The 57,671-nt window shown below is 33.8% G+C and carries 50 protein-coding genes and 1 pseudogene (2 of these 51 cut by a window edge); 14 read left to right on the plus strand and 37 right to left on the minus strand.

Annotated elements, in window-relative coordinates; all coding sequences use genetic code 11:
• Positions 1-932 carry the 5' portion of an SMP-30/gluconolactonase/LRE family protein gene (locus tag MHI13_RS21360; RefSeq protein WP_002434936.1) on the minus strand. The gene continues 46 nt to the left of window position 1, outside the view, so the window shows 932 of its 978 coding nt (coding positions 1-932); the start codon lies at positions 930-932; the stop codon falls past the left edge of the window.
• 414 nt (positions 933-1,346) lie between these two features.
• Between MHI13_RS21360 and trhO the strand changes: the two genes are divergently transcribed.
• Both trhO and pcp read left to right on the plus strand, forming a co-directional pair.
• Positions 1,347-2,309, plus strand: coding sequence for an oxygen-dependent tRNA uridine(34) hydroxylase TrhO (gene trhO / locus MHI13_RS21365; protein WP_002435023.1), 963 nt, complete (start codon positions 1,347-1,349; stop codon positions 2,307-2,309).
• Positions 2,310-2,434: 125 nt separating this feature from the next.
• Positions 2,435-3,073, plus strand: a complete 639-nt coding sequence (gene pcp / locus MHI13_RS21370; protein ID WP_002435001.1) for a pyroglutamyl-peptidase I — start codon at positions 2,435-2,437, stop codon at positions 3,071-3,073.
• 78 nt (positions 3,074-3,151) lie between these two features.
• Here the strand turns inward: pcp and MHI13_RS21375 are convergent, their stop codons facing one another.
• Both MHI13_RS21375 and MHI13_RS21380 read right to left on the minus strand, forming a co-directional pair.
• Positions 3,152-4,141: a ketoacyl-ACP synthase III gene (locus MHI13_RS21375; protein ID WP_002435000.1), complete on the minus strand. Its 990-nt coding sequence runs from the start codon at positions 4,139-4,141 to the stop codon at positions 3,152-3,154.
• A gap of 84 nt (positions 4,142-4,225) precedes the next feature.
• On the minus strand, positions 4,226-4,795 hold the full coding sequence (locus MHI13_RS21380; protein ID WP_002434907.1) for a tubby C-terminal domain-like protein: 570 nt from the start codon (positions 4,793-4,795) through the stop codon (positions 4,226-4,228).
• A 154-nt stretch (positions 4,796-4,949) separates the two neighbouring features.
• Between MHI13_RS21380 and MHI13_RS21385 the strand changes: the two genes are divergently transcribed.
• The gene (locus MHI13_RS21385) at positions 4,950-5,414 is read left to right on the plus strand and encodes a bacillithiol transferase BstA (protein WP_002435055.1); all 465 of its coding nucleotides are present in this window, start codon (positions 4,950-4,952) and stop codon (positions 5,412-5,414) included.
• A 254-nt stretch (positions 5,415-5,668) separates the two neighbouring features.
• Entirely contained in the window at positions 5,669-6,265 is a 597-nt protein-coding gene (locus MHI13_RS21390) for a hypothetical protein (protein WP_002434896.1), read from the plus strand.
• A 175-nt stretch (positions 6,266-6,440) separates the two neighbouring features.
• On the opposite strand, the gene MHI13_RS21395 is transcribed toward MHI13_RS21390, so the two are convergent.
• Positions 6,441-7,220: a carbon-nitrogen family hydrolase gene (locus tag MHI13_RS21395; RefSeq protein WP_002434911.1), complete on the minus strand. Its 780-nt coding sequence runs from the start codon at positions 7,218-7,220 to the stop codon at positions 6,441-6,443.
• Positions 7,217-7,888: an MBL fold metallo-hydrolase gene (locus MHI13_RS21400; RefSeq protein ID WP_002435027.1), complete on the minus strand. Its 672-nt coding sequence runs from the start codon at positions 7,886-7,888 to the stop codon at positions 7,217-7,219. Before MHI13_RS21400 ends, MHI13_RS21395 begins: the two co-directional genes overlap by 4 nt.
• A gap of 103 nt (positions 7,889-7,991) precedes the next feature.
• Here MHI13_RS21400 and MHI13_RS21405 point away from each other — a divergent pair, with 103 nt between their 5' ends.
• Together MHI13_RS21405 and MHI13_RS21410 are read left to right on the plus strand one after the other, a co-directional pair.
• Entirely contained in the window at positions 7,992-8,327 is a 336-nt protein-coding gene (locus MHI13_RS21405; RefSeq protein ID WP_002434996.1) for a winged helix-turn-helix transcriptional regulator, read from the plus strand.
• 120 nt (positions 8,328-8,447) lie between these two features.
• Positions 8,448-9,866, plus strand: a complete 1,419-nt coding sequence (locus MHI13_RS21410) for an anion permease (RefSeq protein ID WP_002435042.1) — start codon at positions 8,448-8,450, stop codon at positions 9,864-9,866.
• 75 nt (positions 9,867-9,941) lie between these two features.
• Here MHI13_RS21410 and rarD read toward each other — a convergent pair whose 3' ends face one another.
• Positions 9,942-10,844, minus strand: a complete 903-nt coding sequence (rarD, locus tag MHI13_RS21415) for an EamA family transporter RarD (protein ID WP_002434965.1) — start codon at positions 10,842-10,844, stop codon at positions 9,942-9,944.
• Between the two features lie 175 nt (positions 10,845-11,019).
• On the minus strand, positions 11,020-11,229 hold the full coding sequence (locus tag MHI13_RS21420; protein ID WP_002434976.1) for a zinc ribbon domain-containing protein: 210 nt from the start codon (positions 11,227-11,229) through the stop codon (positions 11,020-11,022).
• 165 nt (positions 11,230-11,394) lie between these two features.
• On the opposite strand from MHI13_RS21420, the gene MHI13_RS21425 reads away from it, so the two are divergent.
• Complete coding sequence (locus tag MHI13_RS21425; protein ID WP_064210603.1) at positions 11,395-12,408, plus strand: HoxN/HupN/NixA family nickel/cobalt transporter; 1,014 nt, start codon at positions 11,395-11,397, stop codon at positions 12,406-12,408.
• 85 nt (positions 12,409-12,493) lie between these two features.
• On the opposite strand, the gene MHI13_RS21430 is transcribed toward MHI13_RS21425, so the two are convergent.
• The 3 genes from MHI13_RS21430 to MHI13_RS21440 all read right to left on the minus strand — a co-directional run bounded on the left by MHI13_RS21430 (position 12,494) and on the right by MHI13_RS21440 (position 15,173).
• Positions 12,494-13,483, minus strand: a complete 990-nt coding sequence (locus tag MHI13_RS21430; protein ID WP_002434983.1) for a DUF418 domain-containing protein — start codon at positions 13,481-13,483, stop codon at positions 12,494-12,496.
• A gap of 209 nt (positions 13,484-13,692) precedes the next feature.
• On the minus strand, positions 13,693-14,202 hold the full coding sequence (locus tag MHI13_RS21435) for a YfiT family bacillithiol transferase (RefSeq protein WP_002434968.1): 510 nt from the start codon (positions 14,200-14,202) through the stop codon (positions 13,693-13,695).
• Positions 14,203-14,357: 155 nt separating this feature from the next.
• Positions 14,358-15,173 (minus strand): LysR family transcriptional regulator, encoded by an 816-nt coding sequence (locus MHI13_RS21440; protein ID WP_002434945.1) that lies wholly within the window; start codon positions 15,171-15,173, stop codon positions 14,358-14,360.
• A 124-nt stretch (positions 15,174-15,297) separates the two neighbouring features.
• Between MHI13_RS21440 and MHI13_RS21445 the strand changes: the two genes are divergently transcribed.
• Positions 15,298-16,446, plus strand: coding sequence for an MFS transporter (locus tag MHI13_RS21445; RefSeq protein ID WP_002434977.1), 1,149 nt, complete (start codon positions 15,298-15,300; stop codon positions 16,444-16,446).
• Positions 16,447-16,454: 8 nt separating this feature from the next.
• Here the strand turns inward: MHI13_RS21445 and MHI13_RS21450 are convergent, their stop codons facing one another.
• Positions 16,455-16,943 (minus strand): MepB family protein, encoded by a 489-nt coding sequence (locus MHI13_RS21450; RefSeq protein WP_002435006.1) that lies wholly within the window; start codon positions 16,941-16,943, stop codon positions 16,455-16,457.
• A gap of 42 nt (positions 16,944-16,985) precedes the next feature.
• Positions 16,986-17,408, minus strand: a complete 423-nt coding sequence (locus MHI13_RS21455; protein WP_002435022.1) for a MarR family winged helix-turn-helix transcriptional regulator — start codon at positions 17,406-17,408, stop codon at positions 16,986-16,988.
• 224 nt (positions 17,409-17,632) lie between these two features.
• Here MHI13_RS21455 and MHI13_RS21460 point away from each other — a divergent pair, with 224 nt between their 5' ends.
• Complete coding sequence (locus MHI13_RS21460; protein ID WP_002435045.1) at positions 17,633-19,291, plus strand: FAD-binding dehydrogenase; 1,659 nt, start codon at positions 17,633-17,635, stop codon at positions 19,289-19,291.
• Between the two features lie 246 nt (positions 19,292-19,537).
• Here the strand turns inward: MHI13_RS21460 and MHI13_RS21465 are convergent, their stop codons facing one another.
• The 7 genes from MHI13_RS21465 to MHI13_RS21495 form a co-directional block, all read right to left on the minus strand.
• Positions 19,538-21,247 carry an ABC-ATPase domain-containing protein gene (locus MHI13_RS21465; protein ID WP_002469843.1) on the minus strand — a complete coding sequence of 570 codons (1,710 nt, stop codon included), beginning with the start codon at positions 21,245-21,247 and terminating at the stop codon, positions 19,538-19,540.
• Positions 21,248-21,418: 171 nt separating this feature from the next.
• A complete protein-coding gene (locus MHI13_RS21470) occupies positions 21,419-22,759 on the minus strand; it encodes a glucose transporter GlcP (protein WP_064210601.1) in 1,341 nt (446 codons plus the stop codon).
• 236 nt (positions 22,760-22,995) lie between these two features.
• Positions 22,996-25,326, minus strand: a complete 2,331-nt coding sequence (lip, locus tag MHI13_RS21475) for a YSIRK-targeted triacylglycerol lipase (protein ID WP_064210600.1) — start codon at positions 25,324-25,326, stop codon at positions 22,996-22,998.
• 365 nt (positions 25,327-25,691) lie between these two features.
• Positions 25,692-26,315, minus strand: coding sequence for an aureusimine biosynthesis 4'-phosphopantetheinyl transferase AusB (ausB, locus tag MHI13_RS21480; protein ID WP_002434953.1), 624 nt, complete (start codon positions 26,313-26,315; stop codon positions 25,692-25,694).
• The gene (ausA, locus tag MHI13_RS21485; RefSeq protein WP_340761998.1) at positions 26,312-33,478 is read right to left on the minus strand and encodes an aureusimine non-ribosomal peptide synthetase AusA; all 7,167 of its coding nucleotides are present in this window, start codon (positions 33,476-33,478) and stop codon (positions 26,312-26,314) included. Before ausA ends, ausB begins: the two co-directional genes overlap by 4 nt.
• Positions 33,479-33,669: 191 nt before the next feature.
• Entirely contained in the window at positions 33,670-34,917 is a 1,248-nt protein-coding gene (locus MHI13_RS21490) for an MDR family MFS transporter (protein WP_002434927.1), read from the minus strand.
• A 95-nt stretch (positions 34,918-35,012) separates the two neighbouring features.
• A complete protein-coding gene (locus MHI13_RS21495; RefSeq protein ID WP_002434955.1) occupies positions 35,013-35,789 on the minus strand; it encodes a 3-hydroxybutyrate dehydrogenase in 777 nt (258 codons plus the stop codon).
• 390 nt (positions 35,790-36,179) lie between these two features.
• On the opposite strand from MHI13_RS21495, the gene MHI13_RS21500 reads away from it, so the two are divergent.
• Positions 36,180-36,392 carry a hypothetical protein gene (locus MHI13_RS21500; protein WP_002454270.1) on the plus strand — a complete coding sequence of 71 codons (213 nt, stop codon included), beginning with the start codon at positions 36,180-36,182 and terminating at the stop codon, positions 36,390-36,392.
• Positions 36,393-36,473: 81 nt separating this feature from the next.
• Here the strand turns inward: MHI13_RS21500 and MHI13_RS21505 are convergent.
• From MHI13_RS21505 to MHI13_RS21555, 11 genes and pseudogenes are all read right to left on the minus strand, one after another.
• Positions 36,474-37,919 (minus strand): annotated as a pseudogene (locus tag MHI13_RS21505) (MDR family MFS transporter).
• A 369-nt stretch (positions 37,920-38,288) separates the two neighbouring features.
• Positions 38,289-39,164, minus strand: a complete 876-nt coding sequence (locus MHI13_RS21510) for a hypothetical protein (RefSeq protein ID WP_002469848.1) — start codon at positions 39,162-39,164, stop codon at positions 38,289-38,291.
• Positions 39,165-39,299: 135 nt separating this feature from the next.
• Complete coding sequence (locus MHI13_RS21515) at positions 39,300-39,545, minus strand: hypothetical protein (protein ID WP_002434939.1); 246 nt, start codon at positions 39,543-39,545, stop codon at positions 39,300-39,302.
• Between the two features lie 371 nt (positions 39,546-39,916).
• On the minus strand, positions 39,917-40,531 hold the full coding sequence (locus MHI13_RS21520; protein ID WP_002469860.1) for a hypothetical protein: 615 nt from the start codon (positions 40,529-40,531) through the stop codon (positions 39,917-39,919).
• 138 nt (positions 40,532-40,669) lie between these two features.
• The gene (gene bioB, locus MHI13_RS21525) at positions 40,670-41,635 is read right to left on the minus strand and encodes a biotin synthase BioB (RefSeq protein ID WP_002434916.1); all 966 of its coding nucleotides are present in this window, start codon (positions 41,633-41,635) and stop codon (positions 40,670-40,672) included.
• A gap of 298 nt (positions 41,636-41,933) precedes the next feature.
• Entirely contained in the window at positions 41,934-42,356 is a 423-nt protein-coding gene (gene fosB / locus MHI13_RS21530; RefSeq protein WP_064210598.1) for a FosB/FosD family fosfomycin resistance bacillithiol transferase, read from the minus strand.
• Positions 42,357-42,393: 37 nt separating this feature from the next.
• Positions 42,394-42,951, minus strand: coding sequence for an NAD(P)H-dependent oxidoreductase (locus MHI13_RS21535; protein ID WP_002434972.1), 558 nt, complete (start codon positions 42,949-42,951; stop codon positions 42,394-42,396).
• Positions 42,944-43,354 carry a MerR family transcriptional regulator gene (locus MHI13_RS21540; RefSeq protein WP_002434957.1) on the minus strand — a complete coding sequence of 137 codons (411 nt, stop codon included), beginning with the start codon at positions 43,352-43,354 and terminating at the stop codon, positions 42,944-42,946. The genes MHI13_RS21535 and MHI13_RS21540 overlap by 8 nt, the downstream gene beginning before the upstream one ends.
• Positions 43,355-43,470: 116 nt before the next feature.
• On the minus strand, positions 43,471-44,670 hold the full coding sequence (locus MHI13_RS21545; RefSeq protein WP_002434947.1) for an MFS transporter: 1,200 nt from the start codon (positions 44,668-44,670) through the stop codon (positions 43,471-43,473).
• Positions 44,671-44,791: 121 nt separating this feature from the next.
• Positions 44,792-45,457, minus strand: coding sequence for an MBL fold metallo-hydrolase (locus MHI13_RS21550; protein ID WP_064210597.1), 666 nt, complete (start codon positions 45,455-45,457; stop codon positions 44,792-44,794).
• Positions 45,458-45,479: 22 nt separating this feature from the next.
• Positions 45,480-45,704: a hypothetical protein gene (locus MHI13_RS21555; protein WP_002435040.1), complete on the minus strand. Its 225-nt coding sequence runs from the start codon at positions 45,702-45,704 to the stop codon at positions 45,480-45,482.
• Positions 45,705-46,162: 458 nt separating this feature from the next.
• Between MHI13_RS21555 and argF the strand changes: the two genes are divergently transcribed.
• The 3 genes from argF (at position 46,163) to MHI13_RS21570 (ending at position 49,886) form a co-directional block, all read left to right on the plus strand.
• A complete protein-coding gene (gene argF, locus MHI13_RS21560; RefSeq protein ID WP_002469853.1) occupies positions 46,163-47,164 on the plus strand; it encodes an ornithine carbamoyltransferase in 1,002 nt (333 codons plus the stop codon).
• A 21-nt stretch (positions 47,165-47,185) separates the two neighbouring features.
• On the plus strand, positions 47,186-48,118 hold the full coding sequence (gene arcC / locus MHI13_RS21565) for a carbamate kinase (RefSeq protein WP_023350906.1): 933 nt from the start codon (positions 47,186-47,188) through the stop codon (positions 48,116-48,118).
• Between the two features lie 202 nt (positions 48,119-48,320).
• Positions 48,321-49,886: a YfcC family protein gene (locus MHI13_RS21570; RefSeq protein WP_002454282.1), complete on the plus strand. Its 1,566-nt coding sequence runs from the start codon at positions 48,321-48,323 to the stop codon at positions 49,884-49,886.
• 121 nt (positions 49,887-50,007) lie between these two features.
• On the opposite strand, the gene brnQ is transcribed toward MHI13_RS21570, so the two are convergent.
• Positions 50,008-51,366, minus strand: coding sequence for a branched-chain amino acid transport system II carrier protein (gene brnQ, locus MHI13_RS21575; protein WP_002469854.1), 1,359 nt, complete (start codon positions 51,364-51,366; stop codon positions 50,008-50,010).
• Positions 51,367-51,660: 294 nt separating this feature from the next.
• Here brnQ and MHI13_RS21580 point away from each other — a divergent pair, with 294 nt between their 5' ends.
• Entirely contained in the window at positions 51,661-52,698 is a 1,038-nt protein-coding gene (locus MHI13_RS21580; protein WP_064210596.1) for a PTS sugar transporter subunit IIC, read from the plus strand.
• A 241-nt stretch (positions 52,699-52,939) separates the two neighbouring features.
• Here MHI13_RS21580 and MHI13_RS21585 read toward each other — a convergent pair whose 3' ends face one another.
• The 6 genes from MHI13_RS21585 to MHI13_RS21610 form a co-directional block, all read right to left on the minus strand.
• Positions 52,940-53,701, minus strand: a complete 762-nt coding sequence (locus MHI13_RS21585) for an alpha/beta hydrolase (RefSeq protein ID WP_064210595.1) — start codon at positions 53,699-53,701, stop codon at positions 52,940-52,942.
• Between the two features lie 21 nt (positions 53,702-53,722).
• On the minus strand, positions 53,723-54,370 hold the full coding sequence (locus MHI13_RS21590) for an ABC transporter permease (RefSeq protein ID WP_002454286.1): 648 nt from the start codon (positions 54,368-54,370) through the stop codon (positions 53,723-53,725).
• Positions 54,360-55,322: an osmoprotectant ABC transporter substrate-binding protein gene (locus MHI13_RS21595; protein ID WP_064210594.1), complete on the minus strand. Its 963-nt coding sequence runs from the start codon at positions 55,320-55,322 to the stop codon at positions 54,360-54,362. Before MHI13_RS21595 ends, MHI13_RS21590 begins: the two co-directional genes overlap by 11 nt.
• A gap of 18 nt (positions 55,323-55,340) precedes the next feature.
• Entirely contained in the window at positions 55,341-55,976 is a 636-nt protein-coding gene (locus tag MHI13_RS21600; protein WP_023350900.1) for an ABC transporter permease, read from the minus strand.
• On the minus strand, positions 55,973-57,160 hold the full coding sequence (locus tag MHI13_RS21605; RefSeq protein ID WP_064212392.1) for a betaine/proline/choline family ABC transporter ATP-binding protein: 1,188 nt from the start codon (positions 57,158-57,160) through the stop codon (positions 55,973-55,975). The genes MHI13_RS21600 and MHI13_RS21605 overlap by 4 nt, the downstream gene beginning before the upstream one ends.
• A 175-nt stretch (positions 57,161-57,335) precedes the next feature.
• Positions 57,336-57,671 carry the 3' portion of a thioesterase family protein gene (locus MHI13_RS21610; protein ID WP_064210814.1) on the minus strand. The gene runs 132 nt beyond the window's last position, so 336 of the gene's 468 nt are visible here — the last part of the coding sequence; its start codon lies beyond the right edge, outside the window; its stop codon occupies positions 57,336-57,338.

Here is a 57,671-nt window from a genome sequence, read left to right on the forward strand (position 1 = left end):
GTATAAATCATTGAACCGCCTTCAGAGTTATTCTCAATATCATTTGTACAAATTAACAATTGATTTGTACCTGGAATAAATTGTGGATGCGTTGAACGTAGCATTTTACCTTCATCACGGCCTGGCATTAGGATCTGACCAATTGGGTAACCCTTTTTATTAAAGACTAAGACACGACCTTGACCATACATTGCTACATAAAGGTTATCATCACTATCGATACAACATGAATCTGGCCCTTCATGACCTGTAAAGTAATATGGAATCGTTGCGCCAAATGGTGCAATAGTCACACCATCTTCTTCTAATTCAATACGATGAAGACGATTTGTAGTTGTTTCAGTTACCCACAATACACGTTCATCAGTACTTAATGCGACACCGTTTGCAACTGAGATATTCTGTATCACTGGTGTAATTGTCTTGAAGTCTGGTGATACATAATAAACACCGCCTAGAGGATTTGTTGAGTATCCTCTGAAATCAGTGAAGTAGAAACCACCCTTACTATCAAATACCATATCGTCAATACAGTATTCTGTGCTTAATTCAGAAACAATTTCTTCAAATTGTTCGCCTTCTTCAGTAGTTGAGAAAATACCACCTGTCGTCTTAAAGTCGCCTAAATAACATATAAATAAACGTCCATCTTTATGAACTTTAATAGCTGCTGGATTCGCTTTTTCAGACACGAATGGTCGAGTCACTTCTTTGGTAGATGTATTCACTTTAAATATATTACCTTCAAAGACATCTAATAAGAATAAATTGCCTTCGCGATCGAAATTTAAGCCTTCTAATTGTAATCCTCTATCAGAAATTTTAACCCAAGGTTCTGCAGTCACTGTTTGCAACTCATTTTCAGACACTATTGGTGCAACACTTGCCGATTTCCCTGTATATTTTAAAGTTGGTAAATCTTGAATAGCCATCGTCTAATCCCCTCTTTCTCTCATTTAAACTTTGATACCATTTTATAAGAACTCAACTTAATTGTCATTAGAGCGGTATTATAACGGTTATTTTTATATTTTATTTTCTTAAAAAATGTCGCGAAATTTGATTGCATTTTCAAAAAATATCAACTTTAATAATGATTTATAAGCTAGCATATTGAAACTATTTATCATTTTGGTACAATATTATAATGGAAAAAATGTAAACAGTATTAATATCAGACTTTATACAAGCCCTTTCACCACTCATCATCGTCTTATGCATTTCGACTTCTCGATTGAGAAGGATTTTCTAACAGTTTGTTTATGTCATGTTAGTTTGTCTACAAAATAATGTTTATAAATCATCGCCCTATATATAGAGAAGAAATAAAAGAGGAGAATGTAAAAATGGATTATAGAGTACTTTTATACTATAAATACGTAACAATTGATGACCCAGAAACATTTGCGTCAGAGCACTTAGAATTCTGTAAAGAAAATAATTTAAAAGGTAGAATTTTAGTTTCTACAGAAGGCATTAATGGTACTTTATCTGGTACAAAAGAAGACACAGATAAATATATCGAACATATGCATGCGGATGAACGTTTCGCTGATTTAACATTCAAAATTGATGAAGCTGAAGGTCATGCATTCAAGAAAATGCACGTTCGACCTAGAACAGAAATCGTTGCTTTAGGTTTAGAAGATGATGTAGATCCACGCGTAACTACAGGTAAATATTATTCACCTAAAGAATTTAAAGAAGCTTTAGAAGATGAAGATACTGTTATTTTAGATGCACGTAACGACTACGAATTCGACTTAGGACACTTCCGTGGTGCAATTCGTCCTGATATTACACGTTTCCGTGATTTACCAGATTGGATTCGCAACAATAAAGATCAATTAGATGGTAAAAATATCGTGACATATTGTACTGGTGGTATCCGTTGTGAGAAATTCTCTGGCTGGTTAGTTAAAGAAGGCTTCGAAAATGTAGGCCAACTACATGGCGGCATTGCGACTTACGGTAAAGACCCTGAAACTAAGGGTGAATACTGGGATGGTAAAATGTACGTTTTCGATGAACGTATAAGTGTAGATGTTAATCAAGTTGAGAAAACAGTTATCGGTAAAGAGCATTTCGACGGTACACCATGTGAACGTTACATTAATTGTGCTAACCCAGAATGTAACAAACAAATCCTTGTATCTGAAGAAAATGAAGAAAAATACTTAGGCGCATGCTCATACGACTGTGCGAAACACGAACGTAATCGTTATGTTGCAAAACATGATATCAGTAATGAAGAATGGAATCGTCGCCTAGAGAACTTTAAAGACGTTCCTGAGCATGCCCACGCTTAAGTCATCATTGAAGTGTTTATATGCCAACTTCGCTATCCTTACATAGGTGTAGCGGAGTTGTTTTTATGTGAAGAATCATTTTAAAATGAAACTAAATGATTGAATTTGAGAGTGAGGCGTTGAGTTTGAAAATATTAGTAACTGCGTTTGATGCATTTGATGGCGAATCCACAAATCCTGCTTTAGAAGCCGTACATCGTCTTGATACGCACATCGGCGAACATGTCATCACTAAATTAGAAATTCCCACCGTCTTTCATGAATCTAAAAACATTATCTGTAAGGCGTTGAAAGAAGACACTTATGACGTTGTTCTAGCAATTGGTCAAGCTGGAGGTCGTTTCGAAATCACACCTGAGCGCGTAGGGTTAAATATTGATGATGCTCGTATTCCAGATAATAAAGGTAACCAACCTATTGATAAAGTAATAAAAGAAGACGGCGCGCCGGCTTATTTCTCAAATTTACCTGTTAAAAAAATGGTAGAAGCTATTAAAAGAGCAGGAGTACCTGCCAGATTATCAAATACTGCGGGAACATTTGTATGTAATCATATATTATATCAACTAGGTTATTTAGCAGATACGTCTTATCCAGACTTACTGTTTGGATTTATTCATGTACCTTACATTCCAGAACAAGTTACTGATAAACCTGAGAAACCATCAATGTCTATCGCTACAATCACGAAAGGATTAACGACTGCTATCAAGGCGATATCACGAGAAGAAGATATTAAAGTTGCTATGGGTGAGACGCACTAATTATATGCAATAATAAAACAAGCGATGAATGCCTATTTTTATGGTGGCATTCATCGCTATTTACATTTTAGATTATCTTTAAGTGGTAGGTACGTTCCACTCTATAACCAAGCCTGAATAGGCTAAGCCCCCACCAAAACCAAATAATAAGAGCTTATCTCCATTTTTAATTTTTTGTTCTTTCATGGCTGAGTCTATAGCTAAAGGAATTGATGCTGAAGATGTATTTCCAAAATATTGAATACTTGTTAATAATTTTTCTTTAGGTAAATGAAGTTTATGAGCAATTGATTCTAACATTCTCTGATTTGCACTATGAGGTACAAACCAATCGATATGATTGATATCTATCTTCACTTTATCTAAAAGTCGATTGACTTCTCTAGGTACTGTAGTTACTGCCCATTTATAAACCTCTCGACCGTTTTGAACAATAACACCATGGTCATTTAATGTTTCATTGTCGAATTGATTAGCAGTGTGCGTAGCATAGAGATTTTTACCCTTACCACCATTAGATCCATTGGTTTGTCCAATAAAACTTGATTGGTCTTTGTTACTTTCTACTAGAAATGCACCTGCACCATCTCCAAACAAGATACAAGTTGAACGATCAGTATAATCTGTAATTTTAGAAAGCGTTTCAGCGCCTATAACTAAAATTTTATGATGCATACCTGAACTAATTAATGAATTAGCTAATTGTAATCCATATGTAAAACCTGCACAAGCCGCATTGAGATCTATAGCGCCGGCATGTTCAATACCTAATTTATATTGAATATAAGACGCAACACTTGGTGTTTTAAAATCAGGAGTAAGGGTAGCAACTATGATAAAGTCCACATCAGTGATGTCAACGTTGTACTTATTTTCCAAATCTTTAACCGCATAATAGGCTAAGTCACTTGTTTGCTCTTGTTCATCTGCGATTCGTCTTTCTCTAATACCGGTTCTTTGGACTATCCATTCATCATTGGTCTCAACCATTCTTTCAAGCTCATAATTATCTAAAACTTTATTAGGCACATATGCACCTTGAGCAGTAACTCTTGCTAATGAATTCATATATAACTCCCCTATTTATCTTCGTGAATAATTAGAGCGTATCATATCGAAACTTTTAACACCAGGTACTAATTTTTACACATTTTATATAATTGGGGAGCCAGTAGTATCTGGATTAAATGGATTCAGAATACTGTGCGATACATGAACATTTGCGAAAGAATGCAAAATCAATATAAATAATAAATGATTCTTTTCATATAACTCACTTTTCCCCTCAACATATGCATAGTCACCATTTTGTTTCCAACTTGCGATTTCTTTATCTTGTTTAGAATCTTTTATCACTGTATATTTATTCTCGTCTGAATGAATATTGAGGATTCTACCATCAAATTTCAATATTCCATAAGTTTCTCCACGACCATTACTTTGCTTATCAAATAAAACTTGTGATTCCCCGTTATTTGAAGCATATGTAACATCAAAACGCTTTTGCGCCATTATCGTTTTTACTTTGACACTCGCTTTTACATCACCATTATGATCATAAATTACGAATTGATTAAATTTAAAACCTAATGTGAAAAAACTAACCAACCGTTGAAAAATATTATTAAATTTTTTCTGAATGGTACCGACTATTTTTCCAGTATCATCTTTAATATCAGAACTTTTCGTTGAGAAACGATTTCTCTTAAAGTATTTATACATCATTTCACCTATATTCCTTTTGTTTACTTTTATAATAAACAAAGTCTACATATGAATTCAAATAGCTTCGTCATTATATGCGTAGTCATTTTTAAAAGCGGGTAGACACATGTTGCAAGCAATTTTTTAGAAATCACTTGAAAGGGTGTATAAAATGACTAAAACTGTTTATGACGTTATAGACTTTGGTGTAAGTTATATTAGAGATGTTTATGATAAATGGGATGTTATGAAAGTATTAGATAAAGATGACAGTGTCTTCCCAAATACACTACATTGGCAATATGGTCACGTACTAACTGTGTTTGAAGAAGCACTCGCAATGGGTAATCAAGAAGTTGTTGATGTTGATAAATATAGTGAATTGTTCGGAACTGGAACTAAGCCATCAGATTGGGGAAATGATGAAGTTCCTTCAATCGAAAGCATTTTAAATGACATTAAAACGTTACCTGAAAGAGCTACACATTTAACTGATAAAGAGCTCAAAAAAGAAATTGACCAGCCTATCGCAGGTTGTAAAACATTAGAAGAACTTTTAGTGCTTAATGCATTACACATCCCATTACATGCAGGTAAAATTGAAGAAATGACTCGAGTTTTAAAAGCTGAACAATAATATAATTAAAATATTTCTCTCAAGTAAGACACACCTAAAAAGTTAGATTTCAATTTAACTTTTTAGGTGCTTTTTTTGTTTTAGATTTACCTTTACTCAATTAATTTTTAAAATTTTCTTTATTTAAAAAATTATAGAATATTAAATCAATCTATAATAAATGTAAATATTTTGTAAATTCAAAACATATATTATTACATTTATGTTACGTTAATAATGCAAAATGATTATAAATTTCAGGAGGGCGTTATTTTATGAAAAAGAAAGCTTTAACTACAATTTCAGCATTAGCTATCACAGGATCAATCTTAGTAGCAAGTCCAAATTCAGCTCATGCAAGTGCACAAAACTCTAATTACATTATTGACTTAGCTCGTACTCAAGTTTCTCAACATTTTGATTATGGAAATGACAGTCTTGAAACAACTGGAGCTATAACTGATAAAGGTAGTTATTACGAAATTCCGGCTTATGAATCTGCTGGAGCTGGTGGTTTAAAAATTATTAAAGTTTTTAAATCTAGTGGTAAAGTAACATTTGAAGATAACGATACTCATAAAACTGAAAATGCAGGTCACATTAACTTAAAAAAGGCCGATACTCATTCAGTACTTGTCAATGATGCTGTAAAAGAAGCAATTAAAGGAACTCATGGCAGACCAGGTAGCATTAGTGTAGTTGGCAAAATCATCGACAAAGGTAACTATTACAAAATACCAGCAATACATACTACTGGTGTTGGCGGTTTACAAATCATTAAAGTCTACAAATCTAATGGTAAAGTAACAATGCAAGATAATGATTTACGTGATGAAGAAGTCGTTGGTTCACTAGATCTTTCAAAATATTAAGCTTTATAAGAATTATAAAATAGAACTAATATTACTCACATTGTTCACTTAGACAAACAAATATAATTTAATTGTGGATGAGTTTTTAATAGAGTCGTAATAAGAACTTGGGAGATGCGTAGCATTATTTTTAGCTATCGTATCTCCCATTTTTTAGTTTAATTATGCTCTTCTATTAATTATAAATATCTAAAGTAGGTATGTTTTCTCTCTGGACGTCTACCTCTTCAATATTGATTTCACATTCTATAACTTGAGGACCATCGTTCGCTTCAATTAAAATCTCTCCGCTTGGATGTACAATCATTGAGTGACCTGCATAGGTGTTAGTCATGTGGTTAGGGTGATTTACCCTACCGACACTATTACAGGCTACAATAAAACAATGATTTTCGACAGCTCTGGCTCGCAATAATATTCTCCAGTGTTCTAAATTTTTGGTAGTCCATTGTGCCACAACAAATATAACTTTAGATCCCTCCATAATTGAGTGTCGTGCCACTTCAGGAAATCTTAAGTCATAGCAAATTAATTGAGAAACTGGCATACCTTCAACTTCAAAGCAGTTAGGATTATCTTTTCCCGCAGTTAAATATTGAGGTTCATCTAACATTGGCACCAAATGAACTTTATCGTTTTTATTTAATAAGGCACCATTTCTTGCTACTGAGAAAGCCGTATTATAAATCCCTTTTTCAGTTTTATTAGATATAGAACCAGCCACTATATTAGTATTAAATTGTTTTGCTAAACGACTTATAAAATCATAACACTTTGCCATTGCTTCATCTGTTAACTGATTTAATTGAGTGAGCGCATACCCCAAATTCCACATTTCTGGTATAACGATAATATCTGTATTTTTATAATTTTCACTTATCAAAGATTCTATCGTATCTTTATTTGCTTCAAAATCAGCCTCTTTAATTTCAAATTGAAGTATTTTTATTTTCATTTTAAAGACTCCTCATATTTAAAACGATAAATTTCATAAGCACTTTTGGAGTAATTCATATCACGACCATGTGATGTTGTAATTATTTTAGGTTTTAAGTCGTTAATGATATAGCCACTTTCAATATTTTCATTTAAATTATAAGTAAATTTCTTAATTGGGGGATGTAAGGCGTCTTCCTCTGATATAAATAAATCTCCACAAATTAAAACTTCATCCTCTTCATGATAAAAAACTACATGTCCAGGGGCATGACCTGGAGTAAATATATATTTAAGTGGTAACTCATCAAATTGTTTACTATTAAGCGCTTTGACTTCATGACTAATGTTAGTGCTTTCAATTTTGTCTTTATTCGGATACGCTTCTTCATTATTTATATATTTAAGTTCATTAGAATGGGCATAAACTTCAATATTGAGTTTATCTTTAATTGTTTTTGCTGCTCCAATATGATCCACATGACCATGGGTTAGGTAGATAGCTTTAGGTTCTCCTAGTAATTGAGCAACTTTAATTTGTAATTCAGCGTATTGCTCAATACCTGTATCAATAATGTAAACCTCGTTATCTTTTACGACATACCAGGTATTAATCGTAATAGGTATTCCCACTACAGCTTTTACTGTAAGTTTGTACACGTGCTCAGATATCTGGGTTAAGTTCATTTTCTTCACCTCGTCAATAAGTTTTGGTACATTTTAATCGTAAAACTTAGATGGTTAGTCAACAAGAAGGCACTTTTTTGTAACTACTGCTTGGAGGGATAAAATGAGTCTTAATACTTTAAATTATGGTAATTGTAATAAGGTCATACGTGATGGTTGCCCTATAGAATATGTTTTAAGCGTCCTAGGTAAAAAGTGGAACGGTGTCATCATCAATTATTTATTTGAAGCACCAAGTTTTTATAATGAATTACATCGAAGTATATCTGGTATAAGTAGGAAAATATTAACGAATCAATTGAGAGAGTTACAAGCAGAAAATATTGTAAGTAGAATAGAAACTAATGATAATCCTAAGAAAGTTCAGTACGCATTAACTCTTAAAGGTGAACAACTTTATTACTCACTCAAAACTATGGCAAATTTATTTCAAAGCTAAGATGCACGCTATTGATAATCTTTCTCATTAATAATCTTTTAGGTCTGTACATATCATTTTCAGAAGACTATGATTGAAATGTAAAAAGTTTAATTTGAGACAGAAAGAAGGAAAGTGACGATGGAGAATACGGTTAAATATCGTAAATTCATACTTCCAATTGTTGTAGGATTAATTATTTGGGCACTCACCCCTTTTAAACCTGATGCTTTAAATGACCAAGCTTGGTATATGTTTGCAATTTTTGTGGCTACAATTATCGCATGTATTACGCAACCTATGACAATCGGTGCTGTATCTATCATTGGCTTTACGATTATGGTACTCGTTGGCATCATGGATACAAAATCTGCTGTTGAAGGTTTTGGTAATAGTAGTATCTGGCTTATCGCTATGGCCTTTTTCATTTCAAGAGGGTTTGTTAAAACAGGACTCGGCCGACGTATCGCGCTTCAATTCGTAAAGTTATTTGGTAAGAAGACGCTAGGTCTTGCTTATTCTCTTGTAGGTGTAGATTTAATTTTAGCGCCAGCAACACCTAGTAACACTGCTCGTGCAGGTGGAATAATGTTCCCTATCATTAAATCTCTCTCAGAATCATTTGGTTCAACACCTAAAGACGGCACTGAGAGAAAGATGGGTGCATTTTTAATATTTACAGAGTTCCAAGGTAACCTTATTACGGCAGCTATGTTCTTAACTGCAATGGCAGGTAACCCTATCGCTCAAAGTTTAGCTGAGAAGACCGCTCATGTTCATATTACTTGGATGAATTGGTTTGTCGCAGCTATCGTTCCTGGTCTTATTTCACTAATAGTTGTCCCATTCATTATTTATAAAATGTACCCTCCAACTGTTAAAGAAACACCTAACGCTAAAAAGTGGGCTACTGAACAATTAGAAGAAATGGGCAAAATTTCATTAGCTGAGAAATTTATGATTGGGATTTTTATCGTAGCGTTAATACTTTGGATAACTGGTAGCTTTATCAATATTGATGCGACGTTAACAGCCTTTATCGCGTTATCTCTTCTCTTACTTACAGGCGTATTAAATTGGAAAGATATATTAAATGAAACAGGTGCCTGGAATACACTTGTTTGGTTCTCGGTACTCGTATTAATGGCAGATCAATTAAATAAATTAGGATTTATTCCTTGGTTAAGTAAACTCATCGCACATAGTTTAGGTGGCTTTAGTTGGCCAATCGTGTTAGTTTTACTCATTCTATTTTTCTTCTACTCACACTATTTATTTGCGAGTGCAACTGCACATGTCAGTGCCATGTATGCCGCGTTACTTGGCGTTGCAGTAGCAGCTGGTGCGCCACCGTTATTCAGTGCATTGATGTTAGGTTTCTTCGGTAATTTACTAGCCTCAACTACGCACTATAGTAGTGGTCCAGCACCAATTCTTTATGCTTCTGGCTATGTATCACAGAAACGTTGGTGGCTTATGAACCTTGTACTCGGTATCGTTTACTTTATTATTTGGATTGGATTAGGTTCATTATGGATGAAATTAATTGGAATGATGTAATTTTTGAAAATGATAAAAAAGAATCTCTCAAATGAGCGATTCTTTTCTTATTTAATATACTTTCTAACGAAGCGTTTATTTCGCAATTGGATTTCTCTTAATATTCATATATTGCGAAATACTATATAGAATAATTCCAATCCATATAAATATAAATGTAATTAATTGATGGACATCAAACTTTTCTTTAAAGACGAAAATGCCGAGAATAAACATAATTGTTGGTCCTACATACTGAATAAAACCTGTAAGTGATAATGGTATACGTTTCGCTCCTGCTGAGAACAATATTAATGGGATTGCTGTTACTGCCCCTGAGAAGACAAGCCAAAATGACGACATATTAAATCCAAACGTCATGTGATGTTGTTGCCATAAGTAGATAACATAAATTATTCCCGCTGGCGCAGTGACAATACATTCTATCGCTATACTGCTAATCGCATCGATATGTACAATCTTTTTAAGGAGTCCATATACACCAAATGATAAGGCGAGCATGATAGATACGAATGGAAATTCCCCTATTTTAATAGTCATATAGAGTACACCGATTAATGCAAAGATGATGGCTAACCATTCAAATTTGTTAAATCTCTCTTTTAGGAAAATGAGTGCTAGCACGATACTGACAAGTGGATTAATATAATAACCTAAACTTGATTGAAGTACATGCCCATTTGTTACTGCCCATATAAAAGTTCCCCAATTTATCGTGATTACATATCCTGCTACAATAATTGCTACAAGTTGTACAGGATGTGTAAATAATTGATTCACATCTCTAAGGAACGCCTCTCGTTGTTTGCGCCCTACTACAAGCAGAAGAATCATAAATATCATTGAGAAAATAATTCTAAAAGCAAGAATTTCAAATGCACCAATATGATCTATAAGTTCCCAATAAATAGGGAGTATCCCCCATAAAACGTAAGCACCTAACGCAAAAAATATTCCCTTTTTATACTCAGATGTCATTAGAAGCCCCCTCACTTTATGTAAAATAAAAAATGAGCGTTATTTCAGCTCATTTTATAGTATGCTTATTTAGTTTACTAATTCTTTACTATGAATGATACAAATCTGTTTAAAGATATTTGGTAAAAAATGAATTTTAATTAATAACGCATGAGATTTGGATTCAAAAAAATGATTATCCCCCAAAGAATAAGTCTATGAAGTCACTTGCACGGTTAGCACTTTCTTTGTAAAACTCGGTATAACCACAATTCGTACATGTGATTGTTTTAAAGTTATTGTGCTGAACATCAAACATTTTCGATAAACCTGATCCTGTAGCAGACAGTGTTCCTTCTTCTATTTCCGTATGACCACACTTCACGCAACCTTTCTCTTCAGTCATTTTTATTCCCCCTTAATTCTCTTATTAATTAACCTATTACACATTGAAAGGTTTATAAAACACCCTTCCACATAAAAGTGTTGTCACATTTCATTACACAAAATAGGAATTTTGAATACATAGGAGTAAAATAATTGCATCTAACTAAGGAAAGTAGGTTTTTCAGTGGGTAAAACACAACATCAAAATTTAAGTTGGATTCCCTACATCACTATCGTCATCGTATTACACATTATTGGTTTTAGCTTTTTATGGATTGCTGGTAGAGAACATCATATTTTATTTGGTATGGGTATACTCGCTTATACCCTTGGCTTACGTCACGCCTTTGATGCAGATCACATAGCTGCCATCGACAACACTGTGCGTAAATTATTACAACAACGTCGCGACCCTGTAGGGGTAGGTTTCTATTTCTCTATCGGACATTCTACCGTTGTCTTTTTAATGGCCGTATTACTCGGTATCTCAGTAAAATGGGCTAAAAGTGAATTGCCTCATTTTCAAGAAGTTGGCGGAACGATTGGAACGCTTGTATCTGGTTTCTTTCTATTACTTATTGGTGTTTTAAATCTCATTATTCTTATTTCACTCATTAAGTTATTTTCTCAGCTGCGTCATCAACATGTTAATGAAGAAGAAGTTGATGCGTTATTAGAGGCCCGTGGTTTCATAACGCGTTTCATAGGTCCATATTTCAAAGTTATAAGTCGTAGTTGGCATGTATTGCCTTTAGGTTTCTTATTTGGTTTAGGCTTTGATACTGCAAGTGAAATCGCATTACTCGCATTATCATCAGGCGCTTCTCAACAAGCAATTTCATTCATTGGTATATTATCTTTACCTATTTTATTTGCTTCAGGAATGAGTTTGCTAGATACATTAGATGGCATTGTAATGAAATCAGCTTACAATTGGGCTTTTTTCAATCCAATTCGCAAAATTTATTATAATATCACAATAACTGCTATTTCAGTCATTGCTGCACTTATCATCGGAATGATTGAATTACTTCAAATTACGGCTGAGAAATTTCATTTAAAGGGTGGTTTTTGGGACTTTATTCAAGCACTTCAATTTGATTATTTAGGCTATATTTTAGTCGCTCTATTTTTAGTAACATGGTTGATTTCTACGCTCATTTGGAAATTTGGTAAAGTTGAACAACATTGGTCATAAATAAAGTCGTCTGGGCGTCTTATTTTGAATAAGGTGCTCAGACGACTTTTCATTTTTACAATAGGGACTGTATGAATTAGTTTTTTTAGCGACTTTTTACTTTCTTAGGTACATTTTTATAGGTCCATTTACGCCACAACGCTTCAAGAGGGCCTTGACGATAACGTTTAAGCCACCAATGTGTCACTAACATACTTATTATGAGGATAGGTAGCGCAATACAGATTGATTGAATTGGTGTTGGATGATTATATGGGAACACAAATCTTATAAAGAAATATAGTAGTAACATTTGAGCCATAAAATTCGTAAACGCTGTTTTACCTAACTTTTCAAAAGGTACTAAAAGACGTTGAACACTCTCTTTATCAGTAATGAATAATAGTATTATGAAGTAAATGAGCGTTTGGAATGGTGTGACTAAGTCTTCTATATTCATCCATGATAAATTAGAACCAAAATACTTTATTCCGATTAAAACAATAATAGCTGCTAAGCAAATAAGGAATGTATTTAAGAAAAACTTACGATGGTGCTTAAATCTATAAATCATACCACTTTGTGACATGTACATCCCAAATAGCATCACTGCCATTGCATCAATTAAATATAAGTTGGAATTCGTATCTACAAATGTCATGATAATGATGCTTAATAGTGTAAGAATTGAAATCCATAAATTATAGCGTGCTTGAGGTAATAAGAATAACCACATGATGACAGCGCCACATATTGCATATTCTGCGTATGGTAATGATAAAATCATACCAAAGATACCTACGACAAATAGAAAGAGTAAACGTCTAAACATCAGCTTTAACGGTGAAAGTGATTTTTTACGCGCATTATTCATAAATATGCCCATTCCGATACCAAATAATAAAGTAAACAACATAATAAAACGTCCATCTATAAATAGTGAGAAAAATTGTTTAATCGTATAATCTAGACTTGTAAAATGAGGTTTCTTTTCATCTCCGAAAATGGGCAATACTTCTGAAACATTTGCAAAAAGAACGACTGAAATCGCTATGCCTCGAATAATATCTAATTCAACTATACGCTTCTTATCCATAACAAAACCTCCTTATCTTTATGATAGGAGGCTGAAAAATTTCGTGCATTTACCTAATCTTACATTTTGCAGTTAGTTTCTTTCATAGATAAAAGGTTTGTCCAAAGTGCGTCTAAACAAGAGTAATATTAATACATTATTGTAATAAGGATAAGACAATATTGTCCCATCCTTTTGACTCTCGTTATATTATTAGACAACCCTCTGTCTTAATTTGAAAGTGCAATTTTAATGTGTTCTAGATGATGACGCTCATGCCATGATAATTTAGCCAATAAGAATGCTACGGTTAAGTCACCTGTTCCCTCTAAATTAACTTTCCTTTCAAGGTCCGAGTTTGATACGTTTTCACCAATTGCAACAACACGTTGATTTAGGGCATCTAGTAATTGTATAGAAATTTCGATAGGTAAACTTGAGTCTGCTAAATCCACCCACTGATTTTGGTCAAACTCAGGTGCTGATGGGTGTTCCTCAGTTAAAGCTAACTTTAAGCGGCTAAATAATTGCATTTGAGAGTCTGCAATATGATGTACAAGTTGTCTGACTGTCCAACTACCTTCTCGATATTTTTTAGTTAGTTGCTCATCTGATAGGTCATCAACAACATTTTTTAGTTGATCAATATATGTTTCTACTTCACTCATCCATTGTTTCACATCAACTAAAGTTACTTTGTTCGGTAACTCTAATTCTCCTATAGGAAATCTAACATCCATATCCTCCACCCCTTTTCATAATTACACATCCAGTATAATGAATAATTTGAGCGAAAGAAAGATTACACTTTTGCAACAAAGGCATTTATCATAGATATAATTTTCATTAAAACTTTTGTGTAATGATTGCTTTTATGCTGAGATCTTTGTATAAACTAATTGCTTAATATCTCATTTATATACGCGTTTAACGATTCACTAGATGATATGAGACCTATTTCACGTACGTATTCTTCAAGCTTTATATAATTAAGGTTATCACTTACCTTATCCAAGTATGATTCTGGTAAAAGAGTTATACCTTTATTTGCAGAGACATTGGCTAAAATTGTCTCAAAATAATCGTTGTAAACTAATAGATCTTCTTTAATTTTTAAAACTTTGTTTAAAAAATGCAGTGTGTCACATGGTGGTGTTTGAATGTAAATTCTTTCATTACCAAGATTTAACAATGAATTATTCAACTTTTCTCGTCTTTTAGAATAGACTATGAAGTAATCTTCTTCATAAAACTTTTGAGCATAAAAGTTCTTTATCGCCATGTTACCGATATCGCCAATAGCTACATCTATTTCTTTAATTTTTAATGATTCTATCAAGCTAGCTGTATTATCATTAATTATATATTGAAAATTCAAATCCTCAGTTTCTTCAATCTTTTTAATATTATGTGGGTTAATACTCGGAAGTAACCCTACTTTTATGTCTCTTTTGTTTATCTGTGAGTTACTAATTTTTACTTTTTCAACTTCTTCATAAATTTTATTTAGTTTCTCTAGTATTGATTGACCTTCTTTAGTTAAGAACACACCTTTTCTGTTTCTTATGAATATTTGTTGATTTAATTCATTTTCGACTGAAGTAACTCTTTTTCTTATTGCAGGCGTGCTGATATTCATTACCTCTGATGCTTTGTTAAAGCTATTATATTTAGCCACTTCCAATATATCTCTAATATAATCTGTCTCCATATTAATCCCCTTGAAACTTTTAGTTAATACACCATGAAACTCTTTTATTATTCCAAGTTTTATATTTAAATACTAACCTTAATTTACATTATTAAAAACTATTTAGTTTTCACAGGAGGTTATTATGAAGAAAATACTAATATTAGCCTTGGGAATGTTTTCATTAGGTATGGATACTTATATCGTCGCAGGCTTAATCCCTGAAATGAGTAGAAGTTTAAATCAATCAAGTACTGCAATCGGACAAGGTGTAACAATATTTACACTTGTATTTGCAATTTCTGCGCCACTATTTTCTATCTTTTTAGCTAAAATTAATGTTAAGCAAACACTTATATTCGCTCTAATCATCTTTATTTTTGCGAACATCATGACATCTTTGGCAGTTAATTTACCTATTTATCTCTTGGCAAGAGCAATTGCTGGAGTAGGTGCAGGCATCTTTTCTCCAATGGCAGTTAGTACAGGCAGTCAATTAGTAGAGAATAAAAATAGAGGGAAAGCTCTTGCAACTGTGGTTGGAGGCATGAGTATAGGTACTGTCATCGGGGTACCTTTAGGTATTCAAATATCAAATTTAACCTCTTGGAGAGTCACTTTATTATTTATTGTCTTAATAAGTACCCTAACGTGTGTACTTATAGCTATTCACTTTAGAGCAATATTTGCCCCGACTCCACCAAGTATCAAAGAAAGATTTAAGCTATTTATACATCCTCATATTATTCGAATAATGACAGTTACAGTGTGTGCAGCAATCGCTAGTTTAGGTTTATATACCTATTTAAGTAAAATTGTTGAACAATATCAAAGTATCTATTCTCTTACTACTTACTTGATGATGTGGGGTATTGGAGGCTTGATAGGAAGCTTTAGTATTGGGTTTATTATAGATAGGTTTAAGTTTACTAACCTAATTGTGCTAAGTATAATGATACTTCTTTTATTTAGCTTCATACTTCTACCTATCTCAATCCACACACCTATCGCGAGCTGCCTCCCTTTTTTACTTTGGGGCGCTATGGGTTGGGCTACACAGGCTCCTCAACAACATATACTTATTAAAAATTATAAAAGTTATGGTGAGACTGCAGTAGCATTAAATAGCTCAGTTAATTACTTGGGAAGTAGTATTGGATCAGCTTTATGTGGTTCATTATTATTTATCACTCACAATATAAACATGCTAGTTTATCTATCTATTTTTATTTGTAGTATTGGTTTATTAGTCCAACTAGCAAATATATTAATAGACAAAAAGCAGTCATTTTAAATTCATATCTACCCATATAACCTTAATATAGTCTGTTTATCAATGTTTTCCGTTAAGTCTATAAAATATTTACTCTGCCATACTTGCGTTTTTAGGGCAGTAGAATTTAAGTGTGTGACCCAACTAGGATAAACTCTAAAAGCCATTTTACCTTTCTTAAAATGATTACTTAATATCTCTCGTTTTAATAATTCATCTTTTGGAAAGATAAATTGGCCAAGTTTGTCCTTATCAATCACATTTACTATTAATTTCTCAGGAAAATTAGCATACTCAAATGGTTGATTAACTGACATCGAATCTTTAGTCCATAATGTTACGAAATATCCCTGTTTTTTATTCGTTTTCTTAGCTAATCTGCTTTTACATTTTATATGATTAATACTCAAATCAAGTGCTTCATATTCTTTATTCCATTTTTCATTAGCATATATTTCAAAGTTTATATTCAAATTTCTCACTAAATCTTCCATCAATTGAACAGACTTAAATGTCATTTACAGTCGCACCTTTTGTTTAATAATTAACGCTATTATGGCTTAAGATAAATTAGCACGTTTAGCTCTTTGTATTTGTCGTTCAATACTTTCGATATCGACTTTGCTAATTAACTTTCTATAATCTTTCATGAGTTGTTGAACAATAGAATTGCCTTTGTCTGTAAGATAAATATACGTCGCGCGTTGATCTTCATCACTCATATCCTTACATATTAATGCTTTCTTCGGAGATCGCAGTCGATCTATGAGACGCGACATCGCACTCTGACTCAATTTCACTTCTTTAATTAAATCATTAATTTTATACTTTTTATCTTGCGCTTTATATAATTCATGAAGTACATAGAACTCTCTTAAACTAACACCATAGTTTTGTTTGAAATTACGCTCAATCATGTCCTCGATGTATCGAAAATATTCTGTAACTTCAACCCACTCGTCTATTCCGTTGATTTGTGTCATTCTTGCACCTCCATTGATGTCTTTAGTTGGTTAATTCTTATTATACATTGTTGCTTCTTTTGTAGAAATAAACATGGATTATTTTATTCATTTGAAAATGAAGTTCACAATAGTGGTGTTCATTTTCATATAAAGGTTATGCGTCAGGGGAACTTAATGATAAAATATGTGTTAACTTGTGCATATTACATATAAAAATCGAAAATTCATAAAGGAGTATATTCATGACTAAAACTGTACATATCATCGGTGCCGGTTTAAGTGGTCTCGTAGCTGCAACGGAACTTCTTAAGAAGGGATACCATGTGACTTTAATCGACCAAGAACCTAGACAAGCTATTGGTGGCCAAGCATACTGGTCATTCGGAGGCTTATTCTTAGTCAATTCAAAAGTGCAACGTCGTTATGGTGTCAAAGATTCTTATGAATTAGCACTCAATGACTGGTTAGGCTCAGCACAGTTTGACCGTCTTGATGGCGAGGACTATTGGGCTGAACAATGGGCAAAAGCTTATGTTAAATTCGCAACATATGAAAAGGAAGACTACTTAAATCGTATGGGCGTTAAATTAACTCCAATTCTAGGTTGGGCTGAACGTGGTGGTGCTTCAGCATCGGGTCACGGTAATTCAGTTCCTCGTTTCCATATTACATGGGGAACAGGCCCTGGACTTGTAGAACCATTTAGTAATTATGTTCTTCAACAAGAGCAAGAAGGTCGCGTCACTTTCTTACCTAGACATCAAGTCACATCTATCGACATTGAAGATAATCAAGTACGCTATATCTCTGGAAATATTCTCGAAGATAGTGATGTTGAACGTGGCGCCCCTTCCTCTCGACAAGTGATTGATACATTTTCATATGATGTAGAACATCTTGTTATTACATCAGGTGGCATTGGCGCAAATATCGAATTAATTAAGAAGTATTGGCCTAAACGTCTAGGCCAAGCCCCTGAACATATGATTCAAGGTGTGCCAGACTCTACTGATGGACGTTTGATTGGTATTTCTGAAAATGCAGGCGTCAACATCGTTAATAAAGATCGTATGTGGCATTATACAGAAGGCGTTAAAAACCATAGTCCAATTTGGACTCAACATGGGATTCGTATCATTCCTGGTCCTTCATCAATGTGGTTTGATGCTGAAGGACATCGTATGTCTGCACCAGATTATCCTGGTTTTGACACTTTACACACGTTGGAAACTATTATGAAAACAGGATATGACTATTCATGGTTTATTTTGACTGAAGATATCATTAAAAAAGAGTTTGTGTTATCAGGTTCAGAACAAAATCCAGATTTAACTAACAAAGACATTCAGTTGTTAATTAAAGAGCGATTAAGCAAACAAGCGACTTCACCAGTGAATGCATTTATGGAAAAAGGTGAAGACTTTGTGGTTGCCGATGATTTAGGCACGCTCGTTAAGAAAATGAATGAACTCGTAGATGGTGATCTTTTAAAATACGAAGATATTAAAGCTGAAATTAAATCACGTGATTTGCAAATTACCAATTCATTTAGTAAAGACCCTCAAGTAGCATTTATTCATAATGCACGACAGTTTTTAGGAGATAAAATTGTACGAACTGCAAAACCTAAACCTTTCCTAAGTAATCAAAGTGGTAAATTAATTGCAGTAAAACTTAACATTATTAGTCGTAAAACACTAGGTGGTATTCAAACCGATTTAGATGGACGTGCTATCAACCAACAAAGTGAACCTATACAAGGTTTATATGCTGCTGGTGAAGCATCTGGCTTTGGTGGCGGTGGTCTTCACGGTTATCGTGCACTTGAAGGTACGTTTTTAGGTGGTTGTATCTTTAGTGGTATTAGAGCCGCTGAAGGTATAGATAAACATAACATATAATATTTTGAAATTATGGTTACTCATTTAGGATATGGGTAACCTTTTTTTAGATTTTATACCCCTCGAATTTGTATTTCGCTATTTTGCTTACATTTTGAGATGTTATTTTCGCAATAATTTAATTTAATAAGTCATATCTACGATGCGAAAAACCGAGCGATAAATAGCATACATAATGGACCATAAAAAGCGTATTGTTAATTTACTCAACATAGTGAGACTTAACAATACGCTTAATCATTATCTCTATTCAGTTTTATCGCTACGAATGTGTAATCCTCTATATCTATTAATTGTACCTATCAACTCTTGTTTACGTGGTAAGGCTAAATTACCTGGGTGACCTTGATGATGTGAAACAACTTCTAAACCTTGTGCTTCAATACGTTGATATAAACGATCTGTTGCTTCAATCAATGTATCAGTATCGTTGAGTAATTCGTTGTTAAGATAATCTAACATCATTGCTAAACTATTAGTCTGGCTATCATCGACAAGTTGCTCTAAACCAGAGATTTGAATAGGTTCTTTACCATAAGTAACTGCATGAAGCCCTTTAGCTTTAAAACGACCATCTTTGCCTTTCTTATTGAAGCTAGATTTAAGAGGGACTCTAGACGGAATGCTACCAAATTCACTATTGGACATATCAAGTCTTTCATATCCTGTAGATTGTGCGATGTCTTTTGCCTCAACTGTCACATCTTTCAAATGATATTCATCCATCATTAATACTTGGTCAGCTACATCAAAATAATCTCCTGAGCCACCAACAATAAGAATTGTTGAGACATCGTAATCCTCGTATAATGGTTTAACTTTATTTGAAAATGGTGTAATCGGTTCTTTCTCAGGAGCAATCAACTTTTGCATACGTCCGTCTCGAATCATAAAGTTCGTCGCAGATGTATCTTCATCGATAAGTAAAAGCGATGTCTGAGCTTCTAAAGCCTCCATCACATTTGCTGCTTGAGACGTACTGCCACTTGCATTTTCTGTTGAGAATTCCGTAGTATCTTTCTTACCTGGCAAGTGATCGATAAATGGTTGAATATTGACTTTCTCAATACTTCTGCCATCTTCAGCACGAATCTTCATCGCATCATGTTGTGTGATGACATACTCTCTACCATCTCCATCTATGTGATTATATACACCACGCTCAAGTGCTTCGAGTAATGTGGATTTACCATGATAACCGCCACCTACGATTAAAGTAATTCCTTTAGGTATGCCCATACCTTTAATAGATTTTCCACTAGGTAAGTCTAATTGAATCTCAAATTTTTCTGGGCTTTGAAACTGAATAGCGTGGTGCATAGGACGGTCAGATACTCCACTTTGTCGAGGTAAAATTGCGCCGTTAGCAACAAATGAAACTAGGTTGCGTTTGTCTAATTCTTCTCGAATATACATCTGATCTTTAATAAGATTAACTTGATCTTGAAGTTTAGAATGGTCAAGATGTTGATAGTGTAATGCTTGATCAACAATTTCTGGTAAGGTATCGATAATTGTATGTGCAGCTGCTTTACCAAGAATTTTACGGCCTGCTGCAGGTAATCCCACTTCGATACGCGCTTCAATGTCAGTATCATTAATCACCACAGAGGTACGCTCTAACATCTCTTGTCCACAGCGATCGATTTGTATCTTCCCGAATTTTTTATCCTTTTTTGTTAGCTCTCTCACCTTATTGTGCACTGCTCGCGTTAAGAAATCACTCACAGCAATACGTTTATATTTGTCATCTAATAATTGATCAGGTATGCCTGCCTCATCCCTAGCTACGATACATCTCATTTTAGAAGGTGGTGCAAACGGATCGACTTGTACATGGTCTATAGCAAGTCTAAATTGATCGAATTCATACACACCTTTCGTACGTTTATAGGCACCATATTTTTGCCCATCTAATGACTTTAAAGTGCGTTCTAGCGCTTGAGCACTTTTCAAGATAGACACCTCCATTCAATATATTTCCAACTTTCATTTTTTACCCTGAACATGAAAACTATTAAACGTTCTTTTCATTAATAATAATTAAACTATGCGCGCATACTTAAAATTAAAAAAACACTCCAAGTTCTCAATCATAAATTGAAAACGGAGTGTAATTTAGATGTTTTAATGTGTTTTAGCGCCTGTACGTTCGCGTAAATCATGTTCAATTTCTTCAAGACTACGTCCACGTGTTTCAGGTAAGAATTTAATAACAAATAGCATTGCAAGTATACCAATTACAGCGAAGATTAAGAAGACCCATTCGGTACTTAACGCATCGCTTAAAATTGGGAATAGTAATGACACAATTAATGTACCAATATTAAGCACTAATGCTGAGATACCAGTTGCTGCACCGCGAGCGCGCATAGGGAAAAGCTCTGGTAACATGACCCATAACACAGGTCCCCAAGAAATACCGAAGAAAACGATAAATAGAGATAAACATAAGATAATAATCCACGCTGACGATGCTATACCTATTGTCCAAATCAATACTGCCATGATGATAAGTGATGCAATCATCCCAATATTACCAATGACTAATAATTTCTTACGGTCAATTTTATCAACTACAAATAATGCTGCAATTGTAACAAGAACATTAATTATACCTATACCAACTGAACCTAAAATAGATGCCGCTTCACCTAAACCAGCCTTAGCGAAGATTGATGAAGAATAGAAGATAACCGCATTAATACCGATAAATTGTTGGAATATCGCAAAGATACAACCTACAATAAGTGTTCTACCTAACCAAGGAGATTTTATTACTGACCATGATGATTCAGCAATAGCTGAGATTTCTTTCATTTCCTTAAGCTCTTTTTCAATTTCGCTATCATCATAAGTAATCTTCATAACTTTACGAGCCGCTTCTTCGCTTCTATTTTCAAGTAACCATCTTGGACTTTCAGGCATAAAGTAAATTCCAATAAGTAGAATCACTGATGGTACAACTGCTAAACCAAGCATCCAACGCCAACCTTCAATATTGGCGAATGCATAGTTCACAAGATATGCTGCTAAAATACCAATAGTAATCATTAATTGGTTTAATGAACCGAGTGAGCCACGATATTCTGTAGGGGCCATTTCAGTTAGATACACTGGTACTGTAGACATAGAACCACCGACTGCTATACCAATAATCAATCGTCCCACAATTAGAAGTGCAAGATTTGTAGAGAATGCAAGTGTTAATGCACCAATAATGAAGACGACGGCAATTAACATTACTAGACGACGACGTCCTAATTTATCGGCTAATGGACCACTACTTCCTGCCCCGATAATGGCACCAATTAACATGGATGATACGACAATCCCTTCTGTCGTACTGTTAAGAGGTATATCTTTATGTATAAAAAGTAATGCACCAGAGATTACACCGTTATCATAACCGTATAATAAACCTCCTAATGCTCCCAATATGAATATTAAATACTTATTCACTTTCATGTAAATCATCCCTTTTTTAAAAACTAAAACAATTATACGCCTAAAATGAAAGCGTTTCAATTTATAATTTATTAAAATTTAATTACGACTAGTTTATTTAGTCTTTTAGATATTAAATATCATTAGACACAATATATCGTGTTGTTTGATTGCGATCTTCATATAGCTTCTTTTACATAAAAAAACACGCCGAAGATAAAGGTCCTCTCTATCAACGACGTGCATATATTGAAACGTTATTTATCTGTTACTTTCTCATTTTGAACAATTTCTTCAGCAATGCTGTCCCAGAATGCTCTTAAATCATTTACTGAAATACGTGCTTCTGTACCATCTGATCCAACGAAATCACCGTGATCCCATTCATGTTTTACAGGCATTACTTGCCATACACCTTTTTTAATATCTTTCGTTGCAGGTGTGTATGCTTGGTTAAATGGATGTTGTGCTGAAACAACTGAAACTAAGCCATCATTCACTCTCCATTCTTTTTCAGGAACTTTACCAATCACATTGCCTGTAACGATATAGGACATACCCATATTAATATCAGCTTTTTGTCTACCATTCAATGCTGGTCTTGTTGATTCCCCACTGTATGTTTTATATACAATATTTGGATTGAGTGACGTATGGTGATTTAACTTACTTGTACCTTCACGACTTAAATCATAGAATGCATTATCTTTCGTTTTCCATATCTTACTAGTATTCTTAACACGTTTTAGATATTCAGCATTCGTTTCATCGTCTCTTTGAACAAGACCCCATTGTTTTAAACCTACGTCAACTTTTGAATGTTTACTACCTTGGAATTTAGCGTAATCATATGCAAGTTGGCGAATAAATGGTTCGTTGCCGATATCAGCTGCATGAGTACCATTGTGTGGTGCTGCTAATGTCGTGATTGAAGAAACCATGTTATCTTGGCCACCTTTATATAAAGGAGAAATGTCGCCACCGTGTTTCTTTTGATATTTAACTTCTTCAGGATTACCTTTTCGAAGCATTTCTTCTAGTAAACGAACAGTCTGTCCACCCATACTATGACCAATTAAATGAATTTTTTGACCAGGCTTCCAATCGCGATACGCCCCAGCATATGTTTTACCATAACGATCATGACCGTATTTAGCAGCATGTGCAGCACCGTAATCAACTGTACCACCTTTAATATAGTAATATAATTCCACGGCTCTATCATAATTACTGCCAAATGCACTCACGCTCGCTTCACTAACGTTGTAACCTTTAGCTCTTAACTCTTGTGTAAGTTTAATTCGGTTACCGCCCCAGTAGTTATGACCTAGTACTGGACCATTATCTGCAGTATATCCGTTGAAGCCATGAACAAGTATGATTGGATCATGGTTTTTATATTGAATTTGTGGGAAGGATTTATCGCCTTGCTTTTTAACCTTTGTTTCAGCTTGTTGTGCTGATTTCTTTTTAGGTGTAGCAATCGCATTGCGTGTTAACGTATTTAATCCTTTTTTAGATTGATCATCTTTGTCACTAGGTGAAGGATGGTCTGTCGCTTTATCATTCTTTAAATCATTTACTTTAAGTTGTTTATCTTTTGCATCTTTTTGAGACGAATTAAATTGTTGATCATTATTTAAAGCTTCTACCGGAGCTTCTTTTTCTGCAACATCACTTTGTTGTTCATTATCTTTAGATTGCTGTGTTGTTTCACGATTTAATTCTTTATTTTGAGTTGAAGATGATACTTTATGATTACGTTGCTCTGGTTGAGTTTTATTTGTTTTATCTTTGTCGTTATTAGGTGTTGTTTCATCAGCTTTATTATTTTGAGAAGACTCTGATGTATTTTCATATGAAGATGCTTGATCTTTTAAGTCCTCAGATGTTGTTTGCTCTTTTTCATTATCTGATTGAGTATCTTCAGATTTTGAAGTTTCCTCATTATTTCGAACCTTTGCTACTTCTGAACTTGACTCTTGTGTTGTTGTATTAGCATTTTCATCTAAATTTTGCTGTTTATTATCTTGATTTTCTTTTGCAGGTGTCGTTTCAGCTGCACTTTCCTGCTTATTTACTGTATCTTGTTGAGTTTTACTTTCTTGTCCATCATTATTTTCAGATGATTGCTTTTGTAAATTAGATTGATTAATATCTTGTTTTGATTGTTTATCTTCTGTAGTTTGATTATCAACTGGTTGTCCTTTTGATTGATCTTTATCTGTCTGTTCCGAAGTAGATTGATCTGTCGTTAGGTCTTCATTAGATTGATTATCATTGTTTGATAGATGGTTCGCAGTGTTTGTTTGCGCTTGGTTTTGTGTTTCATCTTTATGTATAGCTGATGAAGTATCATTCTTAGTTTCTACTGTTTGGCTATCTTTTTGATCATTCGTTTGTGGCTCACTTAAATTTTCATTATCTGCCCCGTGTGATTGTGCTGTATGACTTTCAGAATTCCCTTGTACATCCTGTTCTGCCGCGTGTGCAGCGCCGCCCCCAATAAATAACATCGATGCGACAATGATTGAAGACGCACCAACACTTAATTTACGAATACTGTAAGAGTTCTTTCTGTTTTTCATTTTTTAGCACCTCAGTTTTAGTTTTTAGTTTAGAAGCTTGCTTTAAACGAAAATATTTACGATAGCGCGTGGAATTAACTCAAATATTTTACTCAACCATGCTTTTATCATCTTCATACTCCTTTCTATTGAAAGTACCTTACAAACACCTAAAGGCACCCTTATCATAAAATACGAACATTAAGCTAGCATGAAGTTACTTTTACATCTTGTTAAAGACATACAAAAAGACACTTCCTATTACCTCAAATAGAAAGTGTCTTTGATAAAATTCTATGATTTATAATTTAGACGTACAGCTGCACGTTATTGTATAAGTATTAAGTTGAATAAAGAAGTATGGATGACTTTTCAATTACTAGTGATTAAAATAAACAATCTAGTGATTTTTTAACTATCTCATGTTTACGGCTATGATTTGAACACAAGTGAATCATTCTATCTTGGCATATATATTCTTGAAAGAACACCTTGTCATCTTGATAGTATAAGGGCTGTGTTACGTCATAAACATCTAAGCCTTTGAGTAACCCTTCTCCTATCAATTTCGTATAACTTTCTTTTTTCGTCCAAATTGTATAAAAATCTTTTAATTGTCGTACTTGGTTAAATTCATTTACGGAAAATTGTGTAGCCAAGTTTAAATAATTCAAATCTTTAAGTTCTTCAATATCGACGCCTACTGGATGTTGATCAATGGCGCATACAATATACGGAAAACTGTATGAAAGGTTCACATTAATATGTTTCCTACTTTGAATCTCAATCTTACCATTCTTTGTAACATGATACTTCCACTGATTTATGTTCAGACCATAACATTGCTCGATACAGTACTGAATCAACATATCTCCTATTTGATGCATGACACGATCTTTTTTAAAACGATATTTTGAACGTTCAGGTTTCTTTAATTGTCGATATGATTGAAATAAACGATGTTCAATATTTGTTATGTCATCATTTATTTTCGTTAAAAATAGTGTCATTCATGTTCCTCAGATTCTTTAAATTTTTCAATGAGTAAATCTCTCCAAGCACGTAACCATTGAGAATTGACATGAGGCCATCCGTCACCTAACTGTGCTATAACATGTTGGGTCATCTCAGATTCGATTTGTGCGGGAACTTGGGTTGTATCTCCACTACTTAAACCGATAACCTCATGCATACCATTATTAAGTAACATTTGTTCAAATTCCTCGTCATTAATGATATTCATCTGAGTTTGTTTTGCATTCTCTAATACGCTTTGCATAGTTCTCGTATGAGGAGAATAAATATGATAAATAATTGATTGCGCTTGGGATGCAGCAATCTTCACAACATGACGTGCGGTAATATCAATAAATGATAAGTCTACAGATGTTTTACCGAAATATTCTCCAATAGATGATATTTTTAATAATTCATGCATCATGATTGAAAAACGGTTTGTCGTAAGATTTGTCATGTTTAGCGCACCAGAATAAGCACTTGTTAAATTCCCTAGTCTCATAATTTGAGCATCTAAACCATCATTAACCGCTTCTAAAACTTTGATTTCACTATAGAATTTACTTTTTGTATAAGGTGATGTAAATAATTGTTGTTTATAAACATCTTTTTCAGAAAAAACCTTATCCTCGGTGTGGACATCAAAGACTGCTCCAACACTAATTGTCGAAATGTATATAAATTTCGCTTGATGTTGATGTGCTAGAGCTAATAAAGCTTCGGTACTCTGTACGTTTACGTGAATAAAGTTTTCATCATCTCCGAAATGATCTGTACGCGCCCCAGCATGAATGATTGTATCAATTGTATCTTCAACGTTAAATGCATCTAAGTTTGCTAAGTCTCCTAGAACTACCTCTACCTTATCCATGAGTTCTTCAACTTTATCTGCCTCGAAGTAGCTAAGTAAATTCGCTTCAACTTTAGCACGTGCATCTTTGATATCTTGACCTCTTACTAAGCATGTCACTTTAGTAGCTTGGTCTTGTAACTCATTAATTAGATATGCACCTAAGAAACCAGTACCTCCAGTAAGGAGAACTCTTCCAAGCGAGTTTTGAGTCTCATTACTTACATTCAATTGGTAACGACGTTTGACTAATGCTTGAAGTTGAGACAAGTGATCTGGAAGTTCAACTTCCACTAGCTCTTTTCCGCCTTCAAAGACTTCTGCCAAATGTCTTATTGATTTATATTGATATATATCTTGCATAGTGAGATTTATATCATGAGATTTAAGCTTAGATACCGCAACCATCGCATCTAGTGACGTACCACCTATTTCGAAGAAGTCATCGTCTATGCCTATCGTCGGAAGCTCTAACACGTCAGCAAATATTGAAGCGAATTGGCGTTCCATATCATTTCTAGGTTCTACATATCCATTTCTTTGAATTTGTGGACGAGGTAATTTTGATTCATCTACTTTATCATTACGTGTTAACGGAATAACATCAATTGCTGTGACAGTTTTTGGAATCATGTACTTAGGTAAGTATTGATTTAACTGTCTTACGATGTCTGACTTAATGTCTTTATCGCCTACATAATAGGCATGTAGAACTTCATGTTCTCCTTGTTGATCAACGATAACTACGCTATCAGAAACGCCCTCTACTAAATTGATAATGTTTTCGATTTCTCCAAGTTCAATACGGTAACCATTGACTTTAACTTGATTATCTATTCGCCCCATAAATTCAATTTGACCATCATGTGTATATCTTGCAAGGTCACCACTGCGATATAATTTGCCTTCACCAAATGGATTATCTATGAAAGATTCAGCAGTAAGTTCAGGTCGATTCAAATAACCAGCCGTTAAACTTTCACCTGCGATACACAATTCTCCTGAAACACCTACACCACACAATTGCATACCCGATAAAATGTATACTTGAATGTTAGCTAAAGGTTGTCCTATAGGTATTGTTGATGGAATAGGCTCACCTTTAGTGTATGACCAGTTTGAAGCAATCACTGTGGATTCAGAAGGTCCATACGCATTAAAGTACGTATCGCAATGCTCTGAAATATGACGCACAAACGTTGGAGTACTTGTTGCACCACCAGTAATTAACTTAGGTATATAGAAATCTTCCATTACGTTACAAACTTGAAGTGGTATAGATGCAACCGTAATACGTTCTCTTTCAATCAGTCGTTGTAGCTGCTCTGTATCAGTACGTTCTTCATTGTTTGCAATCACAAGTGTATAACCATTTAACAGACTGCAATAGATATCCATCGCAGATGCATCGAAGACGTAATTCGCATATTGAATAAACGTTTCATCTTCCGATAGTTCAAGTCTCTCTGTCCAAGCATTTACCAAGTTTAAGACATTACGTTGTCTTACGGCCACACCTTTAGGCATGCCAGTTGTTCCAGATGTGTAAATGCTATAAAGTTCATCTTCTAGACTACCCTCATATTCTGAAAATGACTTTTCAACGGGCGATTCTTTATCGATAGACTCTAATGCAATCGTTAATAGGTTAGAATCAAACTCCTTACCATAAGTTAAAATGGCTGACACTTGAGCATCTTCAATCATTAACTCAATACGTTTATCAGGATGCGTGATATCAATTGGAACATATGATGCACCTATCTTCCATGATGCAATCATACTCGCAATCATTTCAAAGCTTCTATCTACTAATAATGCAACTCGCTCTCCATATGTCACTCCATTTTTCATAAGCTCATTGGCTATACGATTTGCATAATGATTTAATTCATCATACGTCATTAACTGCCCGTTCATTTTCAGTGCAATCTCATCTTTCTTCTCATTAACTACATGATTGAATAATTGCTGTAGGGAATTATTTTCCGGGAAATATAGGGTATGATGATTAACATTTGTTTCAACCCATTCCAGCATATCCGGAGATTCTTGAATATCTTGAATTTTTAAAGCTTGAGTAGATGTCACATGTTGGATGATATTTTCAAGCTGGTAAGCAAGATTATGAATCGTCTCTTCCGCATATAAATCTGTATTATATTCAATATTAACCACATAGTCGTCTCGATCTTCCTCAATGATAAACGACAAGTCAAATTTAGCTGTTGTCGTTTGAGGTGGAATGTGCGTCAGTTGACTATGTCCAAAGTTAGCATGGTTTGTTTCGTTATTTTGTAATACAAGCATTACGTCGAATAACGGATTACGCGAAGCATCTCGTTCATCCATCAAATCGTTAACAAGGCTTTCAAATGGATACTCTTGATGTTCATACGCACCAAGACTTGTTTCTTTCACTTCAGACATCAATTGTTCCCATGTTTTATCGTTCGTTGGATGGCCACGGTAAAGTAGTGTATTCGCAAACATACCAAGCATATTTTCAGTGTCACGATGAGTGCGGGCACTTATAACGCTCCCTATGACAATGTCATCTTGGCGTGTATATTTATGAAGCAATACCATTATTGCACTTGCAAAGAACATGAAATCAGTCATTTGATGTTTCTCCACATAATTTTGCAACTGTGATTTTAAGTTCTTATCAAAATGGAACGTCAACATTTGACCATGTGTCGTCTTAATACTAGGTCTTGGATAATCTGTTGGCATATTTAATACAGGTACACCATCTTCAAATTGTTGTAACCAATAGCGACGTTGAATAGATAAATCTCGATGAGCCATCCATTCACTATAATCTTTATATTGCAGTGATAGATTAGGAAGTGCTTTTTCTTGATATAAAGCATTTAAATCTGCTAATAAAATCGTATTACTCATACCGTCATTGATACTGTGATGCGTATCCATAAACAGATAATCCTCATGTGGACCATGGATATATCTTACACGCATTTGACTAGGTTGCTCTAAATTAAACGGTTGCATAAAGGCCTGAATAATTTGTTGTTCATCTGTAAGTCGTGTCGTCACTTCTTTAAAATCAGCAGCAACATTGTCTGCTACTCTTTGTTTCACTTCATTGCCATCCACTATATATTGAGTCCTTAAAATTTCGTGACGTGCAATAAGTTGGTTCAACGCTCGCTTCAATTGCTCTACGTTTAATTCAGAAGACAATCGCCATAAGAACGGAATATTATAAACAGTGTCTTCAGGATTGACACTCCACAATAAGTACATACTTTTTTGAACAGCACTTAATTCGTATTGCTCAGCTCTTTGCGCTTTAGGTATGACTTCATAGTCTTCATTTTGCATTTCCATAATGTGTTGACTTAATTGTTCAACAGTCGGTAATTTCATAATATCTCCGACTTTTAAACGTTTCTTAAGTTGGGATTCGATACGATTCACAACTAACGTTGCACGCAATGAGTGCCCACCAAGTTCAAAGAAATTATCTTTAATACCTACTTGGTCGACATGTAAGATATCTTCAAAGATTTGACATATAATACGTTCACCCTCATTACGCGGTGCCACATAGTTTGATAAATCAACTCTATCAATATCCGGTAAAGCTCGCTTGTCTAATTTACCATTGATAGTGATAGGTATTTTATCTATTTTCATGAAATGAACTGGAATCATATATTGTGGCAATGTTTCACTTAACACTTCTTTCAAGTGACTTGTCGATTGAGATTGTTGCGCTTCATAATATGCCACAATTTGTTTATCTTGTTCCTCTTCACGCACAATAACGACTGCTTTATTAATATCTCTAATCGCTTCAATTGCTTTTTCAATTTCTGATAGTTCAATTCTAAAGCCACGAATTTTAACTTGCTTATCGATACGACTGAGATAATCTATATGACCGTCTTCTTGAAGACGTACTAAATCCCCACTGCGGTATAGGCACTCATTTTCAAAGGGAGAGGTGATAAACCTTTCAGCAGTGAGCTCTGGTTGATTTAAATATCCCTTCGCCAGACCAGCGCCTCCTATGCATAATTCCCCAGGCACACCTACACCACATAAGTGCTCGCCTTGCATCACGTAAACCGTTGTTCCATTAATTGGTTGACCAATAGGAATTCGATTTGGCATCTCATCAGGTATCGCATAAGTCGTCGTGAATGTCGTATTCTCTGTTGGACCATAACCGTTAATGATTTGAGGATGGCGTTGACGTGAGTTTAATAGATTCACCCATTTCGCATTTAGCACCTCACCACCAATTAATAGATACGTTAAGGGTTCTAGCGCCTCGATACGTTCACTTGCAATTTGATTGAAAAGGGATGACGTTAACCACATCGTGTTGACTTGTTGATTCACAATCGTTTGACCTAATTGAACAGGATTAAGTAAAGTATCTTTCGACGTTAACACTAAACATCCACCATTTAATAGCGCACCATAAATTTCAAATGTGGCAGCATCAAACGCTACAGTTCCCGATAATAAAATGACCGTTTGATTATTTAATTCAACATAATTAGGTTCATGAACTAAACGATCAATCCCTCTATGAGGAACCACTGTCCCTTTAGGCTTACCTGTTGTACCTGAAGTATAAATGATGTATGCAGTATCCTCATCAGTGTTGATATGACTTGGATTGTCAGTTTCCGCTTCGTCGCCCTTCCAATCAAATGTGTCTAGTTCAATTTGAGGAATGTCAGATTGTAATGTCGCATGATATGTCACGATTGCTTTAGGCTGTGCATCTTCAATAATAAAGGTTGTTCTATCTTCCGGATAATCTGGATCAATCGGTAAGTATCCAGCGCCTGCCTTTAAAATACCTAACATGCCTATAACCATTTCGATACTTCGTTCTGCCAAGAGCGCGATAATATCATTGGGCTGTACATGATAAGTGTGTCGCAAATATTGTGCCAAGCGATTCACGTGGTGGTTTAATTCCGCATATGTCATGGATTGTTGTTCATATTGCAATGCTATTTGATTTGGATACTGTTCTACTTGATATTCAAAACGTTCCATTACCGTTTGATAATGTGATGAACTTGTTGAATGGTTGATGTTTTGATAGATTTCAAAATCATTTTCATTACATAATTCTATATCTTTAATTATCTTTGAAGGATTATGTGTTAATTGCATATTAATACTTCTAATTAAACTAACTAATGTTTGAATCGTTAGCTCATCATAGGCATTTGTATTGTATACAATATCAAAGCCTTGGTGAGGACGTGGATATATTTCTATGTCAGCTAATAAAGAACTATCACTATGCAATCGATGTACTTTATGTTCGGTGTGATTTAACTCAAAGTATTCGTTAAATTGCGTTGCATGTATGATTGTTTCGAATTCCATATCACTTGCATTAGGTTCACTTAAGAAACCTGTCCCGTTGGCTTTCATATCATCTATCGCTAATTCCCATTCATTCATAATTACGTCTGCAGAAAGCGTAGTGTCTATATTTAAACTCAGTGGTGCTACAAGTGTGTTAAGTAACATCATATCGTCAGTTTTGTCATATTCCATTGGAAAATGAATTCCCAACGTCACTTGATTAGACTGACTCAAAAAGTAGTTTGCTAAATAAGTGCTTGTAACTAGACGAGTCATATCAAATGATTCAAGATCTACACTTGTATGTTCAACTTGTGGTTGTTCTGAATTTCGTTTTATAGGCATGTATGATTCACAATCTTGATCGGCATGAGCCATTTCAAAGTGATTTAAATGCTGTTGATTGTCCTCATTTGAAGCATCAGTCGCTACATTCATTTCTTTAATCATGTGATAAAAGTCCGATACAGTATGTTCATGAAATAGACCATAGCTATACGCGATATTTAGTTGTTTAAAGAAATCATCTAACTGGCTATCATTGAAAATCATGGAATGGAAATCTAAAAGTAAGAACGTTTCATCTAAAAATTGATAAATTGTAAAATTAAATAGAGGTAATTGATTGAAATAGTAGGAATTCAACTCTTGGTTGAGGTAAGTCGTGATATCAACTTTTTTAGAACATTGATTCACTTCTTTAATCTGAATAAATGGGAAAAATTCTCGCACATTGATGCGCAATTGGTCGTTACAATGCTTGAATGTCGCCCTCAACTGCGGCTGATGTTGTACTACATCTAGCAGTGCATACATCAATCGATGACGCTCGATATCTTGATCTAATCGAACCCAGTACGTCACCCTCTTTGTAGTTGAAGTTGATTGTAAATATTTTTGATAAAAATAGTGTTGAAAATGCAATGTTTCAATAGTCATTCAAGTCCTTCTTTCGTACTCATACTTTATAATACTCACTAACAAATAACTTACATATATTCTCTAGATAAGCTATATATTAGTACATTCAAAGGTTTGAAAACAATTACTAAAGTGAATTTTTTACAAAATCTTAATAAATATATTTTATTTTTAATCACGAGCAATTTAGTAGGTTATAAAATTCACAATTACTGATTTTCATTATTAGTCTTTAAATTAAATTGGTACACCGCACGATAGAGCAATATACTTCCTAAAGTGAGAATCAGTGCCATATAAATCGTCATACCTAGGGCATTCATCAATACGCCTAAAATAATACCCAGTCTTGCAATTAATTGCGCAAAGTTAAAACTTAATGCACGTATTGCAGAATATGTGCCTCTCTTATGTGCAGGAATCATCTTATATCTATGTTCTTCAGTAATCGGAGAGTATATCATCTCACCTAACGTGGCTATAACCATAACTATGATAAGTAAAGTAAAATCATTTAAATAGGTAATGCCTGAATAACCTACTACATACATGATGAGACCTACAAATAACGCTTTTTGATTATTCATTTTCAAGATATATTTAGATACAAAATACGTTAAAGCTATTACAACTAGCGTATTAGTCATAATTAAAATTGAATACATTTTAACTCCATCAATTGAGACATGAAACATTGATAAAGTTTCGAATTCCTTTTTAAGTCTAATTGAAACATATGAAGACGTGGATAATTCACCCATTAAAAGAATACTTGAGCCGATAATTAAATACATAAATAATTTATCTTTTAGCACAAGCTGATAATTACGTAAAAAGCCTTTCAAACTTAATACATTATCAAAAGTTTGTCCCTCTTTCTTCAACGGTTTGGCGTTATCATTAGGAATCCAAATATATAAAGCCACGAATACTAGTACGAAAATCACAAAAGCGATCAAAAACAACGCCGATTTATTCGCGTGATACATGGCTCCTCCTAAAAATGCACCACAAGCAACGGCTACGTTAGTAAGCCAATAACTTACTTTATATATGTAATGTTCAACTTCTGGTGTAATCGCGTCCATGATCATCGTTTCAATAAGCGGTGCAATCATACCAGACGAAATACTAAAAACCGTATAAGCTATGCAAAATATGATGATAAGCAATGTCTGATTAGAGACTGAAAATGCCATTGCAAGCAAACTTATACACTCAATAATTTGATATATAAGCATTGTGCGTTTTTTAGGATAACGCTCAATAATATGCCCCGAAATCATCGAAATTGGAAAATTGATTAAAACTAAAATAAAAAGAAATATACCTGAAAAGGCTTGATTGACCATATCCGTTAGGTATAAAGCTATAAAAGGCAAAAATGCCATAACAATTAAATTCTCAAAGAAACTACATATTAATCTTACTTTTAAGGTGATGCTCATTTTTCTCATTCTATCTTTTCTCCCCCTTAAGCTTGATAAGTATTAAATTGTAGATACTTTTCTTAGCTTAACAGTATTTTATTTTTAATTAAGAGGTCATACTATTACTGGACTGTATAACCACCATCTATAATAATAGCTTGTCCTGTCACACTTTTCGTCGATTTACTTGCTAAAAATATGGCATAATCGGCAATTTCTTGAATATCGATTAATCGTTTTTGAGGAATTAATGGGAACAACACTTCATCCATCACTTGCGCTACGTCTACATTTCGCATTTGTGCTAAGTCTTCCATCTGTCCTCTAACAAGTGGTGTGTCGATATATCCAGGACAAATCGCATTCACTGTGATACCGTCCTCAGCTGTTTCTAAAGCTGTTACTTTTGTTAAACCAATAATTCCATGTTTAGCGCTATTATAAGCTGATTTTCCTGCGAAACCGATGACACCATTAATAGATGACATATTTAAGATTCTGCCATAGTGTTGCGCCTTCATAATAGGAAGAACATGCTTTGTCATTAAAAAGGTACCCACAAGCATGATATCTATCATCTGTTTAAACTTTTCAGTTGGAAAGTCTTCTATATTAGCTACATTCTGTAAACCAGCATTATTAATAACAATATCTATACGACCATATTGATGTCTCGTCTCAGCGATAAGATGCTTCACATCTTCCTCATTAGAGACGTCCGCTTTGATAGCCCGACAGTCATAGCCTTGTCGCTGAAATTGGTGGAAGACGTTATTAAGGCCTTCTTCATTAATGTCTGAGAAGACAACTTTGGCGCCTTGTTCAATAAAGGATTTAGCAATTTCTAAACCAATACCACTCGCTGAGCCAGTAATAATAGCTACTTGATCTTTAATCATATGTATAACTCCCTTCACTTTATTAAAATATCAAATAATGTATTAGTTATATTTATATTACATTAAATTAATTAAATATCGACATGTAATTTTTTCTATCTCTTTTTTTATTTAAAACTATTAACAACATCATAGTGTGATGTAACATTTTATACAATAGGCAATTACATTTTAACTTTCTATAAAAAGCGCGAATATCACTTAAGGAAAATTTTTAAAAAGCACGATAAGAATGGAATTAATGCATACGGTGCGCAGTCTTACCCCTAAATTTTTTTAGACTAGTAACTACGATATTTTATGTATTAAAAAATTTACCAGCAAAGTTTTTTATAAATTTCATCGAAATTGTCTTTTTATGTTATTGTAAAATAAAAAAGGAGTTTCAATATGGGCTATATATTGCTATGGATTTTTGCGATTTATGGTATGATTCGATTTGTTTTCGGTATTGGTAAAGGGATTACAAGTTTTGTTAAAGGCATGTTTTTAGGTGCAATCGATGGTTATAAACACCCTGAGAAATACCCAAATCACCTTTCGAAAGAAGAACAAAGACGTCAAAGACATAGAGAAGAACGTGCACGACAAAAAGATGCTTAATTACATATATAAAAAGAAAGATGGTCATTTCCTATTACCTAGGAAATGACCATCTTTCTTTGTGCTATTTAATTGTGAGTTTTATTTTTCAGAGGAAGAATCTGTATCTTTGGCGTTGCGATTCTCTTTAATAAATAACGCAAGTATAAAGCCAATCACAATTAATACTGTGGTGAAGATAAATGCTGCATCGACACCTTGAACTGTTGATTCTCGTGCTAATTTCACTTTAGACATCGTATGATGCGTAGCCGTATAATTCTTAGCTACAATTGATAATATTGTAATACTGATAGCAGTTCCCATCGCACCTGCAATGATACGTAGAGAGTTCATAATTGCTGTTCCGTGTGAAATTTCTTCTGGTTTAAGCGCATTAAGACCTACTGTATTAAGTGGCATAATAAGTAAACCTACAGAAATCATACGTATTGCGTAAATCACTACAACATACCAGAATGGCGTTTCTGTAGTTAAGAATGCATGTAATATCGTCATTATGATTAATACTGTAAATCCAGGAATAACAAGTACCTTGATGCCATATTTATCAAAAATCTTACCAGTATAAACTGAAATAAATGCATTGAACACTGCACCTGGTAGTATCACTAAACCTGAAAGTAATGCTGAGAGACCTAATCCAGTTTGAACGTACATAGGAATAAGTAGAGCAGGTCCAACAATACCTATAAAGACAAGCATTGAAGCTATAGCAGATAATGTAAATACTTTGCTTTTAAATACGCTTTAGTTTAATAATGGATGGTCGATTTTTAATTGACGGAATGTAAAAATTGCAATCACGATTAAACCTAAAATAAATGTAGTGATGACTGGGATTGATGCGATTCCAAATGTACTTACACTACTAAATGCGAATAGAATTAAGCCGAAACCAAATGTTGAATAAACGACTGATATTTTATCGAGTACTGTTTCTTTAGTTTGACCGTTATTCTCAACAAAGAAGAACCCAATTGCGAATGCGATAAGTGCGATTGCTGCAACGATGTAGAATGGCATTCTCCAACTAAAGAAATCGATAAGTAATCCTGTAAGTGTTGGCCCAATCGCTGGTGCTGTTTGCGCCACTATACCTGTGAGACCCATTGCGAATCCGCGTTTTTCTACAGGGAATAGTGTAAACACTGTAAATTGCATTAGTGGAAGTAATATTCCAGCACCGATTGCTTGTATAATACGAGCAACCATTAGGATTTCAAATCCTGGAGATAAAGCAGCTATAATTGAACCAATGAGGAACGCTGCCATAGAAAAGATATAAAGTTTACGTGTCGTATATTTATCCATTAAAAATGCTGTGAGTGGTATCATGATTCCGTTCACTAGCATAAAGCCTGTGATCAACCATTGTGCAGTTGTTTCTGTAATGTTCAATCCTTTTATAATTGCGGGCAATGCAGTATTTAAGATCGTTTGGTTTAACATTGCCACAAATGCACTAATAAGCATCACTAACACAATGGTGTTACGTTTGGCGGTTGTCATTTCATTACTCGCCATGACATCTTACCCCTTTCAAAAATAAGTCCATTAAAAACTGTATCACTTTTGGTTAGCCTAGCAAACTATTTAAGTTTATAATTTGATTTTCAGTTTAATTTGATTTTTAAAAAAGTATTTTCTTGATAGCTTTTGGATTTGTAAATTGAGTTAACATCGTTGCTAAGAAGCTTATGAAGTGAGCATGGTGTATGAAGTGAACAAACTTTTTAATGTTGAATGCTAAAATTATCCATTGAATAATGTAACAAAAATAAATAGGACAGTGAATCATTATTCTTAAAAGTTGATTTAGAATACCTAACTGTTATTTGGTAAACATATAAAAAAATGGTTCTCTATTAATATTGAGAACCAGTTTAGCTTATATTATTTAATTCTTTTACCATTTTCATCAAACTTAGCTACTTTGCCATTAACAGTTGTATAAGTAGCTACAATTTCGCCATCTTTATTACGACAATTAACTTTCCAGTTTCCATCTTTTAGCCAATGAACAACATCCCATAGATATTTATCATTATCTAATGAACCGCCTTCAAGTTCAGAAATAAATTTATATACTTGGCTACTTCTATGAGCCATGACTCCACCACGTTCATACAATTCTCTCGGTGATAATCCATTATATTTCCATTCATCATTTGAAATAGGTAATTGATTGCTTACATGCATCTTATTCGCAAGTTCTGGAAGGGCCCTATTATTTTTAACTTTGTCATAGACCTTTTGGGTACTATACTCTTTGCCATGCTCTAATAACTGTTGATAATCTTTGATACGAATTTGAGATCCACTTAGGATAATCTTTTTGTCACTAATACCAACTATTGCTTGGGCTTCGTGATTACTAGGGTATATTGAATAAAACTTCATACCTTTAGGCGCGTTGGTGAATTCTGGATAGTTAACTAATACAAATTGTCCTATCTTTCGATATTCATCTTTATCATTTCTAAAAGAACCTATCAAAATATTATTTTTAGTTAATGTGTATTTCCCTTTATCATCAGCGCAAAAGATAAGTGCTAATTTCATCTTTTCTGATAAATTCTCCACTTTATCTTTAGCTTTGATATCAGTATTAGTATTTTTTGATGAAGCTTCTTTGTTGGATGTTTTGTTGTCTTTATCTTTTTTAGTAGAAGTTTCTGCTTTGTTTTTTTTATGTTCTGTAAAATTGTCTGTATTGCATGCGCCTATAAATAGTGAAAGTGCTGTGATGAGTATTAATATTTTCTTCATTAAAATGTAAATCCTCTCGGTGTTTAGTCATGGTGTGGTGGGTTACTTTTATTTTGTATAATTATTTTTTATTATAATAAAATTATTTATGTAAAGCTAACTTATTTTTATCAAAAACCACAAAATTTATTTCTCTTAATTACGTTTTTGAGCATCTTCCCATTCTACAGATAAAATTAGTAGTGAAATAACTATCATTATAATCGTTCCAACTAAATTTAATTGTAAATCTCCGGTCTTATAAGTATAGATTAATCCAGCCGTAACAATCACAGGTACTACAAATCCTAAAAGTTTTATACCTGTTCTAGATAAAGCATAATGAATTGCCATAATAAGAACATAAATGATTATCGGTAAAAATTTATGTAAATATTCCATAAACTTAAGTATCCTCCAATATTTAAAACTATTATATTTTATGTATTATCATTTTTCATAATAACGTAATTTAGATATTTATTCATTGCTTTTTTAGATAATTTTTGAATTCTCTTGTCGCCTCCTCTTTATATTTAGCTTTATCAAGTATAGCTACAAATATAAATTTAAATGGTCTAAAGTTGCCAAAACTATCACTTATAATTAACGCTCATTACGCCTCATAAAAGTTAAACATGTTTCACGTAAAACATTTGTATGTAAAATACATTAATTCGAAGTGCAGTTATTAACAGCTTTGTCCCAACATCTTAAAAATTTATCTAGAAACGTGTCTTTATAAATATAAAAACTCGCCTTCTTCAAAATTTTTATGAATCAGATATTAATTTTTCAGCTACATTGCTAGCTTTATTATTCATATTTCTTGTTTGGTATGTGTCTATAAATGTAAGTTTAATAACCTCATCTAATTTTTCTTTTCTATAGTTATCTTCTAGAATTTCTGACAGGATGCCATCATTATTTTTTATAATGTTTCTTATAACTAGAGTTATATCTTCGTTAAATTTCTCAAATTCCCAAACATCTTCACTTACATTCATAAAAGGTGTTAGTTTGCCTCTAATATTTAACAAACTCAATGCATCTTCTTCATACTTTTTTTCTAAATTTGGTGTAAGTGCAAGCTCTTCAATTTCTAAATCACTATTAAACTCATGAAATGCATAATAAGCTTCTTCATCATTTAACATATGTATTAAGCTGTTTTTAGATATTGCTTTACCATAACGTGCTTTGTTTTTAGAGAGTTTATATAAATAAAGCTTTATTAAAATCAAAGTCGCGTTTTTAATGTATGTTATATTACTTGGTTCTTTTTCATCTAAAGTTTGGTCTGCTTCATCATGTAAATCATTATGAATATGAACTAATTTATTTAAACGATTATCTAATAGATTTAAAGATAGTATATACTCCTCCATCGTTCACCCTCCCACATGTTCAATATCCCTAATAACGAATATTACACCTCAATAAATTTACTAACCACTGTTTAAAAAAGCCATAGACAGCGTTTATGCACTCCGTCTATAGCTATAATACAATTCTAAATATCTGCTTTAACTATCTATTTCAAACCCTAAATCTTTAATCATGTGGTAATCCTCTTCGTTAGGTTGACCACCCGTAATAAGGTAGTCTCCAACAAAAATAGAATTAGCTGCTTTTAAGGCTATTGCTTGTAGTGAGCGCAGATTAACTTCTCGTCCACCAGCAATTCTAATTTCTTTCGTGGGATTGATTAAACGGAACATTGCTATAATTCGCAAACATTTCATTGGTGACAATAAGTCTAGACCTCCAAATTTCGTTCCCTTAATTGGATGTAGGAAATTAATCGGAATGCTGTCTGCATCAATCTCTTTCAATGCAAATGCCATATTAATTACATCCTCATTCGTTTCACCCATGCCACAAATAACACCAGAACATGGAGAAATGTTATTAGCTTTCATCATTTCAACTGTATTCACTCGATCTTCATATGTATGCGTAGTCACCACCTCATCATGATATCGCTCACTTGTATTTAAATTATGGTTATATCTATCTACGCCCGCTCCTTTAAGTTTTTCGGCTTGTTCTTCTTTTGTAAGTCCTAGACATGCACAAATTTTTAATTGTGGATGCACTTTCTTAATATCTTCAACCGTTTCACAAATATGATCTACTTCTCGATTTGTGGGTCCTCGTCCACTCATGACAATACAATATGTGCCAATTTGATTGTCTGTAGCAACCTGTGCTCCCGCTTTAATTTGATCTTGATCTACCAATGCATAGCGTTGTTTTTCCTTCATCTTTACCGATTGACCGCAGTAACCACAATCTTCAGAACAAATTCCACTTTTCGCATTAAGAATCATATTTAATTTCACTTTTTTACCATAGTAATGCTTTCTTACGATGTACGCTTCATTCAAGAGTTCAAACGTATCGATATTTGGATCTTCATATATCTTCAAACATTCATCTTGTGATAATCCTTCGTGATGAAGTACACGTTCAGCTAAGTTTAAATTCATGATAATTAACCCCTCATTTTTGAAAATTAAAGTTCAGCAAGTGATGCCCTTATTAATGTAAACTTTATATATTTATAAGTTTACATTAATACTTTGATGAATGAAACCTTGCTTACTAAAATAAAAAAAGCCATGCCGATACGTACGTGTATAGGCATAGCTATCTAGCATATATTTACATTTTATGAACCGTCTAATTTCCCATATATTAAAAATCAATTTGTTTATTCGATTTAAATTTTATTTAACTCTCGATGTTTTCAACCTTTTATTATGAAGTTAAATAGTATTTTAGAGACTAGTAATAAAAAGTCATATGTGTTTTTTCTTTTTTATAATAATCTAATCTATCGTTTAAAGTACCAGTGTGTAATTCTAATTTGTGACCATCTGGATCAGTAAAGTAAATTGACTTTTTATCTTGATGACTTCTCTTTCGTCCTTCTAATATATTTACATTATGTTTTTGAAGCCATTTGTACCATTCTTCAAACTCATTTTCATTAATTGAAAATGCAATATGTGTATAAGAATATTTAATTTCTGTTCTAGGTACATTAACCTCTTCATTTAAAGCAACCCATAAACCACCAATATTAAAATACACAGTAGTTTTGCCACTAACTAATAATTCCCCTTTTAAAACATCTCTATAAAATTTAATTGATTCAACTAAATTACTAACTGAAAAACATATATGATTAATACCTTGAATATTCATAACTACACCACCCAATTTATTACTAAGAAAAATAATTTTAATCAACTAACTTCGTTACTTGATTTATGATATTTTCAACTTTATTACTTATACTTTGAGCATTCGATTTATTTAAATTATCTATATAAAATCTTTTAATATTGTAAATTCCAACGAGATTTAATGGATATTTAATAACTTTATAACCTAGATGTCCTTTAAACTTATGAAACCACTCTGAACCTCCAATAGTATATATAACTATTGCATCTTTATCTTTCCATAATCCTCTTTTAAAGTATTGTTTATTATTAAAACTAAATGCTTTATTAGGCCAAAAGGTACTATCAATAAAACCTTTCAATAGCATAGGCACATTCAACCAATAGATAGGGTAAATAAAAATCAACATATTACTATTATCTATTATTTCAGTATTTCGAAACTGAGCTTCGCTTATTTCTGAATTATAGCCTTCGGATAAAATAGGAATGTCGCCAACCATCTCCTGTAAATTGAAAATTTCTAATTTTTTATTACAAAGCTCCTCTTTTAACTTATTATAGATATCAAAGCCAACACCTTTTTGATTTCCACCATATATTAGACTAATCAATTTCTTCCACCCCTGAAAGTTTATTTAAAATCAAACTCTTATTTTTTTCATAATTCATATCTTTTGATAAATCTTTAACTGATTCCAATCGATTTAAAATTGTGTTTTGACGATTAATATCTATTTTGATTTGTTTTATAAGATCATCTAGGTAATTCAGCGTTTTGTTATTACAGTCCTTAGAAACAGGTTTTTTAAACAGATTTATTACATATGCTATATCTTTTAATTGTAAATTCAATCGCTTTAAATCAATAATTAGTTTCAAGTACGATATAGTTTCCTCATCAAAATATCTATAATTATTTTCATCTCTAGGAATATTAATTATTTCTTTTTCTTCATAGTATCTAATCATGGACTTTGGTATTTTCAACATAGATGAAACTTCACTAATTTTCATTTTTAGTCCCCCCTACCAATTTGATACTTGAAACTTATCATTAAACCATACTTTAATGTCAAAAATAAAAATGGAAATCTCTACTTAAATAAATAGAGATTTCCATTCTAATTACTTTAAGAATTTGATTTTTTCTTATTAGCTAGTAGAAGAATTAAAGAAAGTATCGCAAGTATCACGATTATGATACTAAACACAATACCTGCAAGTTTGATGCCTAATCCTAGTTCTAATAACCCTACACCTACAACAGGAATTGAAATGGCTATATACGCAATGGTAAAGAAAGTGGACGTAATTTCGGCTTGTTTGTCTTCAGGTGCTACGGCATTCACTGTGGACAATCCAGCTCGGAAACTGAATGCTTGTCCAAATCCAGAAATGATAGCTCCAATAAATAAAATTAAGAATGATTCTAATTGAATAGATAAACCTACTAATATTACGCCTACAATTAATGTGCCACTACCTAACATCAATATGTGATAATCAGATTTACTTTTAAACAATAATTGGCCTAGCGTAGATGCACAGAATATCAAGAATACCATGACACCTATGACTGCTTTATTTGTAATGTTCAATATGTCTCCTAAAAAGTTTGGTGAAATCGCAGTAAATAAACCAAGCATTGAAAATCCTACGAATACAGGAATAACAGCATAAATAAATGTAGAGCGAATGTCTGACGGTACACTCAACTTTTGAACTTCAATTTTAAATTTTTGTTTATTCTTAACAGGCTCTGGCATAAACCATATTCCAATAAATGCCGGAATGATAAGAATAAAATCAACGATAAAGACTAAACGCATCGCATATGGAAGATATTGTGCGAGTATGCCACATAGCAACGGACCAAAGCCTAAACCAAGCATATTCACGCTACTTGCAATTGTAGAGGCTCTGCCCTTTTTATCATCAGCAGCTAAATTAACAATCGTTGTCGTTGCTGTACTTGTAAAAAGTCCCGCTGACAGTCCGGAAATCACTCGTCCAGCAAGTAATAAACCTACATTGGTAGCAAATAAAAACACTAGCGCACTGATTGCAGATAAAATCACTCCTGGAATAAGTACATAACGGCGTCCTATGCGATCTGACAATTGACCAAATACGAGTAATCCTCCAATCACACCAGCAGCATAGACAGCGTAAATGATTGTAATCATTAATGGTGATAAATCATATACTTTACTATAAATTGGATAGAGTGGTGTAGGTAATGTCGTCCCCATCATCACAATAAGAAATGCATAGGCTGCACTGATTAATCCCCAGTTTACTTTATGATTTTGATGTTTAGAATTTTGCAAGTCGTTTCACCTCAACATTTGTATATCTCTATTGCAGTTAAATGAAACATTGTCATTTTTGATATGAAAAAAAGTACATCTAACATTCAGCTAGACATACCTTTCAATTTACTATCATGTTTTAAGTATTTTCCCCGTCACTTACACGGTCGATAATTTTTTGTACACGTTGTTTTTTATCCTCGTCACCTTCAACAAAGAACACAGGTGATTCACCTTCAATTGACACCCATGGTACAAGTGCGTCAAAGTCCAGATCCCGAATCAGTTCAAGACTCTTAATCGAAGCCTCTCTGTCACTTGAAGGAAGTATTACAGTTCGCCATTCATCACCTTCATAGCATAGGAAGTCACCAGTGAATAAATAGCGATGCTCGCCATTATCCCACAAATATAATGCCGTTCCAGTAGTGTGTCCAGGGGCAGGTATCACCTCTAAATCTTCATGTAAATGTTGCCGTTCTTTAAATGTACTAGTAACTTGAAGGGTATCGGTAACGTCCTGTTTATCATCTTCGTGAATATAGTAAGGTGCATCAAAATTTGTCTCTCCACCTAACGATTCATGTTGATGATTCATTAATACTTTATCAACGTCACCTAATTCTTGTATATCCTTTGCAGCCTCATCAATTCTACCAGAATGATAAATCATTACATTACCTTCTGAACGTTGAAGTATAAATGATTTAAAACGGAAACGTTTATCAAATGGCAATTCTGATGTAGGCGTTACATATAAACCATTTGCGATTTCCGTTAATGTTTCGAATTGCTTATTAGCCATAACGTTCTCCCCCATAAACAATTTAATCTAAATATTGATCAGCATGTTCAAGTTTATAATGCTCGATTTCAGCTTTTTGTTCCTCAAATTCTTTATGCGTTAATTTAGTAATTGTTTCAATAGAATAACTTAACTTTTTAGCAAATGCCTCTACTTCACTCTTATTTTTAGCCGCTACAAATACAGTTAACACATTGTCATCTACAATATCTTTATGATGTTGATAATCTAACCTATAAATCTTCATGAGAAATTCCCCCTTCAAATGTAATATGCCCGAATCTTTCTAAAGTATTTTTTCTATCAATAGTGTCATATGCCCTTTTTCTAGAAAACCAAACGTGCCAAACGTTTTTAAAAGTTTATTAATATTTTGCATCACAATCTTATAAAATAGACTGCCCTTTGTCTTAAATCTTAATGACTTAAAAGCTAACAATTCATGTTATTATCTACGATTTTTTTACTTTTTAAAATTAAGAAATTCATATTTAAATAATTATGATTTTCTTTAAAAATTCGTCAATCTAAAAACAGATATACCACAAACATACTCCTTTTATTCAAATTTTTCATAAATTACATAAAATTTTAAAAAACTTTTCAATTATTTATTAATAAAAAATGACAACTTTTTAATTTTATTGATATTAATTAGTTAACGCTTACAATGACCTTGAAATCAAATTTAAGGAGTTGTAAAGAATGCAAAATTTACGCAACAGAAGTTTTCTTACTTTATTAGATTTTTCACAGAAAGAGGTGGAGTTTCTATTAAATCTTGCTGAAGATTTGAAACATGCCAAATACATAGGTAATGAAAAACCTATGCTTAAAAATAAAAATATTGCTCTTCTTTTTGAAAAAGACTCTACAAGAACACGTTGTTCATTCGAAGTAGCAGCTCATGATCAAGGAGCTAATGTTACGTATTTAGGCCCTACAGGCTCTCAAATGGGTAAAAAAGAAACTGCTAAAGATACTGCAAGAGTTTTAGGAGGCATGTACGATGGTATTGAGTACCGAGGCTTCTCACAACGTACAGTTGAAACGTTGGCTGAATTTTCAGGGGTTCCAGTATGGAATGGCTTAACTGATGAAGACCACCCAACGCAAGTCCTTGCAGATTTCTTAACTGCTAAAGAAGTATTGAAGAAAGACTACTCCGAAATCAACTTCACTTATGTCGGTGATGGCCGTAATAATGTTGCAAACGCATTAATGCAAGGCGCTGCTATCATGGGCATGAATTTCCACCTTGTTTGTCCGCAAGAATTAAATCCTACTGATGAATTACTTAACCGTTGCAAACGTATTGCCGATGAAAATGGAGGCAACATCCTTATTACAGATGATATCGATAAAGGGGTTAAAGACTCTGACGTTATCTATACAGATGTATGGGTATCTATGGGTGAACCAGACGAGGTATGGCAAGAGCGTCTTAAATTATTAGAACCATACCGTGTAAACAAAGAATTAATGGATAAAACAGGCAATCCAAATGTGATTTTTGAACATTGTCTACCTTCATTCCACAATACTGACACTAAAATCGGCAAACAGATTTATGAACAATACGGCATAAGTGAAATGGAAGTTACTGATGAGGTGTTTGAAAGTAAAGCGTCTGTAGTATTCCAAGAAGCTGAAAATAGAATGCACACAATAAAAGCAGTTATGGTTGCTACTTTAGGTGAATTCTAAGACAGACAGGAGGTTATTCAAGTGGCAAAAATTGTAGTAGCATTAGGCGGTAATGCGTTAGGTCAATCGCCAAAAGAACAACTCGAATTAGTAAAAAACACTGCTAAATCACTCGTTGGACTCATAACTAAAGGTCATGAAATTGTTATTAGTCATGGTAATGGTCCTCAAGTCGGTAGCATCAATTTAGGATTAAACTACGCGGCTGAACATGATCAAGGTCCTGCCTTTCCTTTCGCAGAATGTGGAGCAATGAGTCAAGCGTATATAGGCTATCAACTACAAGAAAGTTTGCAAAATGAATTACATGCGTTGGGCATAGATAAACAAGTAGTTACACTAGTGACGCAAGTTGAAGTTGATCCAGATGATGAAGCCTTTAGTCATCCTACAAAACCCATTGGTCTCTTTTATGATAAAGAGACTGCTGAACGCATTGAAAAAGAAAAACATTATAGCTTCGTTGAAGACGCCGGTCGTGGCTACAGACGTGTGGTCCCTTCACCTCAACCAAAGTCCATTGTTGAATTAGAAAGTATCAAAACTTTAATCGAGAATGGCACACTTGTAATTGCAGCAGGTGGCGGAGGCGTACCAGTCATTCGTGAACAACACGATAGCTTTAAAGGCGTTGATGCGGTCATAGACAAGGACAAAACAAGTGCTCTCCTTGGCGCAGATATTCACTGTGATCAATTAATTATTTTGACAGCTATTGACTATGTTTACGTTAACTATAACACTGACAATCAAAAAGCCCTCAAAACGGTAACACCAGAAGAATTGGAAGCTTATATTAAAGAGGATCAATTTGCTAAAGGTAGCATGCTTCCCAAAATAGAATCGGCCATTTCATTTATTAAGAATAATCCTAAAGGTAGCGTTTTAATTACTTCATTAGATCAATTAGACAACGCACTTGAAGGTAAAATTGGTACACTTATAAAAAAATAATATCTTAAGTTGTACTAAAAACTAACATCATTAAACTATTATATATGCAATTTTCATGATGAATACTGACAAAATGGTGCACCCTGCATCCCTCCACTCCCCCAAATGAAACAGGGTGCACTTATTTAATGAAAGTTTAATCAATTATTCTTGATAAATAAACATAATCTTCATGATTCTCGGTTATTAGACTATAAAGGAGATGACTCAATTGGAAGATGCTATCAAACCAGATAAAAAGAAAAAGCGATTCAAGTTGCGGATGCCCGGGGCATTTATGATTCTATTCTTATTAACTGTTGTTGCTGTAATAGCAACATGGCTTATTCCTGCAGGAGCCTATTCAAAATTATCGTACGAACCCGCTTCACAGGAATTAAAAATCGTCAATCCACATCATCATGTTAAAAAAGTCCCAGGAACTCAAAAAGAACTTGATAAGATGGGCGTAAAAATTAAAATTGAACAATTTAAATCTGGCGCGATTAATAAACCTGTTTCAATTCCAAATACGTATGAGCGTTTAAAACAACATCCTGCAGGGCTCGATCAAATTACGAGTAGTATGGTTAAAGGTACCATAGAAGCTGTAGATATTATGGTATTCATACTTGTATTAGGTGGACTTATTGGCGTAGTCCAAGCAAGTGGTTCGTTCGAATCCGGTTTACTTGCTTTAACTCAAAAGACCAAAGGTCATGAATTCATGTTAATTGCTTTCGTCGCTATTTTAATGGTTCTTGGAGGTACGCTTTGTGGCATCGAGGAAGAAGCTGTCGCCTTTTATCCTGTACTCGTTCCCATTTTCATCGCACTAGGATATGACTCCATCGTTTCTGTGGGAGCCATCTTTTTGGCAAGTTCTATTGGTAGTACATTTTCAACGATTAATCCTTTCTCAGTAGTCATCGCGTCTAACGCAGCAGGAACCACATTTACAGACGGGTTGTACTGGAGAATAGGTGCATGTGTCGTCGGAACGATATTCGTTGTTTGTTATCTCTATTGGTACTGCAAAAAAATTAAGCAAGAACCTAAAGCGTCATACGCATATGAAGATAAAGCTGAATTTGAGAAACAATGGTCAGTGATGGACCAAAACAGTTCATCAGAATTTACATTACGTAAGAAAATCATCCTCACCTTGTTCGTTATACCCTTCCCTATCATGGTATGGGGCGTTATGACTCAAGGCTGGTGGTTCCCAGTTATGGCGTCTGCATTCCTAATATTTACTATTATTATTATGTTTATTGCAGGCATGGGCAGATATGGTCTAGGAGAGAAAGGTACTGTAGATGCATTTGTTAACGGCGCATCAAGTCTTGTCGGAGTGTCACTCATCATTGGTCTAGCACGTGGCATCAACTTAGTGTTAAATAAAGGGTTAATCTCAGACACGATTTTGCACTTCTCATCTTCCATCGTGCAACATATGAGTGGTCCATTATTTATTATCGTTCTATTAGTTATTTTCTTCTTCCTAGGTTTTATCGTACCGTCATCATCTGGTTTAGCCGTACTATCTATGCCAATATTCGCACCACTTGCCGATACAGTTGGCATACCTAGATTCGTTATTGTTACCACTTATCAATTTGGACAATATGCGATGTTATTCCTTGCACCAACAGGGCTCGTCATGGCAACCTTGCAGATGCTTAACATGCGCTATTCCCACTGGTTGAAGTTCGTCTGGCCTGTGGTCGCTTTCGTGCTTGTCTTCGGTGGAGGTCTACTCATCGCACAAGTATTAATTTATTCTTAGAAAGATTTCATTTCGGAGAATGAAGTTCCAAAATAGCACCATATTGTATTATGGTAGAAAAAAAGCTATGTTCATCTTTCATTCGTGTGATGAACATAGCTTTTCAATTTAATTAACTTTATTATGACTGCGATTGCTTACTTCCTCGAACTTTAAACACTATCAATCCGATGATGAACCCAATCAATGCTGGAATAATCCATCCCATTCCTATCATAAAGAATGGTAAATACTTTTCACCTAAAGAAATAATAAAACGCGCGAAACTTGTCTTCACGAAGAATTCAGGACTCGCTTTTACGCCATCGATAAATGCAGCAATCATCGTAAAGAATGTTGTAAATCGATACACAATTTTTGAATGATTGAATAATGGACTAGCTAAAGTCAGCAGAATTAATGTAATTGCGAGTGGATAGATAAACATCAGTACTGGTGTTGAATACATAATAATCTTGGTTAAACCAACATTCGCAAATATACATGCTAATACACTGACTACTGTCGCGAACATAATGTATTTCTGTTTAGGAAAAAGCTCAGTAAATGTTTCTGAAAATGCTGTGATTAAACCAATAGCTGTTTTCAAACATGCCACAACAATAATAAGTGAAAGCACTATGATACCGTAGTCACCTAGATAATATTGAGCGATTTGTGCGAGTGCGATGCCTCCATTTTCACTTACTTTAAAATTACCTAAACTCATCGTACCCATAATGGCTAGCAAGCTATAAATAAGTCCCATACCTATGATACTAATCGTACCTGACTTAAATGTCTCTTTAGCTATTGTGTTAGGATGAGTGACTCCTAGTTTCTTAATTGTTGTAACAATAATAATACCGAATGCTAGAGATGCTAAAGCGTCTAAAGTATTGTAACCATCAATAAACCCTTTAAGTAAAGCACCTTCCTTATACTGCGCACTCACTGGCGCATGACTCACGCCTCCCATAGGATGAATAAACGCAAGTAACACTACAATACCAAGTAAAACTAAAAATACAGGATTTAAGAATTTACCTATATAATCTAAAATTTTTGAAGGTTTTCTAGCAAAGAACCATGCAACCAAGAAGAATAAAATACTAAATATTGGTAGCACAAATTTAGCTTGGACTGGCGAAATAAAAGGCGAGAATGCAATTTCATATGACGTTGTCGCTAACCTTGGTAATGCGAAAAATGGCCCAATCACAAGATATAAACCAATCGTAAATAAATACGCATATATTTTACTTACTCTTGAGGAAATTTCGAAAATCCCGTTCGTTTTAGACACACCAATGGCAATAATACCTAGAAATGGTAATCCTATCGCTGTGATTAAAAATCCTAAATTAGCAGTAAATACATGAGCGCCGGCAGTCTGCCCTAAATGAATTGGGAAGATTAAGTTACCGGCACCAAAGAATAAACCAAATAACATCGATCCAATAAAAATATTCTCTTTAATCGTGAGTTTGTTTTTCATCATAATATGTATATCTCCTATGTCTATGTTATTAGCCATTATACAGGAAATTCTCTACAAATTAATGCCAATTTTCAGAAAAAAATATGACATCTTTCTCCCTGAGATACTGTTAATTTTTATTTTTCTAAAATGCTGCGCAACTAATTTTACATTATTGTTGCACTTTCGAATTTTCAAAAATATTAAATTCGTATTAATACTTAAATGTAATTTAATTTTAATTCTATTAACTGTGTTACAATTATGAAATGTTTTGGGAAACATATTTAGATTTATACTAAAGGGGTCAGAAAAATGAATATATTATTAGGAGTAGGAACATTAGTCGTAGTTTTAATCATTATGACATTGTTCTTAAAGTTTGCACCTTATGGTAAGGAAGGTCTACAAGCACTGTCAGGGGCTGCTTGTGCTACATTTCTACCACAGGCTTTCTTAAGTTACGCTATTGGAGGCATTTTCCATATTAAATTCCTACAGGAGATTGGTGACCTTGCAGGAAGTCTTGGCGGGATTGCAGTGGGTATCCTTGCATGTATTAATTTAGGTGTTTCACCTGTATTCTCAGTTATCGTAGGGTTAGTATTAAAGGACTTTAGCTTACTACCTGCATTTATCGCAGCATACCTCACAGCATTTGTGATTAAATTTATTGAAAAGAAAGTTCCAGAAGGCTTAGACTTAATCGTCGTTATATTTATAGCTCCAGCGCTCGTATACGGTTTAGCATCATTGATTAATCCTAGCGTCACTGCAGTATTAAATCAAATTGCGAAAGCTGTAAACTCAGTTGGTGATAGCAGTCCATATGCCTTAGCTATTATCTTAGGACTCATCATCCCAGTTACAAGTATGACACCATTAAGTTCAATGGTACTTGCAAGTATTTTAGGACTAACAGGTTTACCAATGGCAATTGGCGCAATTGTATGTACTGGCGCATCATTTGTTAACTTCACATTATTTAATATCCTAAAAATTGGCGACAAACCAAACCGTTTTGCAGTATTTATCGAACCATTGACACAAATTGATTTAATCGTAAAATACGCTCCCGTCTTATACGGAACGAATGCAATTATCGGTATGGTTAACGCTTGTATCATCGCATTCAGTGGATTAAAAATAGGTGTTACTGGTATGGCAACACCTATGGCAGGTGCAATTGTATTATTCGGATTCAATAGTCCTATTAAATCAATTATCACGATTGCTGCAGTTGCAGTAACTGGATTGATCTTAGCATCTATTATTGGCTCATTAATTAAAAAGTTCGACTTATTACACTTACATATACCAATGCCATGGAATAAAGGTAAAAATCAGTCGTAATATATAAGAAACATCTACCCGTTGTGAGATTTTAACGCAACCAAGGTAGATGTTTTTTATTTTATTATGCAAATTACATAGATATATAAGTAAACTATTTAAAATACTAAACTAAACATTTCAGGTCACTTCAATAATGAATAATTACTCTCATAATAAAAGCTCTAAGATCACTTCACTTTGAAATGTCTTAGAGCTTTCTTCATTAAAGATTACAATCTAACTTTTCACACTAAACGTACTATCCACGTGTAAAGGTCTCGATGACTTGTTTAATTGCCTTATCCCAATAGGCATAATCATGATCACCTGAACTTTTCTCAAAGTGGTAGTTCACACCCTTTTCATTTAAATATCTAATAAAGTCTAAGTTATCTTGATATAATGTATCTTCAGTGCCACACATGATTAATAATTCAGGTAAGTCTACATTATTAGTAACAGCTTTATCAACTAAGTAATAAGGATCGAAAGGCGTACCTTTGATGTCCTCATTTTCACCAACAATGGCTTCTGGACAAAAGTCATAATACTCATACTCTCTAAGTAATGAAACATTGAATGCAGCAGATAACATTGCTGCTTTAGAGAATCGTTGGCACTGTGTTAAAGCATATTTAGACGTACCGTAGCCTCCCATTGAATGACCAGCTATAAAGTTATCTTCTCTCTTCTTAGATAATGGTAGAATTTGATGGACATAGTCATGCACTTCCAAAATATAGTCGTAATAACTATGGCCATAAACCATATTAGTATAGAAACTATGATCTGCATTAGGCATGATAATTGCAAGTTGATGATCATTTGCATATCGCTCAATACTTGTATATCTAATATAAGAGTTGGCGTCGCTTGATAGTCCATGTAGCACTAGCATAGATTTTAAAGGTTTGGCTTCTCGATTTGTATCAAAAAAGCTCTCATCTTCTGGAAGTATCACATTTAGAGAATTGTGTGCTCCAATCGTTTTGGATAAATAATTAAGTTGTAAAAGTGCCATAATCTTGTTCCTCCCGAAATATTAATTTGCAGGGTCCAACTTCTTCTCAAGCAAACGTAAAATCACATCAATAAGTACGACAATAATTACAATCGGAATTGCACCAGCAAGAATATATAATGTACCATCTGTTGCGTTTGTACCACGAATAACAATGTCTCCTAATGTAGGCGCACCAATAAATGAACCAATAGCCACTACACCAATAGCAACCACAAGTGCAATGCGTATACCACCTATGATTACAGACAATGATAATGGCAATTCTATCATTCGAAGCACCTGATTACGTGTCATTCCCATTCCTTTACCAGCATCTTTAATGTTCGCGTCTACGCCATTTATGCCGGTATAAGTATTCTTGATAATAGGTAAAAGTGCGTATAAAAACACAGTAAATATAACTGTATTCATACCGAGTCCCATACTTAACATTAAGATGGCTAACATCGCGATTACTGGTACCGTTTGAATAATATTAGCAAGTGTCATTATTGGCGTTGATAATTTACCGAAACGCGCAATAAGTATTCCAAGTGGTATACCAACAATTGAAGCAAATATCACACCATAAACTGACATAAGTAAATGATTAACAAATAATTCCCAAAGGTAGCCAAAGTTCGTTTGATAATAATGTCCCAACTGTTGAAGTAAATTACCTTTCATTATTTTGACCACCTTTCTTCTTAGAATTATCATCTTCAAAATAATTATGTTTCTTTAAGAATTTTTCAGCTACTGTAGCGGGCTCTTCACCTTTACCATCAGCTTGATAGTTTAATTTTTGCATTTGTTTAGTTGAAATTTTGCCTTCCATTTTCTTTAATATCGGTTTTAATTCTGGGTGTTCTTTCAATAGTTGATCAGTTGCGAGTGGACTTGCATCGTATGGAGGGAAGAATTTTTTGTCGTCTTTTAATACCTTTAAGTCATAAGCTGCGATACGTCCATCTGTTGAGTACCCCACCGCAACGTCCAATTTTCCTGAATTCAATGCATCATAAACTAAACCAATTTGCATTGGTCTTACTGTACCAAAGTCAAAGCCATACTCCTTCTTGAATGCAGGGTAGCCATCTCCTTTTCTATCTTTCCAAGAGCTGTCCATACCTACACGTAGATCTTTGGCATGTTTTTTCAAATCTGAGACCGTGTTTAAATGGAATTTTTTAGCTGTCTCTTTTGTCACTATAAGAGAATACGAATTAGCAAACCCATATGAATTAAAGAACTTTTGATGATATTTCTCTTCAAAGCCTTTTTGTGTAGCTTTCATTGCTTTTTTAGGATCTTTAATTGGCTTTTCATTAAGTGCACCTGTTAAATCTGTACCGGTATAACGAGTACCTGACATATTTGCTTGACCACTTGCCACTGCATTATGTTGTATGACGCTAGATCCTAAATTATTAATTAAAGTAGGTTTGATTTTACCATGTGTGTCATGTTCAATAAGTAATCTCATCATATGTGAAATAATTTGTGATTCACTAGTACCTAAACTTGTAATTTTAACGTCGTCATCTGAATTACTATTTTTCAAACCGGGTAAATTACATCCAGATAACACGGTTAAACATAATACTAAAACTACTATATACTTTTTATACTTGTTCATAGTGTCCTCCTTCTCTAATTATCCGGTAATTCTTAAACCTTTAGGGACCAACCATTTTTCAATCATTGATAAACAGAAGTCTACGATAAGTGCCAATAATGTAACGAGAATTGTTGCAGTTATAATCATCGCTGGTTCAAATAAGTTTAAACCATTAAAAATAAAGTCACCTAGTCCTCCAGCACCAACATAACTTGCAAGTGTTGCCCAACTAATTACATATACTGAAGATAAACGAATACCACTCAATATCATTGGTAATGCAAGTGGTAATTGAACATCTTTCATTAGTTGAATACCTGTCATCCCCATACTACGTCCCGCTTCTTTAACATTACTATCGATATTTTGAACACCAATAATCGTATTATTTAATATCGGTAGTAAAACATATAGAAATAAAGCTATAATTGCTGGTGTTTTACCGACACCAAATAAAGGAATCATAAGTGCCAAGATTGCTAAAGTTGGAATCGTTTGTAATATACCAGCAATTGTTAACGAAATTTTCGAGAGTTTATCAGTTTTAGACAGTAAAATACCTAAAGGAATAGCTATAATAATTGCTATTAACAAAGCAAATACTGAAATATAAAGATGCTCTAGCGTTTTCTCAAATAGTGCACTTGCATTGTCGGTTAAGTATTTAATCATCGTTCATCAACCCCTGATGTATGAGGCTCAATGATTCCATCATTCTCCTGGGAACTCACGTTACCGTCTTCTCCCCAAATGCTATCATAGACAATATCAACAAGATTCGCTCTTGTTACTAAACCTACAAGTGTCTTATTGTCATCACTAACTACAGGAACATTTCTTACATTTCGTTTTAAAATTGTACGAACAGAATCTTGCAACTTACTATCAATTCGAACGCTATAAATATCTCTTTGCATTGTGTCTATTAATTCATTTTTCTTACGTAGACCTTGATTAATATCTTCAATATCTAAGTAACCCAATAGATGCTCATCATTACCTACAACAAATATCGTATCAACACGACGTTGTCTCATGATATTAACTGCCTCATCTAAAGAACGATCCACATGAACAGTAATTGGTTTAATCATGGCATCTTCGACTGTACGAATATTGGGTCTATCTTGAATAAGACGGTTCTGTCCTATGAAATCACGGACGAAATCATTCGCTGGCTGACGTAAGATGTTATCAGGTGTATCATATTGAATGACTTTACCTTCAGACATAATACAAATTTTGTCAGCAAGCTTAATCGCTTCATCCATATCATGTGTGACAAATATAAAGGTTTTACCTAACTGTTTCTGAAGTTTCTTTACTAAATCTTGTAATGTATCTCTTGTAATAGGATCAAGTGCTCCGAAAGGCTCATCCATCAAAATGATATCCTGTTCGGCAGCAAGTGCTCTAACTACACCGATACGTTGTTGTTGTCCTCCTGATAATTCTGAAGGATAGCGATTTAAGTAATCTTCAGGTAAGTCTACTAAACGAATTAGTTCTTTCGCTTTTTGATCTTTTTTCTCTTGCGACCATTTTAATAATTTGGGTACCAATACAATATTGTCTTTGACAGTCATATGTGGCATGAGTCCGATTTGTTGAATGACATAACCAATACTGCGACGTAACTCCACTGCGTTCATCTGACGAATGTTCTTGCCATTGATAGTAATTTCACCTTCTGTTGATTCAATCATGCGGTTAATCATTCTCAACGCCGTCGTCTTACCACTACCGCTTGTACCTATAAACGCAACGAAATCTCCTTCTTCAATATCGATATACATGTTGTCTACAGCTCTTTTTTTACCTGCATAGACTTTTGATAAGTGTTTAATACTTAACATACGTCCATTCCTTTCTGTTTATTTTAATGATTTTGCTTAAAAATTAAGGACTTAATGTGAATGTTATACAAAGGTAACTAAGTAAAAACAAGGCACAGTAAGTCCTTAAATGTATCAAGTTCAACTTGTAATCTCACCGCACTAATCAAGTGCGTCGTGCTTAACACTAAGCATGCTATTTTCTTGTAATACCAATTTGATGACCTAATTGTTTAGGTCGAGTTGTCATCTCATCTTTCTTGTAATATGCCTCAATATTATGAGCTATTGAATCAGGGAATGGCGTAGGTCTTCCGTTTTCAGTATCTATCCCCATTAACATCACTTCATAAGTCGATGTAAGCGCTTGTTCAGAATTCAACATTTCCATAAATACATGGAGTCGTTTACTGTCATAATCGTAAAGGTGGACTTTAACACTAATATCTTCATCAAGTTTCATTTCTTTTAAAAAGGTCAAATGATTCTCTAAAGTGAAGACAGTATAATGCAACGTTTTAATGGTCTCTAG

The sequence above is a fragment of the Staphylococcus sp. FSL K6-0223 genome (assembly GCF_038008285.1).

Excerpts from the sequence above, each read along its gene's own strand:
- trhO (WP_002435023.1), top strand. The coding sequence starts at position 1,347 with ATGGATTATAGAGTACTTTTATACTATAAATACGTAACAATTGATGAC.
- MHI13_RS21375 (WP_002435000.1), bottom strand. The coding sequence starts at position 4,141 with ATGAATTCATTAGCAAGAGTTACTGCTCAAGGTGCATATGTGCCTAAT.
- MHI13_RS21380 (WP_002434907.1), bottom strand. The coding sequence starts at position 4,795 with ATGTATAAATACTTTAAGAGAAATCGTTTCTCAACGAAAAGTTCTGAT.
- MHI13_RS21385 (WP_002435055.1), top strand. The coding sequence starts at position 4,950 with ATGACTAAAACTGTTTATGACGTTATAGACTTTGGTGTAAGTTATATT.
- MHI13_RS21390 (WP_002434896.1), top strand. The coding sequence starts at position 5,669 with ATGAAAAAGAAAGCTTTAACTACAATTTCAGCATTAGCTATCACAGGA.
- MHI13_RS21395 (WP_002434911.1), bottom strand. The coding sequence starts at position 7,220 with ATGAAAATAAAAATACTTCAATTTGAAATTAAAGAGGCTGATTTTGAA.
- MHI13_RS21400 (WP_002435027.1), bottom strand. The coding sequence starts at position 7,888 with ATGAACTTAACCCAGATATCTGAGCACGTGTACAAACTTACAGTAAAA.
- MHI13_RS21405 (WP_002434996.1), top strand. The coding sequence starts at position 7,992 with ATGAGTCTTAATACTTTAAATTATGGTAATTGTAATAAGGTCATACGT.
- MHI13_RS21410 (WP_002435042.1), top strand. The coding sequence starts at position 8,448 with ATGGAGAATACGGTTAAATATCGTAAATTCATACTTCCAATTGTTGTA.
- rarD (WP_002434965.1), bottom strand. The coding sequence starts at position 10,844 with ATGACATCTGAGTATAAAAAGGGAATATTTTTTGCGTTAGGTGCTTAC.
- MHI13_RS21420 (WP_002434976.1), bottom strand. The coding sequence starts at position 11,229 with ATGACTGAAGAGAAAGGTTGCGTGAAGTGTGGTCATACGGAAATAGAA.
- MHI13_RS21430 (WP_002434983.1), bottom strand. The coding sequence starts at position 13,483 with ATGGATAAGAAGCGTATAGTTGAATTAGATATTATTCGAGGCATAGCG.
- MHI13_RS21435 (WP_002434968.1), bottom strand. The coding sequence starts at position 14,202 with ATGGATGTTAGATTTCCTATAGGAGAATTAGAGTTACCGAACAAAGTA.
- MHI13_RS21440 (WP_002434945.1), bottom strand. The coding sequence starts at position 15,173 with ATGGAGACAGATTATATTAGAGATATATTGGAAGTGGCTAAATATAAT.
- MHI13_RS21445 (WP_002434977.1), top strand. The coding sequence starts at position 15,298 with ATGAAGAAAATACTAATATTAGCCTTGGGAATGTTTTCATTAGGTATG.
- MHI13_RS21450 (WP_002435006.1), bottom strand. The coding sequence starts at position 16,943 with ATGACATTTAAGTCTGTTCAATTGATGGAAGATTTAGTGAGAAATTTG.
- MHI13_RS21455 (WP_002435022.1), bottom strand. The coding sequence starts at position 17,408 with ATGACACAAATCAACGGAATAGACGAGTGGGTTGAAGTTACAGAATAT.
- MHI13_RS21460 (WP_002435045.1), top strand. The coding sequence starts at position 17,633 with ATGACTAAAACTGTACATATCATCGGTGCCGGTTTAAGTGGTCTCGTA.
- MHI13_RS21470 (WP_064210601.1), bottom strand. The coding sequence starts at position 22,759 with ATGAAAGTGAATAAGTATTTAATATTCATATTGGGAGCATTAGGAGGT.
- lip (WP_064210600.1), bottom strand. The coding sequence starts at position 25,326 with ATGAAAAACAGAAAGAACTCTTACAGTATTCGTAAATTAAGTGTTGGT.
- ausB (WP_002434953.1), bottom strand. The coding sequence starts at position 26,315 with ATGACACTATTTTTAACGAAAATAAATGATGACATAACAAATATTGAA.
- ausA (WP_340761998.1), bottom strand. The coding sequence starts at position 33,478 with ATGACTATTGAAACATTGCATTTTCAACACTATTTTTATCAAAAATAT.
- MHI13_RS21490 (WP_002434927.1), bottom strand. The coding sequence starts at position 34,917 with ATGAGAAAAATGAGCATCACCTTAAAAGTAAGATTAATATGTAGTTTC.
- MHI13_RS21495 (WP_002434955.1), bottom strand. The coding sequence starts at position 35,789 with ATGATTAAAGATCAAGTAGCTATTATTACTGGCTCAGCGAGTGGTATT.
- MHI13_RS21500 (WP_002454270.1), top strand. The coding sequence starts at position 36,180 with ATGGGCTATATATTGCTATGGATTTTTGCGATTTATGGTATGATTCGA.
- MHI13_RS21510 (WP_002469848.1), bottom strand. The coding sequence starts at position 39,164 with ATGAAGAAAATATTAATACTCATCACAGCACTTTCACTATTTATAGGC.
- MHI13_RS21515 (WP_002434939.1), bottom strand. The coding sequence starts at position 39,545 with ATGGAATATTTACATAAATTTTTACCGATAATCATTTATGTTCTTATT.
- MHI13_RS21520 (WP_002469860.1), bottom strand. The coding sequence starts at position 40,531 with ATGGAGGAGTATATACTATCTTTAAATCTATTAGATAATCGTTTAAAT.
- bioB (WP_002434916.1), bottom strand. The coding sequence starts at position 41,635 with ATGAATTTAAACTTAGCTGAACGTGTACTTCATCACGAAGGATTATCA.
- fosB (WP_064210598.1), bottom strand. The coding sequence starts at position 42,356 with ATGAATATTCAAGGTATTAATCATATATGTTTTTCAGTTAGTAATTTA.
- MHI13_RS21540 (WP_002434957.1), bottom strand. The coding sequence starts at position 43,354 with ATGAAAATTAGTGAAGTTTCATCTATGTTGAAAATACCAAAGTCCATG.
- MHI13_RS21550 (WP_064210597.1), bottom strand. The coding sequence starts at position 45,457 with ATGGCTAATAAGCAATTCGAAACATTAACGGAAATCGCAAATGGTTTA.
- MHI13_RS21555 (WP_002435040.1), bottom strand. The coding sequence starts at position 45,704 with ATGAAGATTTATAGGTTAGATTATCAACATCATAAAGATATTGTAGAT.
- argF (WP_002469853.1), top strand. The coding sequence starts at position 46,163 with ATGCAAAATTTACGCAACAGAAGTTTTCTTACTTTATTAGATTTTTCA.
- MHI13_RS21570 (WP_002454282.1), top strand. The coding sequence starts at position 48,321 with ATGACTCAATTGGAAGATGCTATCAAACCAGATAAAAAGAAAAAGCGA.
- brnQ (WP_002469854.1), bottom strand. The coding sequence starts at position 51,366 with ATGATGAAAAACAAACTCACGATTAAAGAGAATATTTTTATTGGATCG.
- MHI13_RS21580 (WP_064210596.1), top strand. The coding sequence starts at position 51,661 with ATGAATATATTATTAGGAGTAGGAACATTAGTCGTAGTTTTAATCATT.
- MHI13_RS21585 (WP_064210595.1), bottom strand. The coding sequence starts at position 53,701 with ATGGCACTTTTACAACTTAATTATTTATCCAAAACGATTGGAGCACAC.
- MHI13_RS21590 (WP_002454286.1), bottom strand. The coding sequence starts at position 54,370 with ATGAAAGGTAATTTACTTCAACAGTTGGGACATTATTATCAAACGAAC.
- MHI13_RS21595 (WP_064210594.1), bottom strand. The coding sequence starts at position 55,322 with ATGAACAAGTATAAAAAGTATATAGTAGTTTTAGTATTATGTTTAACC.
- MHI13_RS21600 (WP_023350900.1), bottom strand. The coding sequence starts at position 55,976 with ATGATTAAATACTTAACCGACAATGCAAGTGCACTATTTGAGAAAACG.
- MHI13_RS21605 (WP_064212392.1), bottom strand. The coding sequence starts at position 57,160 with ATGTTAAGTATTAAACACTTATCAAAAGTCTATGCAGGTAAAAAAAGA.